Here is a 40,826-nt window from a genome sequence, read left to right as displayed (position 1 = left end):
AAAAATCCTAACCTTCAGGTAGAGATTTAGAGAATATGCAATGAGGTGAAAACAAAAGAGTGTGGGGCGGGTTCCTTGACCGGGAACCCGCCCCACACTCTTAACACGTGCTCTCACGGACGCGCAGACAAGACCGCCTAGACGCTCTCACGCGACGCATGATGCTGCAACACCGCACCCGCAGCCGCCGCATCCAGCTGAGCAGCCGCACGCGCCGCACGAGCCTTAGCTCGCGCCTGATGCTGACGCTGACGACGCAACTCATCACGCCCATCAATACGCATCTTCTTATCCACCGCATCCATAGACCAGTGACGCACAAACCGGCACGACGCACCCTCAACCGGCTGCGTAGTCTCCGTGAGCGTATCCAACACGGCCTTCAGCGCATGACGGCTCGCCGCCGTCAACGCATCACGACTCGTACCGCCACGAACACCCACCGTACGCTTCGGCGTGAACAGCACACTCGCCCCACGCGGCACACCGCGATACTCAGCGAACGACACCGGATCCACACCCAGGCGCTTAGCCATCACCTCAATAGCCGGCGGATTCTGATCCACACACACGAACTTACGCCCCAACTGAGCCGCCGCCGCACCCGTAGAACCAGAACCAGCGAAGAAATCCAACACCCAATCACCCGGGCGAGAACTCGCCGCAATCATACGACGCAACAGACCCGTAGGCTTCTGCGTAGGATAACCCGTCTTCTCCTTACCCGTAGGCGACACAATCGTATGCCACCACACATCCGTAGGGAGCTTACCGCGAGAAGCCTTCTCCTCAGTCACCAGGCCCGGAGCCATATACGGTTCGCGATCAACCTCCGCAGTATTGAAGTAATAGCTGCGGTGATCCTTCGCGTACACCAGAATATTGTCGTGCTTGGTCGGCCAGCGGCGCGTTGACTTCGCACCGTAGTCGTACGCCCAAATCAGCTCATTAATGAAGTTCTCACGACCAAAAATCATGTCGCACATAATCTTCACATAATGAACCTCACGCCAATCCAGGTGCAGGTACAGGGTGCCGTCCTGCGCGAGCAGACGATGCGCCTGCTCAATACGCGGCGCTAGGAACGCCCAATAATCCTCGAACGAGTCGTTATAGCTCGCCAGAGTCTGCAGGGTGCTCGAATAGCTCTTGCCCTTAAAACCGGTGCGGTCACCCTTCTCAGAAGCCTCCGCGCTCAACGTGCGGCGCGTCTGCTTCTTACCCGTATTGAACGGCGGGTCAATATAAATCACGGTGAACGCACCATCGGGCAGCTCACGCAGATACTCCAGGTTATCTGCCTGCACCAGCAGCGACGGGCCCTGCGGGTCGAAAACCGTCGAATCCGTGCGGTTCGCCTCAGCGGCGGGGGAAGGCGCGGCGGGCGCCGGGGATGCTGAAATACCCAACCCCGGCCCTAGCTTTCAGAACCAGCACGGTCAGCGCCACGGCCCTTACCGCGAGAACCCTCAGAACGAGAGCCCTCAGCACGAGAGCCTTCAGAACGGCGGCGGGTGCGGCTGCGGCCCTCACCCTCCACGGGCTGACCCTCAACACGGCGGGTACGGCGACGCTGACGAGGCGCACGCTCAGAACGCTCCGAAGAACGTTCGGTACGCTCGGATGCGCCCTTCTCGGAACGCTCAGTGCGCTCGGAAGAACGCTCAGAACGCTCAGAACGCTTGCGGCCCTCGGAGCGGCTACGGCGCTCGCCGCGGCCCTCACCGTCACGACCGCCAGAACGACCACCGTCGCGGCCACCGCGAGAACGGCGCGAACCCTTCTCACCGTCACGACCGCCAGAACGGCCACCCTCACGGGAACCGTCGCGGCCACCACGAGAACGAGCCGGACGGCCATCACGCGAGTCGCGGGCACTCTCAAAGAACTCGTCGCCCATGCCCTCAGCCACACGCTCCTCGCGCGGCAGGCGGCCCTTAGTGCCAGCCGGAATGTTCAGGTCGTAGAACAGGTGCTCAGAGGAAGAGTAGGTCTCAACCGGCTCCGGAACGCCCAGCTCCAGGGCGTCGTTAATGACCTTCCAGCGCGGCAGGTCATCCCAGTCAACCAGGGTCACAGCGGTACCCTCATTGCCGGCACGACCGGTACGGCCGGTACGGTGCAGGTAGGTCTTCTCATCCTCGGGCACGCGGTGGTTAATCACGTGGGTCACGTCTTCAACGTCAATACCGCGAGCCGCCACGTCGGTCGCAACCAGAATGTCAACCTTGCCGGTGCGGAACGCCTTCAGCGCCTGCTCACGCGCAACCTGGTTCAGGTCACCGTGCAGGGGAGCAGCAGCGAAGCCACGGTTCACCAGCTCCTCCGCCACGCGGGCAGCGTCACGCTTGGTCTTGGTGAAGATGACGGTGCGGCCGCGGCCGGTAGCGCGCAGAATGCGGCCAATCATCTCGTCCTTGTCCAGGTGGTGCGCACGGTAGACGACCTGACGGATCGACGCCTTAGTCTTCGAGGCGTCCTCGGGGTCAGCGGCGCTAATGCGCATGGGCTTGGTCATGTACTGACGCGCCATCGCAATGACCGGGCCGGGCATGGTTGCGGAGAACAGCATGCTCTGGCGGTCCTCCGGCAGGTAGCTGAGAATCTTCTCAACCGACGGTTGGAAACCCAAATCCAGCATCTCGTCAGCCTCATCGAGGACCACGATCTTAACCTGCTTCAGGTTCAGGAAGCCCTGCTGGTACAGGTCGATAATGCGGCCGGGGGTGCCCACCGCAACCTCCAGACCGCGGCGCAGCAGCTCAGCCTGAGGCTCAATCGGCACACCACCGTACAGGGTGGCGACGCGGGCGTTGCGCAGCTTCGCAGCAATCGCCAGGTCCTCGCCCACCTGAATAGCAAGCTCACGGGTCGGAACCAGAATCAGCGCCTGCGGTGCGCCGGGGTACTCCAAATCAGCCCAACCCTCATCGTCGCGGCCGACCACACGCTGAATGGTGGGCAGACCGAAGCCGAGGGTCTTACCGGTACCGGTCTTCGCCTGACCAATGATGTCCTGGCCAGACAGAGCCACGGGAAGAGTCAGCTCCTGGATGGGGAAGGGGGAGGTAATGCCAACCGCCGCGAGGGCGTCACTAATATCCTGGCGAACGCCAAAGTCGGCGAAGGACTTTGCAGTCTGAGTGGTTTCCTGCGTGTTCGTTTCAGTCACTGGACCGTATCTTTCTACCCCTGCTCGGGGTGTGTTTCTCCCCGAAACGGGGTGTACCAGCCAGCGCCCCAATGGTGGAGGCGGTGACGGGCGGGCGTCGAAAGCCGGCCGCGGGAAATTCTTACACGGGAAATTCTTGCCGAGACGCCGCCTGCACGCATGGTTATTACTCATGGTTCATTCATGATGAGAAGGCGGTGCAGCCTCGGGGTCTTGAAAGGGATACGACCGGTCATTCACTTAACCCCTCAATATTAACCCGGATTTGCTTGCGGCGCACCCCCGACCGGTTGTGGTGTGCGCCCGTGATGGGCGATATACCGCCTCAAAACCGGGTACCGCGAGGTTTTTGTGCGGGCGGTTTAAAATGCAAACCCCCGCATTCGGCACGGCGTAACCATGTGGCGCATAAAGCGCACGCACACGGCGCATAAAGCGCGGTTACGCATCGTGACGGATGCGGGGAAAGCTCAAGCTAAAGGGTAAACAGCTACCGAACTAATTAGGCGCCGATACCGAAACCAACGTGACGCTTAGCGTCAGAACCCAGCTCAACGTAGCCAATCTGAGCGCCAGAAATCAGGGTGGTGTTGCCCTTATCATCCATAATCTGCAGCAGCGAGCCGTCCTCAATAGCCTTCGAGACCTTCTCCATGAGGATTTCCTTAGCCTCACTGGTCTCAACAACGATTTCACGAGCAATGTGGCGAATGCCAATCTTGATTTCCATGAGTCTCCTCGCAGAATAGTCCGGCACAGCCAAACGTGCGCCGGGTATGGGAACTGTCTTATCTAGCATCTACTCTAGCGTGAATGCGCCCATCGGCACCGTGAACGGGCGGTACTTCGCCGGGGGCTAATAAAATACTCGCCGCCGGATGCGTGAAAATGCGCGTGAAAAACGCCGGGAAGAGGGGAGGGGAGACTCCTAAGACTCCTCCACCTGAATGCCGTAGAGGGTCTCCAGCGCCTGCACGTAATCCTCTGCGCGGCCCTCCGACGCCAGCTTCTTGGCGCGCACCGTCGGGGTGTGCAGAAGAGACTTCACCATGCGGCGCATCGCCAGCTCAAACTGCTCCGTCGCCGCACCGCAACCAAACTGGTTACGTACCTTCTCCAGCTCAGAATCCAGCACATCCATAGTGTGCGAGCGCAGCGCAACAATCGCGGAGTCAATCGTGCGGGAACGCTGACGAGACACAAACGCCGCCAGCTCAGACTCCACAATGCGCGTAGCCGTCGCCACGGATTCCTCGGTCTCCTCGGGGGCGGCAAGGCGCACCGACTCGAGCGTAATCAGCTCAACATTCGGCAGGTCAGCGACCGAGGGGTCAAAGTCACGCGAAAGAGCCAGGTCGAGGATCGTGTGATGGCCGCCCGGAATCTGCTCGGGAAGCAGCGGATCGGAGCCGCCAGAGCAGCCAATAATGACGTCGGCAGAAGCCATGGCCTGCTCCATGCCGTCCACCGGCACCGCAGAAACCTCGCGCTTTGCCGCGAACTCGGCGGCACGACCCGAACGGGAATTGACCCAAATATCGGTGCAACCGCGCTCGCGCAGCGCCGCAATGGTCGCACCCGCGTAAGCACCCGTACCAAAAATCAGGGCGCGGCGGGTCGGCCAATCCTTCTCGGCGACCTCATCCGCAAGATCGAGGGCAACAGACACAATGGAGCGGCCCTGAGCGCCAAGCGCCGTATGCTGACCCCCCTGACGAGCCGTATGCGCCGCATGCTCAAACAGCTGAACCAGCTCACCGGGAAGGGGTACGCCGTCCTCTTGTGCCTTCGCCTGCGCGGCAGCCAGCGCGCGGCGCACCTGACCGGTGATTTCGCGCTCACCGACCACGGCAGATTCCAGGCCGGAGGCGACCGTCAGCAGGTGGCGTGCCGCCTCTTCATCTTCGAACAGGTCGAAGCTGGAGGCAACTAGCTCCTTATCCAGCCCGGAGGTCTGAGCAATCGAATCAACAATCAGCTCACGAACCATGGGGACATGGGCAGACACGTGCAGCTGAACATACATTTCAAGACGGTTACAGGTGGCAAGAACTACTGCACCCTTAACACCGAGCTGACGCGCTACATCCGCCGCCAGAACATCGGGTACACCGGAGGCACCGGCGCTCAACGCAGCGACGGTGGTCAGATCAACGGTGTGGTGCGATGCCACAAATGCATAAGTACTCACTAGAGATTAATCATAACCACGCCGACTAAGCCCCTGTAAAGCTCACAGAACCTAAGTTCCATCATCGTAGGGGGCAAGAAAATCTGTACGGTGGGGGAGCGGGCACGAAGAGTAGGCGCAAACTAAGGTGTCCCTCACTCCTAAGAAAGCCACCATTAGGTAAGAGTCACCATGACATAGTGTCGCAAAAACGCCCACATAAACCTGTCACACTAGAGACTATGAGCGAAAACCAGCACACCACCCCCGCGTCGGCACAGGGCGCCGCACAGGCACCCGCCCTGCCCGCACACCCCACCGACACCCAGCGACCCCTGCTCACCGACGAGCAGCTCGCACATCTACCCGCCAACCACCCCCTGCGCGCAGGCACCACCGCCGACTCGCCCATGCTCCGCGCCCTCACCGGCCGCCCCTCCAGACACCGACCCGTCTGGTTCATGCGCCAGGCAGGCCGCTCCCTGCCCGAATACCGCCAGGTACGCGAAGGCATCCCCATGCTGGAGGCCTGCCTCACCCCCGACCTCGCCGCAGAAATCACCGTGCAGCCCGTCCGCCGCCACAAGGTCGACGCCGGCATCTTCTTCTCCGACATCGTCATCCCCATGAAGCTCGCGGGCGTCAACGTCGATATCGTGCCCGGTAAGGGCCCCGTACTCGACCAGCCCGTACGCACCCTCGACGAGGTGCGCGCCCTGCCCGAACTCAAAGACAGCGACCTCGACCCCATCCGCGAAGCCGTCGCCGCAACCGTAGAAATGCTCGGCGACACCCCGCTCATCGGCTTCGCCGGAGCCCCCTTCACCGTCGCCGCCTACATGGTCGAAGGCGGCCCCTCCCGCGACCACCTGCGCCCGCGCACCATGATGCACGCCGACCCCGCCGCCTGGCACGAACTCGCCGAATGGGCAGCCCGCACCGCAGGCCAGTTCCTCCGCGCGCAGATCGAGGCTGGCGCATCCGCCGTGCAGCTCTTTGACTCCTGGGCTGGTTCCCTCGGCGAAGGCGACTACCGCCGCTACGTGCAGGCGCACTCCGCAACCGCCCTCGATATGGTGCGCGAATACGGCGTGCCGCGTATCCACTTCGGCACCGGCACCACCGCCCTGCTGCCCGCCATGCACGAAGCCGGCGCAGACGTCATCGGCGTGGACTACCGCCTGCCGCTGTCCGCTGCGAACACCCTGCTCAACGGCGCCGTACCCCTGCAGGGCAACATCGACCCGGCACTGCTCGCCGCAGGTCGCGAAAACCTCTACGCACACGTAGACGAAGTGCTCGCAGAAGGCAGCGCCGCCCCCTCGCACGTGGTCAACCTCGGCCACGGCGTACCCCCGACCACCGACCCGCAGGTGCTCACCGACCTCGTGGCATATATCCACGAACGCACCGCGCAGGCATAGGATAAATAACGATAAATAGACGGCGCAGATGCCGGAAACCCTCCGGCATCTGCACCGAACATCTGCACCCCGAACCAACCACCACACCCGTTACCGCAATGGGCAACTCCACTGCAGGCAGACCAAAGGAGAACCACCATGGGCCACACCAACCAGGCACCGCACCGCACCGCACAGGTCAGTTCCTCCGCCGCGCCCCAGAACGCACGAGCTTTCACCCGCAACGAGAAGGCACCCACCGCCATCGTCATCGGCGGCGGCCCCTCCGGCCTGATCTCCGCACGCCGCCTCGCCGCAGCCGGTATGCGCGTCACCCTGCTCGAACAGCGCCACCACCTCGGCGGTGCCGTTGGTGCCCACGAAGTTGGCGGCCTTCTGCTGGACTCCGGCGCAGAATCCTTCGCAACCCGCAGCCCCATTGTCAGCGACCTCGTCAAGGAACTCGGCCTGGGCGACCAGATCGTCACCCCCAACTCCTACGGCTCCTGGCTGTACCTGCCGCAGGGCGCCCGTCGCACCCCCAGCACCGGCATCATGGGCATCCCCGGCAACGTGAACGATAAGTCGCTGATCCCCGTCATCGGTAAGAACGGTCTGCGCCGCGCCCAGGTGGACAAGTTCCTGCCCGTCTCCGCAGGCGAGAACGCGAAGACCCTCGGTGAGCTCGTGCGCATCCGCATGGGCCAGAAAGTGCTCGACAACCTCGTCGCACCCGTCGTCTCCGGCGTGTACTCCACCCACCCCGACAAACTCGACGTCGATGCGACCATCCCCGGCCTGCGCGAAGCCTTCCGCAAGCACCGCTCCCTCTCCGCCGCAGCGCACGCTTTCCGCTCGGCAGCCCCCGCAGGCTCACAGGTCGCTGGTATTGTGGGCGGCATGAACCAGCTCTCCGAACGTCTCGTCGAAGACCTGTACGCCGCCGGTGTTCGCATCGTCACCGGATTCGACGTCATCGCCGTTGACCGTGACGAATCCACCGGTCAGTGGTTCATCATCCAGCGCCACACCACCGACGGCGAAAACACCCCCCTCTACGCCGACTACCTGGTGCTCGCCACCGACGGCCCGACCGTGGCACGACTCATCGGCCCGCACGTCTCCACCGCACTACCCGCCCTGGAACCCGGCCCCGAAGTCGCCCTCGTCACCCTCGTCGTTGATGCCCCCGCCTTGGACAAGCACCCCCGCGGCACCGGCCTGCTCGTCTCCGAAGAAGCCACCGCCGTACGCGCCAAGGCACTCACCCACGCCACCGCCAAATGGCAGTGGGTCGCCGAGGCCGCAGGCCCCGGACGCCACGTTGTGCGCCTCTCCTACGGCCGCGGCGGCGAAGACTCCCGCTTCTCCGAAGTCGCCCTCGCAGACGAGCAGCTCATCACCCTCGCCCTGCGCGACGCCACCCGCATGATGGATGTAGCCCTCACCCGCAGCAACCTCGTTGACGCGGACGTCGTACGCTGGCGCGGCGTACTGCCCGCCTCCACCCCCGGCCACCGCGACCGAGTCAAGGAATTCCGTGAACGCGCTAGCGAACTCGGAACCCTCAGCACCGTCGGCTCCTGGGCGGCAGGCTCCGGCCTGGTCTTAACCGTCAAAGACACCTACGAGCAGATGGACCGCCTCATCTACCACGCGGCACAGGACTGGGAAGGCGTCACCGCACCCAAGGCCGCAACCGCCAAGTAGACGGCGCAGCGGCGGCAGAAGCTCAGCCAATAACTCAGCTCAGCCAGTAACTAGACCAAAAAATTGAGAAAACGCGCAGCTACGGAAGCCGCGCCTCCAGCACAGCGAACCCTCGCTGAAGAAAGGAACACACAATGTCTCACGATCACGCAGCACACGGCCACGGCGGCGCACACGGCGCAGGTCAGGGCGGCTACACCCACGCAGGCCACGGCTACGGCGGCGCACCCAAGGGCTACGCAGTCCAGCACTCCGCAGCTGACGAGAACCGCCGCGGTCGCGAAGAAGGCGAAACCCTGCACTACGCCCTGTACACCGTGTTCGCACGCTCCGGCGCACGCCCCGCAGAGTCCAACACCGACGAGGCACGCGCCGAGTTCGAGAAGGTCGCAGAACAGCTCGCAGCAGACGGCGTGACCCTGCGCGGCATCTACGACGTCTCCGCAATGCGCGACAACGCCGACGTCATGATTTGGACCCACGGTGCAACCCCCGAAAAGCTGCAGGCAGCAGTCCGCAAGATTCGCCGCACCGCACTGTTCGCAGGCACCACCATCGTCTGGTCCACCATGGGCGTACACCGCGAAGCAGAGTTCACCCGCAACCACGCCCCCGCCTACGCACGCGGCAAGGCACCCGAAGCATGGGTCTGCGTCTACCCCTTCGTACGCTCCTACGACTGGTACTACATGAACCCCGAACGCCGCGCAGAAATGCTCAAGAACCACGGCATGAAGGCAATCGACTTCCCGCAGATTCTGGCAAACACCGTCGCAACCTTCGGCATGAACGACTACGAGTGGGTCCTCGCCCTCGAAGCACCCCAGCTCGTTGACCTCGTCGACATGATGCGCCACTTCCGCAACACCGAAGCACGCCTGCACGTACGCGAAGAAACCCCCTTCTACACCGGCCGCCGCATCGAAGCAGACGAAGTAGCAGAGGTTCTGGCGTGAGCCATCAGCCGCACAACGGCGTAACCCTCAACGGCACGCTCCTGCCGGACAACGTGGTACCCAACCGCACCGACCCGGCGAACACCGCCTCCAACGGCCCCGCCGCGCTCAACGAGCAGACCCTCGGTGACTACCGAAGCGAACGCAGCATCACCCGTGAACGTGCCGAAGAGGCACGCCCCTACGACCTGGTGATTCTCTCCTCCTTCGGTGGCCCCGAGGGGCAGGAGGACGTCATCCCGTTCCTGCGCAACGTAACCGCTGGCCGCGGCATCCCGGATGAGCGCCTCGAAGAGGTCGCCACCCACTACCGTGCTAACGGCGGCGTCTCGCCGATTAACGAGCAGAACCGTGCCCTGCTCGCCGCGCTGCAGCAGGCGCTCGCCGAGCGCGGCCCGCACATCCCGATCACCTGGGCGAACCGCAACTGGAAGCCCTACGTGAAGGACGTGCTCGCCGAAGCCTACGAGAACGGCCACCGCAACGTGCTCGTGCTGGCGACCAGCGCCTACCCGGGCTACTCGAGCTGCCGCCAGTACCGTGAAGACTACGGTATGGCGATTGAACAGCTCGGCCTGGAAGGTCGCGTGCACGTGGGTAAGATCCGTCAGTTCTTTGATGTGCCCGGCTTCTCCCGCGCTTTCGCTGACGGGCTGAAGGACGGCCTTGCAACGGTTCGTGAACAGCTTGCCGCACGCGATAGCGGTTCGCTGAACCCGCGCCTGCGCATCATGTTCTGCACCCACTCGGTGCCGACCTCCGCTGCGAACGAGGCAGGTCCGCGCGGCGTGAACTACGAGGGCGGCTCCGCCTACGTGGAGAAGCACCTGCAGGTCGCTCGCGCCGTGCTTTCGCTGGTTCGCGATGAGGCCCCGCAGCTTCTGCAGAACGTCGAATGGGAGCTGGTGTACCAGTCCCGTTCCGGCCCGCCGTCCATGCCGTGGCTGGAACCGGACGTCAACGACGCCCTGGAGGCGCTGCCCACCCCCGCCAACCCGGCGGAGGATGGCGAAGCCCCCGCGGAAGGCGTCGTGCTGGTGCCCCTCGGCTTCGTCTCCGACCATATGGAAGTCAAGTGGGACCTGGATACCGAGGCGCTGGACACCTGCGAACGCCTGGGCATGGTTGCCGTGCGCACCCCCACCCCCGGCACGCATCCGGCGTACGTGGAGTCGTTGCGCCGCCTCATTGAGGAGCGCGTGGAGAACGGTGTTTCAGCCGACCTGCGCCCCGAACGTGAGAGCGTCCTCGCCCCGAGCGCGAGCGGTCAGTACGGCTGGTTCGACGAGTGCGAACCCGACTGCTGCAAGCCCGGCCGCGGTGCGCCGAAGCCGGTCATCGCCGAGTACGCAGCCTGTGCTGACGGCGCTGAGGACAGCGCTTCTGAGAACGCACCCGCCAGCCGCTCCAGTGGATGTGGCTCCGGCGGATGTTGCTCCCACTAACACCACCCCTGTAGCTCCGGCTCGCCCCAACACCCCATCACCGGGGTGTGCGGGCGGGTCGGAGCGCACGTGCCTACAGGCAACCCCCAGAATTTAGACAAACACACAGCGTCGCAAACACACAGCCTCTGGGGGAAACGCACACGCCTACGGGCTATCACACACATCACCGAAAAGGAGAGATATGAGCCATCACGAGTACATCTTGGGCACCCGCGGGTCTGCTCTCGCCCTGACCCAAAGCCGTATCGCTGCTGAAACCGTCACCGCCCTCTATGCCGAACACCAGACACACCACGGCACCGCAGACCACGACGCCGCTGAGGTCGTGGACTTCACCCTGCGCACCGTCAAAACCGAAGGCGACGTGCTCACCGGGCCCCTGGCAACCCTCGGCGGCACCGGCGTATTCGCCGCGGCACTGCGCCAGCGCCTGCTCGACGGCGAGAACGCCTCCGAAGAAAACCGCGTGGACATGGCAGTACACTCCCTCAAGGACCTGCCCTCCGCGCCCTGCCCCGGCCTGGTCGTCGCCGCAACCCTCAAGCGTGAAGACCCCCGCGACGCCCTCGTGGCACGCGACGGCCTGACCATCGACACCCTGCCGGAAAGCTCCCGCGTGGGCACCGGCTCGCCGCGCCGCGCCGCCCAGCTGCGCGCCCTGCGCCCCGACCTTGAAATCGTGGACATCCGCGGTAACGTGGGCACCCGCATCGGCCGCGTGAAGGGCCTGGAAGAGCACGCCGGTAAGCAGGTCGTGCTCCGCCAGAACACTGAAACCTCCGAACGCGCCGACCACGGCGTAGGCACCGAACGTAGCGGCGACTGCGATGCCGTGGTGCTCGCCGTCTCCGGCCTCAAGCGCCTGGGCAAGGAACACCTGATTACCGAGTACCTTGACCCCAGCCGCATGCTGCCCGCCCCCGGCCAGGGTGCGCTCGCCCTGGAAGTGCGCGAAAGCGAATTCGAGAACCCGGACCCCGCCGTACTCGCCGACCCCGAGGTAGCACGCCCGGTGCGTGCCCTCGGCCGTGCCCTGCTTGCCGCAAACCACTACGAAACCCGTCTCGCCGTCAGTGCCGAGCGTGCCCTGCTGCGCCGCCTCGAAGCCGGATGCGCCGCGCCCATCGGTGCCTACGCGCAGGTGGTTGAAGGCGACCTGGTGCTCAACGTTGTGGTGGCGTCCCCGGACGGCACCGACATGCTGCGCCACACCTCGGCAACCGCCGAGCTGGATGTGCCCGGCGCCGAACGCCTGGGCGTGCGCGTGGCAGAAGACCTGCTGCAGATGGGTGCCGCCGCCCTTGCCGGTTTGGACCTGAAGTAGGCGCCATGTCTGCCCCGCCTTCTGATACCCCGCGTTCTGAACCCCGGCAGGCTGATACCCCGCAGGCTGATGCCCCTCGCACGGTTCTGCTGACCCGCTCCGCCGCCCAGGGCGCCGCCTTCGCACGCGCCCTCGCCGAAGAAAGCGCGCAGAACGGGTTGGGGGAGCCCCGGGTACTCTTCGCCCCGCTACAGCAGGCACGCACCGTCGAACCGGGCGCAGACCACTCCGCCGCGCTGGAGGCGCTCGCCTCCGGTCACTACGCGTGGGTGAGCTTCACGAGCGCCAACACGGTTCGCGCCTGCGCGCAGCTGTGGGATGACGAGTTTGCCCGTGCGGTTCACGCCGGGGGAGTGCGGGTTGCTTGTGTGGGTGCGGCAACCGCCCGTGCCGTGCACGCCCAGCTGGGGCTGGACACGGATTTTCAGCCGCAGGTGCAGAGCGCCGCGGGAATGCTCGCGGAGTTCGAGCAGCCCGTAGCTGAAGCCCCCGCTGTGCTGGTTTTGGAGGGCTCCAACGCCCGCCCGACCCTGCGGGAAGGCCTCAAGGACCTGGGCTGGGACAGCCGCCGCTGCGTGCTCTACGACATGGTGCCCGCCGAGCAGGTGGCGCCCGGCGAGCTGAGCCTCAGCACCGCCCGCGCGCTCGTACAGGGGAATGCCGTAGATGCCGCCGCCCCGGAAACCCCCTCGCCGGATGTGCTGGTGGTGACCGCCCCCTCCCGCCTGCACGCCCTACTCGACGGCGCACCCGCGCTACCGCCCGAATCCGTGCCGCCGGTGGTGGCAATTGGGGCGAGTACCGCCTCCGCATGCCGCGCCCTGAACCTGCGCTACGTGCAGGCCGATTCGCCGTCACCGCAGGATTTGGCGCGCGCCGCAGTATCCCTCATTTACTAAGACCACATATTTTTATCGAGTTTTCAGGAGAGATCATGAACCTCACCCGCCGCCCGCGCCGCCTGCGCACCACCGCAGCCATGCGCTCCCTCGTCGCCGAGACCACCCTGCGCCCCGCGCAGCTGATTCAGGTGTTCTTCGTTCGCGACGGCATCGACGAGCCGCAGCCGATTCGTTCGATGCCCGGTCAGTACCAGCACACCCTGGAGAGCATCATCCCCGCCGTGCGTGAGGCGTACGAGGCGGGCATCCGTTGCATTGACCTGTTCGGCATTCCTCGCGATGAGGATAAGGACGAGGTCGGCTCGACCGCCTGGGATCCGCAGGGCATCCTGAACCGTGCCATTGCGGTGTGCCGTGAGGAGTTCGGCGATGACCTGGTGGTTATGGCTGATACCTGCCTGGACGAGTTCACGAGCCACGGCCACTGCGGCGTGCTGGTCGATGACGGCCACGGCACGCTCGTGGTGGATAATGACGAGACCGTGGAGCTGTACTGCAAGATGGCGGTTTCGCAGGCTCGTGCGGGTGCCCACACGGTGTCCCCGTCGGGCATGATGGACGGCCAGATCGCGGCGATGCGCGCTGCCCTGGACGAGGCCGGTTTTGAGGATGTGTCGATTCTGGCGTATTCGGCGAAGTACGCTTCTGCGTTCTTCGGCCCGTTCCGTGACGCGGTAGAGTCGACCTTCAAGGGCGACCGTAAGACCTACCAGCAGGATCCGGCGAACCGCCGCGAGTCGCTGCTGGAGGTGCGTGCTGACCTGGAGGAGGGCGCGGATATGGTGATGGTGAAGCCTGCCGGTAGCTACCTGGATATTGTGCGTGAGGTGGCGGAGTTTTCGCCGGTGCCGGTGGCGGCGTATCAGGTGTCGGGTGAGTACGCGATGATTGAGGCTGCTGCGGCGAACGGCTGGATTGACCGTAAGGCTGTGGCGCTGGAGTCGCTGCGCTCGATTCATCGTGCCGGTGCGGATGTCATCTTGACCTACTACGGTACGGAGGCGGCACGCTGGCTCCGCGAGCAGGACGCCTAACCCCTCCCTGTTAGACGCTGAGAAGCCACATGTGTTTCGAAAAGCCACGTCTTATGTGGCTTCTCGAAACACATGTGGCTTCTCGCCGTTTATGATTGTTCTTCGCTGACTGGCTTGTACCCGAGGGAGGTACACACAACGTTGCCGTTGGTGAAGTATTCCGCGAGCTTTTCGCGGTCGGCGGGGGAGCGCAGGTCCGCCCAGCGTTCCTGCTCCAGGTAGAACGCAACCTGGGAGGTCAGGCAGACGACCCGCTCATCGTGTACCGCCACAATGTGCCTGCGCAGCCACGGCATACGCTTGGCAAGGTTCGGCGGGATTCTGGACGGCACCTTGATTTCTATCTGCCACTGCGAGGGCTCGTAGAAGGTCGGCTTGATCTGTTCGGGGTTCTTCGGGAAGACGCAGAACTCCTCAATATCGGTGTATCTGTACTTCTTCGCGGGTAGGAAAAGCCGCCCGACGTAGAACGAGTCGGGGTTGAACAGCAGGTACCGCCTCATATAAACCCACCGAGTTACTGCAGTTACGGTGGTAACAATTGCCAGCGTTATGGAAGCTCCACCAATGGGCATTGGCTGAACACCTAGAACTGTCCAACCGACAAGCGAATAGAAGAAGACGATGAGAGCCACAACCAACACAAAGTGGGTTTCAACGTAGAAATCATTCTTTGCCCGAACCGGTTTAGCTTGAGGATGAGCCCCATTCGGCACAGCAAAAACGTTGAGACGCATCAACGCTGTGCTATAGATTTGAGGCAACCCGGCTGTCATGTCATCCGTATCGATGCTGCGGGCTTTACGCCAAGTGCGGCGACCTGAACGTGCACCCACGAACACCATGTAGAACGGCAACAACAGAGCCGGTAGCAGAATGCCATTATGGGCAATATCTGTGTACAGACGAAAGATGGACCGTGCGACAAGGCATGCCCACACATACATGAGCACGTGGAACCACGCCTCAATCGAGGAGATACCGTATACGCTATCGATTTCTTTGCGGGCACGGGTGAGGTTAGAGCGCAGTTTATGTTTTGGTAGCGGGTTACCCTCCAGGGAACGACGTTCGGCATACCTCATTGCATTGTTGATGGGGGAGCCGTAACGGGCGATGTAGAGCTCCTTCGCCTTTTCCGTGCTGATTGTTGCGGGGTGAGTGATAGCGGGTACTATGCATAACCCTATGTAAACGATAAAGGCGATGAGCCATATGTAGCGCAACGGCTCTAGGGGTATCCCAAAAGCGCTTAGCTCCATGAATTGTCCTCTCTACGGGTATCGGTGATGGTGTGTCTACGGTGCTGAGAAGCCACATGTGTTTCGAAAAGCAACATAAAACGTGGCTTCTCGAAACACATGTGGCTTCTCGCGGTATGTAGGCTACAGGTTTACTTGTACTGCGCCTTCTGGAAGGACGCGCGGCGTGCCGCCTCCTCCGCATGCTTACCGGCAGGCTTGTACCCCATGGTCGTGCAGATCACGCGGCCGTCCACGAAGTACTTCGCCAACATTTCACGGTCCGCCGGCGAATCCAGCTGCGCCCAGCGTCCCTGCTCAATGTTGAACGCAATCTGCGCCACCAAACAATCAATCTGGTGCTCATTCAGCGAATAGTCGTGCTTGCGGCCGCCGGGGAGCAGAATCTCCAGCGTCCACTGGCTCGCGTCCTTCGGGTTCAGCTTGATAGCGTCCGGGTTCTTCGGGTACACACGGAATGCGCGAACCTCAGAGTAGGGGCGGGACTTCGCCGGAAGGAGCAGTCGCCCAGCCTGGAACGAATCCGGGTTGTACAGCACGTAATCGCGGCTACGCATCAGCAATATGATGATCAGCAGAACGCCCGCCGCCAGCAAGAACCAGGATGCGTGACCGATATAGATTGCTTCCCAATCCTCGTCGATGCTCCAGCCAGCCAGCGAAACTAAGAAGACCGAGGCGAGCAGGAACGCAATACCACCGAGGATCCAGTAGGCGGTGCGGTCGTCACGAATCGGCTCCACGCCCGGCACCGTGCCGCGTACACGGAACGGTGCGCTCAGCTTACCCAGCGTCGCCGAGTAGATGCGCGGCATGCCCAGCACACGGTCATCCTTGCTGTATCCGCGAACTGCACGCCACTGACGGCGGCCAATACGCGCACCCAGATACACCATGAGGAACGGCAGAAGCAGCGCCGGCAGTACAACGCCGTCATACACGATATCCCAGTACAGGCTGAAAGTGGAGACCGCCACAATCCAGCCCCACAGGTACATGACCACGTGGAACCAGCCGCTTATCACACCGGCGCCCTCAATAGAATCCAGCTTCTTCTTCGCCTTCTTCGTGGCGCTACCCTTGCGGGAGGAGCTCAGCGGCGCACCCATCGCGGTGCGTTCCGCGGTGGCGCGGCGCGCCTCATCAACGGGCGAGCCGGACACCTCAAGGTACAGTTCGGCTGCCTTCTCCTTCTTGATGGGCACCGGGTAGGCGATATCCACCAGCAGGCACAAGCCCAGGTACACCATGAAGGCGATCAGCCACACGTCGCGTAGCTGCTCCATAGGCAGTCCCAGAGCGCTCAGATCCATGAGCGGCTCACCTCCTTACGTCTCTCAAACTCCTACGCGGATGCGGCAGCAGCTGCGGCAGCCGGAAGAGCCGAGATGATACGGTCCATCGCCTCATCGTCGTGGGCGGCAGAAACGAACCACGCCTCGAACGCGCTCGGCGGCAGGTACACTCCGGATTCGAGCATGGAGTGGAAGAACGCGTTGTAACGGCTGGTTGCCGACGCCTTGATGTCGGCGTAGTTGTGAACGCCCGCCTCGGAGGTGCCGAACGCCACCGAGAAGAGGTTACCGGCGTTCTGGATGGAGTGGTCCACACCGGCGGCGTTGAACGCCTCGGTCAGAGCCTGCTGCAGCTGGGCGCTGCGGGAATCCAGGTGCGCGTAGACGGCGGCATCAGCCAGGGTCAGGGTCTTAATACCCGCCGCAACGGACAGCGGGTTACCCGAGAGAGTACCAGCCTGGTAGACCGGGCCGACCGGCGCCAGGTACTCCATGACCTCACGCTTACCCGCCAGCGCCGCGATGGGCATACCGCCACCAATGACCTTGCCGAACGTGAAAATATCGGGAACCCAGCCGCCATCCTCGGGAGCCGCGTAACCCCAGTAACCAGCCGAAGACACACGGAAACCGGTCAGCACCTCATCAAAAATCACGAGCGCACCGTTCGCGTGCGCAATCTCGTGCAGGCCACGGTTGAAACCGGGCTCGGGGGTGACAACACCCATGTTGCAGGGCGCCGCCTCAGTAATAATCGCGGCAATCTGACCCTCGTGGTTCGCGAACGCCTCACGCACAGCGTCCAGGTCGTTATAGGGCAGAACGATGGTCTCCGCGGCGGTTGCGGCAGTCACGCCAGCCGAACCCGGCAGCGCCAGGGTAGCCACACCCGAACCAGCCTCAGAAAGCAGCGCATCCACGTGACCGTGGTAGCAACCCGCAAACTTAATAATCTTGTCGCGGCCAGTCACACCACGCGCCAGACGAATCGCAGTCATGGTCGCCTCAGTACCGGTGGACACCATACGCACCTGATCAATCGCGCCAGGAATCACCGCGTTAATACGGTTGACCACCAGCTCAGCCAGCTCAGCCTCCGGCGCGCTCGCCGCACCAAAGGACAGGCCGCGCTCAGCCGCCTGCTGAACCGCCTCAACCACCTGCGGATGCGCGTGACCCAGAATCGACGGGCCCCACGAGCAGACCAGGTCAACGTACTCGTTGCCGTCCGCATCGTACAGGTACGCGCCCTTAGCCTTCGCCGCAAACGCAGGAGTGCCGCCCACAGAATTGAAGGCGCGCACCGGGGAATTCACGCCGCCGGGAATCACCGCGCGAGAACGCTCAAACAGCTTCTCGCTGGCTTCGTGGTGCAGCGGGTGGGTAGAGGAAGGAGTCATCGTATCGGTGCCTTTCAACAGGGACGGCGAACTAAAGAATTACAAGGGACGATGCACGGCAAGCAACAGAGCCCGCACGTTACTAACGTCCCGTACCCTAACCATCATAGGCGCTACAGATGAACCGCAGGTGACAAGCACCTGAACGTACCGAAAGGTGACGATAAAACACAACAGACAAGTTAGGGAACAGATAGGTGGAGAAACCCAGAAACTAGCGCATATGCCGGTCGGTATCCAGACGGTTCAGCACCTGGGTGTCCTGATCAAACAGCCAGTTCTTATCAAAGAGCAGACGCACAAACGCCAAGCCCATACCTAACGCCATGAAAATCAGTAGGGACTGCACAAAACCGCTCGCCGCCGAATACATGTCACCGCTCGCAAAATACGACATGGAACGGTAGAACGGAACACCCGGAACCATCGTCACCACCGCCGGAACCGACAGAGAAATACGCGTGTACTTACGCTGATGCAGCGGCGCCACAATCTCAGCCAGGATACCCACACCAAACACGGCAATTGTCGCCGCCATATGCGCGGGCATGCCCGCCTCCACCATATGAATACGGGCGGGGTTCGCCACCGCAGCAATCAAACCACCCCACACACACGCCACCGGGGAGGCGGCAAAGAGCATCGCGAAGCCGGCCGCCGCAACACCCGAGGAAAGCACCTGCAACACCAAATACAGGGTTGGGTCAAGGTTAAGAGGCGCAGGGGCAGTCAACGGCAGGTGGAAGAGCGAACCCAAAACCCACACCGCAAACGACGCGCTCAGCAGCAACAAACCCACATAGGTCAGACGCGAAATACCCGCCAAAAAGTCCATGCGCGAAATATCAAGCATGCCCGTCACCATGGGGAAACCGGGCACCAAGAACAGTACCGACGAAATAAAACCAATCATATGGTTCGGGCTAATCCAACCCGCCGCGACCAGCACATTAACAAGCGCAATGTACAGGCCCGCCGCCAGGAAGCCGCACGCCATCCACGTTGCCAAATGGCTCACCCCGCGCTTGAGCAGAGTCGAACGCAAAAACTGGCCGGCACCCGCCGCGAAGAACACCACCGTGCACTCCACCAGACCGCCACGGTTTAGGAACGCGAACCCGGCACACGCCACCGCCGACGCCAGCGCCAACATCCAGCGGGTGTACAGAGGCTTCGCCGAATCAATAAGGTCAAGCTCGGCGTTCGCCTCCGCAGGGGTGATCTTTTCAGGAAGCTCAGAAATGAACTTACCCAACTGATCCAGCTTATGAGCGTTAATGCCCATCGTGCGCTGCTCAGCGACCTCGGTACGGAAATTACCGTCAGTGTACGAAGAAGTCGAAATCTCGGTGAAGGTCACCTGCGCGTGATGCTCCTTCAACCCCACAGCCTTCGCCAAACGCGCCATCGACGCCTTAATACGGTACGCGCTCGCACCCGACTTCATCAGGATGCGGCCCAGGCGGAGCACCACCTGCGACTGCGCCACCAAGTGCTCATGAGCCAGGCGGGTAGACCCCAGATAAATACTGCGCGTATTCGTGTCAGGGTACGGCTCGGTAGTGCGGGGCTGATCATCCATGAGAGGCCTTCCGGGTCGTGCTATTCACGTGCTATTCGTGTAGGTGTGGTTCCTTATCTAGCATAGGGGAGAAGCCCAAGCGGGGATAGTGTCAGCCCGTCAGCAAAGGAGAAGTAATTGGGGCGCTACCTAGGTTTTTAGCGGCGCAGGTTTAGCGGCGCAGTTTTATCGGCGCACAGGCCAGCGGCCGTCAATGACCTCAGATTCCTTACCCGGCTGCGTACGCAACCACGCCTGGAAGCTCGCCGCCTGCTCCGCCGCCCACTGAATCTGCTGCTCGTGCAGCTGGCGCGCATCCACGTTGAGGATCTCGGGGAACTGCTCGGTGAGCTTCACCAGCAGACGCTCCGCCGCCAGGGCGTCATCAGCGGAGGTGTGCGCATTCTCCAGGGAGACACCGTACTCGGTGGCAAGAACCTCAAGGGTGCGCTTGCCGCGCTTACGCGGAATCACGTGCTTATGCAGAACATACGGGTCGAGCACCACACCCGGCGGCAGCTCACCGTTGGCAATATTGTGGCGCAGTATCTCGTGGTGGAGCACCGAGAAGTCGTAGGCGGCATTGAACGCAATAATCGGCACACCATCAATATTGAGCGCACCAATCGCGCCGGCAAGCTCCCATACGACCTCGCGGGCGGGACGGCCGTGCTCACGCGCGTATTCGGTGGTGATGCCGTGCACGGCGGCGGCACCGGCGGGGATCTCAACGCCGGGGTCAGCCAGCCACTCGCCACGGCGCACCACATTACCCTGAGGGTCCAGCAGGATCAGGGAAGCAGTCACGATGCGGGCGGTGGTGACGTCCACACCGGTGGTTTCAAGGTCAAAAGTGGCGCGCAGGCCGTTCATCCAGGTCATGCTATAAGACTAACCCAGTGGAGAAGGAGGCGCGCGCCCGCAGGTCATGATGCTGTGGATAAGCCCCCGGGGGCTGTATATTAAGTCGCCGGGGCGGCGCATAAGCAACCGACGAGCCTGAATGACCGCCGACAAGGTACAAGCGCGCTCCAGCCGATAGACTGAAACCATGACAACCCAACTTCTCACCGGCATCCCCGGAACCGGTAAAACCCACCACCTCACCGAACGCGCCCTGCGCTACCTCGCCGACGGGAACGACCCCGCCCGCCTGCTCATCCTCGCACCCACCCGCACCGCCGCGACCCGCATGCGAGACACCATCGCCGCATCCAGCGACCGAAGCCTCTCCGTAGCACCCACCCGCGCCTGGGCCGCATATGCCTTCGACCTGCTCAAACGAGCCCAAACCCGCGGGCTACTCAGCGGCGTAGAAGGCAACCTCAAACTCCTCTCCGGCCCCGAACAAGACGTCATCATCGGCGAACTACTCGCCAACCACGCCGAAGGCATCGCCCCCGGACCCGCCTGGCCCGACGTACTCCGCGACGCCCTCGCAACCCGCGGCTTCCGCCACGAAATCCGCGACTTCTTCGACCGCATGGCAGAATACGACCTCACCGCCGAAGACGTACACGCCCTCGCCACCGAACACAACCAGCCCGCCTGGCACGCCCTCGCCCAACTGCACACCGAATACCGTGCCGTGCGAGCCCTCCGCGCCAAAAACGCCTACGACCCGGCAGTACTCATCAACGACGCCTGCCGGCTGCTGCTGCGCGCCCCCGAATTCCTCGCCGAAGAACGCCGCCGCTACGACCTGATCCTCATCGACGACGTGCAGGAACTCAGCCCCTCCATCTACCGGCTGCTACGCCTCATCGCCGCAGAAGTCGCCCCCGCAGACGCCGCGCACCTGACCGAAACCCACCCCGACCTCTTCGCTGAAGGCCCCCAGGTTGTCATGACCTACAGCGATGAAGCCGTCGTCCAGGGCTTCCGAGGCGCCCGCCCAGACCTCGTCACCACCCTGCAGGCAAGCTTCCCGAGCATGCGCACCCGCACGCTCACCACCTCGTACCGCCTGCCCGCTCTCATGATGCCGCTCGTGGCAGACATTCGCCGCCGCCTGCCGCGCTACACCCGATTCGTGCCGCTCACCGCTGAACAGGAAGGGGGCGCGCAGGAAAAGGCGAAGAACGGTGCGCAGGAGGGTGTAAAGAACCGTGCGCCCGCGACCTTCGGACGCATCAACACCACCCCCGCCGACGAAGCCCTCACCTGGGGTGCCGCCGACGAACCGTTGCTACACCTGGGCGCCGACGGCAAAATCCTCGACCCCGCACACTACCGCACCGCACCCGCCGGCGTGTATAAGTATGCGCTCTCCAGCTCCCAGGACGAGGCGAACCTCATTGCCCAAATGCTGCTCGAAGAACGCATCTACGGCAACCACCCCTACCGTGAGTCCGCCATCATCGTGCGTAGCAGCGCGGACGTGGCGCGCATCCGCCGCGTGCTCTCCTCGAACGGTATTCCCTCGCGTACCTCCGCGGCGCTCGTGCCGGTGCGTGACGAGCCCGCCGTACGCCCCTTCCTCGACGCGCTCAGCCTGCTCGTCTATGCCCGCAAGCGCGGCGAGAAGGCGCTCAACCCCGCCGTGCACATGCCCGCCGCAGAAGGTGCAGAAGGTGCGGAGGCGGCGGAGCGTGGCGGCTACGAAACCCTCAGCGCCACCGAAGCTGAAGAGCTCATGCGTCGAAGCCTAGACGACGTCATCGCCGAAGAAAGCCGCGCCAACCCCCTCGGCGGCGCGCAGAGCGCCATCACCCTGCTCACCTCCCGGCTCGGTGGCGCATCCAGCATGGACGTGCGACGACTCCGCCAGCAGCTGCGATCCATCGAACTGCAAAGCGGCGGCCACCGCCCCAGCGACGACCTGCTCCTCGGCGCCCTGCTACACCCCGAAACCCTCCCCGAAGAGGGCGTAGGACGCGCCGTGCACCGCATCGCAGCCGTGCTCTCCGCCGGACGTAAAGCACTCGCCCGACCCGAATCCACCAGCACCGAAGTGCTCTGGGCACTCTGGGAAGCCAGCGGCCTCGAAAAAACCTGGGTCGCCCAGTCGCGCGGCGCAGGCCCCGACGCCGACGCAGCCCACCGAAACCTCGACGCCATGATCGGCCTCTTCGAAGCCGCCGACCGATTCGACGAGCAGATGCGCGGCGCCGGTGCCGAGCAGTTCCTCGACTTCATCGACGCACAGGACCTACCCATGGACACCCTCGCCGCCCGCGGCGTACGCCAAGACGCGGTCGAGATTCTCACCCCCGCACTCGCCGCAGGTCAGTCCTGGCGCACCGTATATGTATGCGGTCTGCAGGAAGGCACCTGGCCCAACACCACCGTGCGCGGCTCCCTGCTGAGCACCGGCGACCTTGTGGACCTGTGCGATGCGCGCCTCCGCCAGCGCGCCCAGCAGGCAGAACAACAGGCGGGGGAGAGCGAGCAGCCTGTGCCGCCCGCCCGCATCCGTAGCTACCCCGAACGCGTGCGCGACACCCGCCACGACGAGCTGCGCATGTTCGCCGTCGCCGCCACCCGAGCCAGCACCCGCCTCGTGCTCACCGCCGTACGCAACGACGATCAGGCCCCCGGCGAGTTCTTCGACTTCGTGCTACCCACCGACGCGGTCGGCGACTCCACGGACGTGCCCATCACCCGCGTGCGCCGCCCCGCCACCCTGCGTTCCCTCGTGGCGGAGCTTCGCCGCACCCTCGTTGAGGAATCGATGAACGCGATGCGTGCCGAAGACGCGCAGCAGGAGGGCTCACAACGGGCCGGCGCGCAGGCTGGAAACGCGCCGGTGGAAGATTCTCTCACCCCGGAAGAGTCCGCATACCGACTCGATGCCGCCTCCCGCACCCTGGCGCGCCTGGCGAACGCCCAGGCACCCGGCGCCGCACCCGACGAATGGTGGGGCCTGCTGCCGCTGTCTAGCACGGAGCTGCTCTTTGCGCACCGCCCCGCAGACCACGCCGAGCTGGACGAAAACCACGGTGAAGACGGCGAAGAACAGGCTGAAACCCCCGGCCGCCGCACGATTACGCTTTCGCCCTCGCGCCTGGAAACCATCCACAGCTCCCCGCTGGACTGGCTGGTTTCCGCCGCCCGCGCGGAAGCCCAGACCGACCTGTCCCGCTCCCTCGGTACGCTTGTGCACGCCATCGCCGAGGAGTACCCGACCGGTACCCTCGAAGAGCTCCAAACCGCCCTCGACGAGCGCATTAGCTCCCTCGGCGTGCCCGCCCGCAAGGACGACGAAACCGACGAAGAGTACCGCGAGCGCGTGCCCTGGGAATCCTACGCCCTCTACGAGCGCGCCAAGCGCATGATTCTGCGCCTGAGCTACTACTACCGTCAGCACATGGGCGACGCCGGCTGGCAGAACCTCGGCGTTGAAGGCTCCTTCGCGGTGCGTGTGCCCGTGCCCTTCGACCCCGCCGGTGAGGTCGGCGAGCTGGATGCGCTGCTCACCGGTCGTGTGGACCGCCTCGAGGGTACCGCCCCGGCGGAGGACGGCACCCGCCGCTACGCCATTGTTGACCTGAAAACCGGTAAGTCTAAGCCGACCGGCTCGGAGATGGAGACGCATCCGCAGCTTGCCGCCTACCAGATTGCGGTGGAGGCTGGCGCGGGCGAACAGCTGGAGGAGCGTTACCGCGCCGAAGCCGCCGCTCTGGAGGCGGACGAACCGCTACCGGATGCCCGTCCCCAGGAGCTGGAGTACACCGGCTACACGGGTCGTTCCGGAGGCGCGGCGCTCGTGCAGCTGGGCGCCTCGGGCGTGAATGACGAGAGTAAGACTCGCCTGCAGGTTCAGCCCGCCCTGACGGAGCACGATTCGTGGGCGGCTGAGCTGGTGCAGCACGCCGCGGAGCTGATTGCTGGCGCGCAGGTGCAGGCTCGTCACCGTGAGGGCGGCTATGGGTGCCGTCTGCCGGAGATTTGCCCGATTTGTACGCGTGGCCGTCAGGTGACGCAGCCCTAGTACCCCCTGTTCTTTCGGTATCACTCACCCTGAACCTCCCATGAGAATGACCCATGAGGAAGAGGAAACATGACTGACTCTGGCGCACACGGCGCTACTAACCCCGGCGCTACTAACTCCGGCGCTAATCCCGGTCCTGGCACCGGCATGCTCACCCCCGCCCAGTGGTGCGAGCACAATAGCTGGCAGCTGCCCAACGGCGCGCTCTTCTCCGCAGAGGCCGCCGCGAACAACCCCGAGCTGAAGCCCGCTGGCTACCGTAGTGCCCTCGATATTGCCGAGATGCTCAACGGCGCCGACGGCAAGAAGCCGACCCCCGAGCAGATCCGCATGATTGAGGCGGGCCCCGCCCCGACCCTCGTTATTGCGGGCGCAGGTTCGGGTAAGACCGCGACCATGGTTGACCGCGTGATTTGGCTGGTCGATAACGGTTTTGTGCGCCCTGAAGAGGTGCTCGGCGTGACCTTCACCCGCAAGGCGGCAACCGAGCTGCGCAGCCGTATGCGCGCCGGTCTGAACACTCTGCGCCGTAGCCGCCGCGTCGCCCCGACCGATGAGGAGCTGCGCGAAGGTATCGCTGACCCGACCGTGCTCACCTACCACTCCTACGCGAATAACCTCGTCAAGGAGTACGGTCTGCGCCTGGGCGTGGAGCAGGACGCGCAGATGCTCGGCGATGCGCAGAAGTGGCAGCTTGCCGCGCAGATTGTGCAGTACTGGGAGGGGGAGCTTCCCCTCGATAAGGACGGCGTGCCGGTGTCTGCGGCGACCATGATTAACCAGATGCTGCAGCTTTCTGACGAGTGCGCGGAGCACCTGGTGGAGCCGCAACAGGTTATTGACTTCTGCACCGAGCAGTTGGCGGCGTACGCGGCGGTGCCCGAGCCTCGCCGTGAGACGAAGACTGAGAGAGACATTCAGAAGGTTCAGCGTCTGCTGCGTAACCGCCGAGTGTACGCGCGCATGGCGATGAGCTACGCCCGCGTGAAGGCGCGCATGCAGGTGCTGGATTTTGGTGACCTGATGCGTTTTGCCGCCCGTATTGCGGAGGCTGACCCGGCGATTCGCGAGGGTGAGCGTGCCCGTTTCAAGGTGGTTCTGCTGGACGAGTTCCAGGACACTTCGCACGCGCAGATGAGCTTGTTCTCCTCGATTTACGGTGCCGATGAGGCGGCGGGTATTCCGGCGCATCCGGTGATGGCTGTGGGTGACCCGAAGCAGTCGATTTACGGTTTCCGTGGCGCTTCGGACGGCCAGATGTTCAGCTTCTACCGTCATTTCCCAACCAAGCATGTGCGGCCGCTGTTCCTGTCCATTGCGTGGCGTAACGACATTTCGGTGCTGAACGCGGCGAACCATGTGGCGGAGAAGCTGAAGGAGGTTCCCGAGTGGGTGCGTGCCGCCGACGGCGATATTACCGCCGCTCAGGTTCCTGACCTGCGCCCGCGCTGCGCTCTGGTGGGGGAGCCGGGCTCACCCGCCTTTGAGCAGGCTGCCGCGGGCATGGTGGGGCGCGTTGATTTGACGTACCACGACTCTGACCGCGAGGAGGCTGTGGCTATCGCTGAGCGTATTGCGGCGATGCGTACCCAGGCGGTGCGCGAGTATGAGCGCGCCTACGCGGCGCATCGTTCCGGTGATGGTTCTGTGCATCCGCGTTTGAAGATGCCTGAGATTGCGGTGTTGGCGCGTGTGCACGGTCAGCTGGACCCGATTCGTGTGGAGTGCGAGCGTCTGGGTATTCCGGTGCAGCAGGTGGGTTTGGGCGGTTTGCTTTCCCAACCGGAGGTTGTGGATTTGGTGTCGGCGTTACGTGTGCTGGCTGATCCGAACCGTTCGGATGCTCTGGCGCGCCTGCTGACGGGTGCGCGTTGGCGTTTGGGCGCGGCGGATATGTTGGCGCTGGGTGATTGGGCTCAGTCGCTGGTGCGTGAGCGTGAGCGTGCCCTGCGCGAGCAGATGGCGTTGCGTATGCTCGCCGAGGCTGAAGACGCCGACGACGCTGCTGCTATCAACCTGCAGGCAGAGCACCTGCGCGCCGCCCAGGAGCGCCTGGACGAAACCCTCAAGGGCGCGGTGGAGGATTCCTCCGGCTACGCCTCCCTGATCGAGGCGGTGGAGAACCTACCGCAGGACGGCGCGGACGGCGAACCCCTCTACGGTGAGCAGTACCGTGGCCGCCGTTTCTCCCCGGCGGCGCTGGAGCGTCTGCGTGCTTTTGCCGAGCAGATGCGCGTGCTGCGTGCCGGTTTGAGCGAGGATTTGGGCACGCTGCTGTACGAGATTGAGCGCACCATGCTGCTGGATATTGAGCTGGCGGTCCGCCCGGGTACCGACCCGCTGGGTTCGCGTGCGAACCTGGACGCTTTCCACGAGGTTGCCGCCGCCTACGGCATGTCGGCGCCGCGTATTAACGCGATGATTTACGCCGGCTCTGACGGCGTGAGCGCGGAGGAGGGCGACCCGGGTGCGCGCCGCTTCCTGCTGTCTTCGGGCGGCGTGAGCTACGTGATGGGTTTCCTCGCGTGGCTTGAACGTGCCGATGATGAGGAGAAGGGCCTGGCGCTGGGCACTGTGGAACCTGACCCGAACGCGGTGCAGCTGATGACCATGCACGCCGCGAAGGGCCTGGAGTGGGATCACGTGCTTCTGCCGGGCCTGTGCGGTAGCGCCACCGGCGGGCAGACCCCGAACCTGTGGCAGATGTCGGCTAATACGGCGCTGCCCTGGCCGCTGCGTGGCGACCGCGAGTACCTTCCCTCGATCCTTGAGACCCCGGAGGAGATTACCGCCTTCGAGAAGGCGAAGGACCTGGAAGACTACCTGGCCGAGCACAAGGATGATGCCGCCGAGCATGCCGGCATGGAGGACCGCCGCCTCATGTACGTGGCGATGACCCGTGCCCGTAACCTGCTGGCGTTGAGCGCCTACCGCTGGAAGAGCGCCGCTATGCTCCCCCTGCCGGTGCAGCCCTTCTGGGAGGAGCTGCTGAAGATGCTCTTCAACCCGTTCGTGGGTCTGGATGCGCCCTCTCTGCATTTCGAAGAGACAATGGATACCCCCTGGGCAGCGCCGCAGTTGGTGGGCATGGGCCTGTCGTACACGATGCCGAACCCCGCCGATAAGCGCAAGAAGGTGCACCTGAACCATGTGCGCCGCTGGGCTGAGCAGCTGGCTGAGTCGAAGTACCGCCTGGCGGAGCCGGTGACCCTGGTGCACGGTACGGTCGTGGATCCCTCGAACCTGCCGCCCGCCCCCGATGAGGCGGCACTGCTGGAAGAGCTGGAACTCTACCCCGTAGACGCCGACGAGCTCACCCCCGTACAGGCGGAGGCGCGCGCGAATGCTCGGGCAACCTACGCCGAGCAGGTGCAACGCTACGCGTGGGCGCTGGTTGAGGCCATGGCTCCTGCCCTCGCGCAGGATTGGCAGCTGGCGGCTCCTTCCGTACGAGCACGCACGGTGGCGGAGAACTGTACCCGCCTGAACCTGCCGGTGCCCGAATGGATTATCGAAGCCACCGAGCGGGAGAAATGGCGTGAGGCGCAACCGCCTCAGCCCGGTTTCTCGCCGACGGTGGCGGCGGCGCTGCCGATTGAGGTGCGCGGCCAGTTCGCCCAGAAGAACTACGAGGACAGGAACCCGAACCTGGGTGCGGTGCTGACCGCCATGTGGCCTTTTGATCCGCTGGAGCGCCCCGTGATTTGGCGTTGGGCTTCTGACGATGCCCTCAACCGGGGCACGGAGGCGGTGCTTCGTCGCGGCCAGCATGAGCAACTGGAGCGTGAGATTGCGATTAACTCCTCGAGCCGTCGTGAGGCGGTGGAGCGCGCCGCCCTGGCGGTGGAGCTCGCCGTTGGCGCGGGGGAGGATAATCTGCACCAGAGCGGGGATGCAGCGGGGGAGAGCGCAAGCCACCTTGCACCCGTCGAACCCGCTGCATCCGCTGTACACGGCGAGTCCGCTATTCCCGAATCCCTGCGTCAGCAGGCGGTGGACTGGGAACGCGAAGCCGACCTGCTACTGCTCATGATGGGTCAGACCGACCCGGTGCTGAGCGATCAGCTGCCGGGGCACCTGTCCGCATCCACGTTCATTCGCCTGAGCGAGGACCCGCAGGGCACGGTGCATCAGCTGATGCGCCCGGTGCCTCAGCGTCCCTCGCGCGCGGCAACGATTGGTACGGCGGTGCACGCGCTAATTGAGGAGCACTTCGGGGTGGCGTCGAGCGCTGACCCGCTGGAGGCACCCGACGCGGAGGACACGGTGGGCGTTGACCTGCCTGCTTCTGCTGCTGCCTCCGCCTCCGCCGCGCCCGCTGAGCCTGCAGATCCTGCTGACCAGCAGGAACAGGACGAGTTCACCTTCGAGGACGACTTCGAGGAATCCGAGAGCGAACTGGACGCCTCCGTTCAGCGCCTCTGGGAGCGCTTCGCCAACAGTGAGTGGGGCAGCGACGAGTGGAAGGACCGCATCTGGGCGGTCGAATACCCGGTCGAAACCCACATCGAGGGCGTAAGCCTGCGCGGCCGTATCGACGCGGTGTTCCGCACCGAGGACGAGGGCGGCGAACGCTGGGTGCTGGTGGATTGGAAGAGCGGTTCCCGCCCGAAGATGTCGACCATGCAGTCTCGACGCTTCCAGCTGGGCCTGTACCGCATCGCGTTCTCCCGCATTATGGGCGTGGACCCGGAGCGTATCAGCACCGTGTTCGTGTACCTGGGCGGCAAGGGTGTTGCGGAGGTGTGGGATCACCAGATCCGCGGCGGCCTGCCCTCGGAGGCGCAGCTGGCGAAGGTGATCCGCGAGGCGCGCAAGGGCTAGGTAGCGGATCTCAACAGCGAATCTCCCAGCGCCGGGCGGGCGGCGCTCGCGCGTTAGCTTGAGCCAATAACCGAATACAGAAAAGCAGCTCACGGAGGCATTGCGCCTCGTGAGCTGCTTTTCTGCGTGGACTTCTGCGGTTAATGGCAGAGAACGCCTCTTCACCCCACTGCATTAGGGTGATGAGGCGTCCTCAGCCGCTGAAGAACTATAGAGGTACTTCGTGCCCTCGCACGCTCCGGGAAAGAATCGCGCCGAACGACTGCCGCTCTCGCGGCCTCACTCGCGCCGCCGGCGCCCCGTGGGGTTTGCGTGCGTCTTTACTCTCAAACACAACCTCGAAAGTAACTCTATAGATTTCTGCCATCGGTGATTGGTTGCGCGGTGCATGAATCCGGCTCGGGTCTGACATGACCGGTCAGGGTCCCGTCCAATCTGTCTCCCCAATTTATCGCTGCCACGATATCAGCGCTGGTCAGTGCGCTATGGGGAGTGTGTCCGCTGGTATTCTCGCGGCACAGCAAAAGTATTCCAGGAGTTTTTGAAAAAATCTACAGGGTAAGTTTTTACCCTAAAATGCACTATTTTGAGCATAGTTCAAGGTGAAGTTGAGACTCTGTGGACTCCCGAGGTCAAAAGTTGGTTCATGTGGGTTTGTGGCGTATTAGCACCCGGGAAATATTGTGAATGGCGCCTTTAGCGCACCTTCAAGTCTCAGCCTTAATCTGAGTCATTCATGCACAAAAATGCAAAACTGGTGCTCAAAAGGTGAGGGGAAACACTTAAAGAAATTTCGGCAAAAAGCCCACTAAAGCCCCTCCACTAGCCCTTATAGGCATCATCCCGTCGGTTTGACAGACAGTCAGGAGAGCAGGTTTCACCGGGCGCGAGTCAGCGGATATACAACCCAGTAGGTACAGTTCAGCCCCGCAGCGCAGTACTGCGGGGCTGAACTGAAAATCTAGCTGAACCGAAAACCTATGCGGTAAGTAGCAACCTAACAGCTACCCGACCCAATACCTACTCGGTGGGGCCGACTAGCGGGCCGACCTCCTCCTGTCCGAGCAGTTCGCCGGAGGCGCGCAGGTCGTCCTGAATGTCCAGGAGCATGGACACCGCGTGGGTTGCGCCGTCGCGGTCGCCAACCTCCACGGTGTGGGTGAGCCACTGGGCGATCGCGAACTCCGCGTAGAAGTTCGCGCGCTGCGCCAGGTAGGCGTCGGGCAGCTGAGGCATCTGCTGGCGGTACACCTCGATTGCCTCGTCGGTGAAGTCGATGTCCTGGCAGGAGTACAGCCAGGCGAAGTCCTGCGCGGGGTCGCCCACGTGCACATCGGACCAGCCGGTGACCTCCACGATGCGCGCCGTCGAGGGCGTGACGTGCAGTACGAGGTTCTCGGCCCCCATGTCACCGTGGACCACGCGCGGGCGGAACTGCCACATGGGTCCGGGGGAGAGCACGGTACGCCAGTGTGCGAGTAGGTCGGCGGGCACCTTGCCGGTTGCGGCGGCACGCTCGAGCTCGGCGTTCTTGCGCAGACGAATCTGCTCCGAAGAGTAGGAGGGCAGATCGGCTTCGTAAATGATGTCTTCGGGCATCACGTGCAGGGTCGCAATGTCCTTGGCGATGATGGACGCCAGGGAGGGGCGGTTCGCCGCAACTTCGCGGCGGCTCAGCTCGGCGAGCTGGTCCACGTCGTAGATGGTGCCGGGGATGTGCGTGTACACGAACACGTTGCCGCCCGCGTAGGGTACGGTGCCGGCGACGGTGGGTACGGCGAAGGGCAGTCGGGCGCGCAGGCCGGGGCTGAACGACTGCAGGATGAGGTGTTCAGCTTCCAGACGCATGCTGGCGTCGGGGCGGCGCGGGGCGCGCACTCGCCAGCGGCGACCGGTGGAATCGGCGATGATTGCCGAGTCGAAGTCGTCGCTGTCTTCGCGGACCGGTTCGGCGCCGACGGGGTAAATCCCGGGCACTCCGGCGGAGACAATGGCTGCTAGCTGAAGGGGAGATAAAGTCACGGGTTAAGGTTACCAAACCAATGTGTGCCGTTTAGTAGTTTTTGGGATCTTTATGCCAAGTGGTGAAGATACTTGTGGATAAGCCTAAACGCTTCCGCCTGCGCTTCTTCCCTCACCTCTATCCGTGCTTCTACTTGCACGCCCCCAGATAGGTAGCGCCTCACGCCCTGAATGAAAGAAGCGACGGCTAAGAAGCCCCGGTGGACTCTGGGAGAATACAATGGAAGACCGGCTATCACCGCCTCGCGCGCCCGCATATCCATATGTCCAGCGCGAGCGCCTGCCGCCTGCCCGTACCGCCCGCCTTACTGATGGAGCATTATGACCGCCACACCTCAGCAGCCTCAGCATATGATCTCCGCAGACGATATTCTTGCCGGGCTTGACCCGGATCAGCGTGCGGTCGCCACCGAGCTGGACGGCCCCATGCGTGTGCTCGCCGGTGCCGGTACCGGTAAGACCCGCGCGATTACGCACCGCATCGCCTACGGTATTGCGATTGGTCGCTACCAGGGCCCGCGCGTGCTTGCCCTGACCTTTACCCTGCGTGCTGCGGAGGAGATGCGTACCCGCCTGCATCAGTTGGGTGCGCACGGCGTGCAGGCGCGTACTTTCCACTCGGCGGCGCTGCGTCAGCTGGTGTATTTCTGGCCGCAGGTGGTGGGCGGTACGTTCCCGTCCATCGTGCAGAACAAAGCCTCGCTCATTACGGAGGCGGCGAACCGTCTGCGCATTAGCACGGATCGTTCCCTGTTGCGTGATTTGGCGTCGCTGATTGAGTGGGCGAAGGTTCAGCTGCTCACCCCGGACACCATCATGCAGCGTTTGAGCGAGAAGCAGCTGCCCTCGGCGATTACCCCGCAGAATATGCAGCGTATTTTCCAGGCGTACGAAGACCTCAAGGATGAGCGTAACCTCATCGACTTTGAGGACGTGCTACTGCTGACCATCGCCATGCTGGAGGAGGACGAGAAGCTCGCCGCGACCGTCCGCAACCAGTACCGCCACTTCGTGGTGGACGAGTACCAGGACGTGTCCCCGCTGCAGCAGCGTCTGCTGGATGTGTGGCTGGGCGGCCGCGACGATATTTGCGTGGTGGGCGACGCCTCCCAGACGATTTACTCTTTTACCGGCGCGACCAGCCGTTACCTGCTGGATTTTCCGCGCCGGCACCGTGGCGCGCACATGGTGAAGTTGACCCGCGACTACCGCTCCCACTCGCAGGTGGTGGAGCTGGCGAACCGTCTGTTGGCGGCGCGTCGTCCGCATCCGGATTCGAGCCCGCATTCGTGGGCGCCGCCGCTGGAGCTGATGTCTCAGCGCGGCCCCGGCGTGGATGTGGAGTGGTTCGGTTACGCGGACGATGAGCAGGAGGCCGCCGGCATTGCCGAGGATATCCGCGACCTGATTGAGAAGGACGGCGTGCCGCCTTCGGAGATTGCGGTGCTGTTCCGCACGAACGCGCAGTCGGCGGCGATTGAGTCTGCGCTGGCTGCCGCCCACATTCCGTACCAGCTGCGCGGCGCGGAGCGCTTCTTCGAACGCCCCGAGGTCAAGCAGGCCATGCTCGCCCTGCGCGGCTCAGCCAAGTCCACCGATGGCACCGAAGACGTCACCCGCTACACCCGCGATGTGCTCGGCGGCCTCGGCTACAAGGAGGAGGGCCCCCTTTCGGGAGGCGCCACTCGCCAGAAGTGGGAGTCCCTCGCCGCCCTGGTGCATATGGTGGATATGATGGCGCAGCACCGCCAAGAGCAGCTTCAGGAGCACCGCGCGAATCCTCGCCCGGGCGTGCCCGAGCCGCTCCCTTTGACCATGCACGAGGTGGTGGCGACCCTGAACCACCGCAGCGAATTCAACGACGCCCCGCAGGTCAACGGCGTAACCCTCGCCTCCCTGCACGCGGCAAAGGGCCTGGAATGGGACGCCGTATTCCTGTGCGGTCTGAACGAGGGCCTCATGCCGATTACTTTCGCGACCACCCCGGATGAGGTGGACGAGGAGCGCCGCCTGCTGTACGTGGGTATTACGCGCGCCCGCAAGTACCTGTGGCTGACCTGGACCATGACCCGCACCGTGGGTGGTCGCGGTCAGCGTAAGCGTTCGCGTTTCCTGGACGATATTGATCCGGCGAAGCGCCGCCGCAGGGCTGAGAGCGCCGGCCCCTCGTATAGCCAGCCCCGCTCGGCACAGGCTCGTTCGACTCAGCCCCGTGCAACACAGGCTCGCCGTTCGTCGAAGGGAAGAGGAGACTATGGCTCAGCGTTTTAAACGTGAGATTCTGCCCGCCACCGAGGATCGACCGCAGATTGAGCTGGTCCGCTCGGCGCGCCGCACCCGCACCATCAGCATGCAGCGTGACGGCGTGGACGAGCACGGCAATCCCGCCTACCGCCTGCTCATTCCGGCTGCGAGTACGAGCGAGGAGATTGATGAGCATATTGCCCGCCTGCTGCCGCGCATTCAGCGTCGTGCCGCGCGCCGTGAGCGTGCCACGCAGCTGACGGTCACGGACGAGTACCTGCGCTCCCGCGCTCTGCACCTGGCGCAGAAGAACCTGCCGGAGCTGGTTGCCGCGGGCAGGCTCGAGAAGCTGTCGATTCGCTGGGTGAGCAACCAGCGTCAGCGCTGGGGTTCGGCAACCTACGCGAACACGCAGATTCGTATCTCATCGGAGCTGCAGGGCGTACCGGAGTACGTGCTGGATTCGGTGATTCACCACGAGCTCTGCCACCTGCTGCAGCCGAACCATTCGGCGGCGTTCCGTGCCCTGGAGTCGCGTTACCCGCAGCTGCTGCGGGCGCAGGCCTACCTGGAGGGGTACGCGCTGGGGCGCTCGCGTGCTGAGGGCGAGCGCGGCGAAAACAGCGCGGACTAAAATCCAGCCAGCTAAAATCCAACCGGCTAACGCGCTTCCCGAAAATCAAAGAATCAAAAACCAAACGAAACACTCGAGCGGGGGTGACTTGTACATTCACAAGCCACCCCCGCTCGAGTGTCAGCTATTTACTTTCGCCGCTCAGCTTTACTTCGCTCAGCTTTACTTTTCTTCGGGCGCGTTGCCGAAGCCGCCGTCCAGCAGCTTCTGCAGCTCCGAGTCGAAGTCCACGTCGTCCAGGCTGATTTCGTTCATGCGCGCATCGTATGCGGTGAAGTCTTCCAGCTCGGCGGGGGTGGGCAGGGTCTCCGGGGTGTCCCAGAGGCCGTCGCGCGCCTCAATGCCGTGGGATTCTTCGTACCAGCGCCAGAACTGCTGTGCCTCACGCACCAGGCGCGGGCGCAGTTCCAGGCCGACCAGGTTCTCGAAGACCTGCTCGCTGGGGCCGCCGTCGATGCGGCGGCGCGCCATGATTTCGGTCAGCTGCGGTGCCTTGGGCAGGTTGCGGGTCGCATCCTCGGTGACGACGGATACCCAGCCTTCGATGAGGGCGAGCAGACCCTCCAGGCGCTGTACCGCCAGTTCCTGGTCTTCGGTGCGCTGGGGGCTGAACATGCCGCCTTCGAATGCTTCCTGTACTGCGTCGGGGTTGCTCATATCCACCTGGGATGCGGCGTCCTGCATGCGGTTCATGTCCACGCGGATGCCGCGGGCGTAGCGCGCCACGAGCTGGACCAGGTCTTCACGCAGCCAGGGGTTTGCCTTGTGCAGGCGGATCAGCGCGGATTCACGCACAGCAAGGTAGAGCAGAACCTCCTGCGGGGGCACCTCGATGCTGTCGGCGAGCTGCTGGTAGCCGTTGGGCAGCAGCGCGGAGGAGCCGGGCGCGAGGGGGAAGCCCACGTCGGTGGAGGAGTACACCTCACCGGCGAGCTGCGCGAGTGCCTGCGCCATCTGCGCACCAAAAATCACGGAACCAATGTTGTTCAAGAAGCCGCTGTTGAGAATCTGCGAGATCTCTTCGGGCACGTCTTCGGGAGCGCCGGGCATGACCATGGACTGGGTGACTTCGGCTGCGACCGGCTCGACCATTTCGCGCCAGGAGTCGAAGGAATGCTCCACCCATTCCGCCTTGGACCACGCCTGCACCGGGTAGTTGTGGCGCTCAATGATAGTCACCGCGTCCAGCCAGAGGTCGGCGAGGTTCGCCGCGTCTTCTACGGCGCGCTTGAGGTTTTCGGGTACGGAGGGGTCTTCACCCATGGAGGCGAGCATCTGGCGGGTCTGGTTCTTCACGCTATCCCAGTTCACACCGCTGGGGCTGTCGGATGCGCCCGCGCCGGAGAACATCGCCTGCACCTGCGCGAACATGCTCTGCATCATGGCGGGGTCAAAGCTCATGCCCATGTTCTTCAGGTCTTCGGGGTCGATGCTGATGCCGAAGGGGTTCTGGCCGCCTTCGCCGAAGAGCGCGCTGAAGGGGTTCTGCGCGTTGGAGGAGGCGCCCTTGCCGCCCTGGCCGGTTGCCCCAGCGGAGGGGTCGAAGCCCTGCTCCTGCATCTTCTTAATGAATTCTTCGAGGGGGTCGCGCTCGTTGGAGGCGCCGCCGGTGGGGTTCTCAGACATGTAGAAGCCTTTCGTAATCCGGGGGTGGGCGTAGCTGGCTCGCTCGCTGTCCAGCCTACCGATTTTTGCTGAGAATTTCCCGTGCCACCGCTGTGGAAGCGGGTTAATCAGCTAAGGGCTCACAAGCTTGTCTCTGTCGCCGGGGTTTGGGAGCTTTTTCGTGCCGCTGTCACCGTGCGGTGCTGACACAGCGCGGTGCGGGCCGGAACGTAAACGCCACCTGATTGCTCTATTTTTAGCGGGGTAACGGTGCCCGCCCGCGTGTTGAAAAGCAGGTTTATCCGGTACTGTAGAAACCATGACTAAGTCCACCCCTGATGCTGAGCAGCAGCCGAACGCCGCCTCCGCGAGCGTGAAGAGTAATGAGAAGGCGACCAAGCGCCGTTCGCGTTTTGCGCCGCGCCGTGTGAACCTGCGTTCGGTCAGTGCTGTGGCGACGTGCGCCCTGCTGGCTGGTGCTTTTGTTCTGCCCAGTTCCTATGTGAAGGAGGGCCCCGGCCCGCTCTTTGACGTGCTCGGAACCTATCAGGAGAAGGACGTCATTGAGGTTTCTGGCGCGCCCAGCTATAAGACGTTCGGCAAGATGAACATGACCACGGTGTCGGTTTCGGGCGGCCCGTACACGGAGCTGTCCGGCGCGGAGGCGTTCTACGGCTGGTTGGCGTTTGACGGTAACCGCAGCCTCGTGGTGCCGACCGATGCCCTGTACCCGCACGTGAGCCATGAGCAGGCGACGGCGGCGACCGGCGCGCAGATGGCTGATTCGCAGACTCAGGCGAAGGTCGCGGCGATGCGCCAGCTGAAGATGGCGGTGACCGAGAAGGTTCAGGTGCTTTCCACGGTGGAGGGTTCCCCGGCGGCGAGCGCGCTGAGGGCTGATGACCGTATCGTGAAGGTGGGGGAGAAGCAGATTGAGACTCTCACCGATGTTCCGAAGGCGGTGAACGCTTCGAACGGCTCGCCGATTGATGTGACCGTGGAACGTGACGGCAAGCAGCAGACCTTTAAGCTGACCCCGGTTCGTTCCAGCGACAATAGCCGCTGGATTCTGGGCGCGGGTTTGAAGCAGAGCTATGACCTGCCGGCGCACGTGCAGTACAACCTGGACGGTGTGGGCGGCCCGAGCGCCGGTCTGATGCTGGCGCTGGGTACGGTGGATAAGCTGAGCGAGGGTACTCTGCTCGCCGATGAGGATGCCGGAGGCGACCCGTACCGCAGCTACATTTCGGGTACCGGCACGATTGATGCAGACGGTAAGGTCGGCGCAATTGGCGGTATCAAGTACAAGATTCTGGCGACGGGCCGTTACGGTGCGCGCTACTTCTTGGCGCCTAAGGAGAACTGCGATTCGATTGTGAAGATGCAGGCGCAGGACCCCGACCTGTTCAACTACTATCACGCCGGTCAGGTGCGCGGCACGATGGTGGTTGTGCCGGTGTCGACCCTGGATGAGGCGGTGAAGACGGTGGAGGCGATTAAGTCCGGCACCCCGGATGATTCCCTGCCCCGCTGCGGTTCCTAACATAACGTTTTTCTCCGCAAGGTTCTCACCCGTATAGCGTAGAAGTCAGCCCCGGTACTTTACGGTACCGGGGCTGTTCTGTGCCCTATTCTCTGTCCTCGTCTGCGTCTCCGTAATCCTCGCCAGCACCTCTCATCTCAGCATTTCGCGCCCCAAAACCTCTCAACCGGTCATATTTCGCCCCGAGCTTCTACGAGGTTCTGCCCTTCTGCGTTACCTCTGAGATACTTAAAGGCAGTTATTTTCTCTGAACGTATGATGAGCGAGGAATTGTGTCTGAGTCGACCAATAACACCGCGCATCCCAAGCCGAAGAAGTCAACGCCTAAGCGTCGTAGCCCCCTGAGGGCGACGATTGCTGTGGTGGCGGTGCTCATTGCTGCTTTTGTGGGTGCGTCCCAGGTGTACACGGACTGGCTGTGGTTTGATCAGCTGGGTTATAGCACCGTGTTCACTACCCAGATTTTGTTGAAGGCAGCCGTGTTTGTGGTGGCTGCCGTGGTGATTGCTGTGCCGCTGTGGGCTTCGATGTCCTACGCGGTCCGTCATGCTGATGTGGCGCCGGCGTCCGAGAAGAAGCCGCAGGAGGCGCCGAACCCGAATCAGAGCGTGCCGACGAGCGGCACGGATGCTGCCGAGCAGATGCTGCGTGACGTGTTTGGCCAGCAGCGTGCTGAGGAGAGCATGCGCCGCTACCACGAGAGCGTGGATAAGGCGCGTAAGGTTCTGCTGATTGTGGTTCCGCTGCTGTTGGGTCTGTTCATTGCTTCGGCGACGATGACTCAGTGGAGCACCGTCGCGCTGTTCTTCAATCAGCAGTCCTTCGGTAAGACTGACCCGGAGTTTGGTCTGGATTACGGTTTCTTCCTGTTTGCGTTGCCGTTCTTCCGTATGGTGGTGACTCTGGTGACTTCCGCTGTGGTGCTGTCGGCGCTCGCGGGCCTGTTCATGCACTACTTCTACGGCGGTATTAAGGTGCAGCCCGGTGGCGTGAGTACCACGTCGGCATTCCGCCGTCACGCTGCGATTGTGGTGGCTGTGTTTTTGCTGACTCGTGCGGTGAGCTTCTGGTTGGACCGCTATTCGTCGACTCAGCAGCAGGTGGGCCGTTGGGCTGGCGCGATGTACACGGATGTGAACTCGTCAATCCCGGTGAACGCTATTTTGGCGATTTCTGCTCTGCTGGTGGCGATCATGTTTGTGGTGGCTGCTTCGATGAATCGTTGGCGTCTGCCGCTGATTAGCACCGCGATGCTGGTGATTGTTGCCGTGGTTGCTGGCGGCCTGTACCCGTGGGTTGTTCAGCGTTTCCAGGTGGTTCCGAATGAGCAGGGCGCTCAGTCAAAGTTCATTCAGCGCAATATTGATGCGACCCGTTACGCGTACGGTCTGGACAAGATTGAGACCACTCCGTATGACGCGACGATTGATACCCGTGCCGGTGCGTTGAGCTCTTCGAGCGCGACTATTGCGAATATCCGTCTGTTGGATCCGAATGTTGTGTCCTCGGCGTTTGCTCAGATGCAGCAGTTCCGCCCGTACTACCGTTTTGATTCGCAGCTGTCGGTGGACCGCTATTCGGTGGGTAACACCACGCAGGATACGGTGTTGGCGGCTCGTGAGCTGAACCCTGCGCAGACGAGCGGCGATTCTTGGTATAACCGTCACGTGGTGTACACCCACGGTTACGGTGTGATTGCCGCCTATGGTAATCAGGTGGATTCTGCGGGTAACCCGAAGTTCCTGCAGTCCGGTATTAAAGCGACCGGTACCCTGAGCGAGGATTATGAGCCGCGTATTTACTTTGGCATGAGCTCGCCGGAGTATTCGATTGTGGGCGGTAAGGGCGACACCCTGGAGCTGGACCGTCCGCTTTCTGCTGAGGAAACCAACGCCTCCGATGCGAAGTACACTTTCACCGGTTACGGTGGTCCTCGCGTTGATTCGCTGCTGGCTCGCCTGTCGTACGCGATTAAGTTCCAGTCCTCTGACATTCTGCTGTCGGATGCGGTGCGTGAGGGTTCGCAGATTCTGTACGAACGCAACCCGCTGGATCGTGTGCGTAAGGTGGCGCCGTACCTGAGCGTGGATTCTAAGCCGTACCCGGCGATTGTGAATAACCGCGTGCAGTGGATCGTGGATGCTTACACCACGAGCGATCAGTTCCCCTACGCGCAGGGTAGCTCCCAGGATGCGGCAACCGCTGCGGGCGCTCAGCGTTCTAACTCGGTGAACTACATCCGTAACTCGGTGAAGGCTACCGTGGACGCGTATGACGGTTCGGTGACCCTGTACGCGTGGGATGAGGAGGATCCGGTGCTGAAGGCGTGGCAGGGTGTTTTCCCTGGCACGGTGAAGAGCTACCGTGAGATGAACGCTTCGCTGATGAGCCATGTGCGTTACCCGACTGACATGTTCAATATTCAGCGCACCATGCTGAATAAGTACCACGTGACGAACGCGAATAGCTTCTACGCCGGTGACGATGTCTGGTCGATTCCGAACGACCCGACCAATGATCGTAACCAGCCGATTTCGCCCTACTACCTGTCCTTGCAGATGCCCGGGGATTCTCGTGCGCACTTCTCGTTGACGACCACGTTCATTCCTCAGCAGAGCGATTCGAACTCTCGTAACGTGATGTACGGCTTCCTGGCGGCTAATGGTGATGCCGGTACCGGTAAGGACGGCGAGCGTAGTGCTGATTACGGCAAGCTACGCCTGCTGGAGTTGCCGCGTTCTTCGGTGGTTCCGGGCCCGGGCCAGGCTCAGAATATTTTCAACTCTGATGCTGAGGTGTCGAACCAGCTGAACCTGCTACGCCGCGGTTCCTCTGAGGTTATTAACGGCAATATGCTGACTCTGCCGGTGGGCGGCGGCATGCTGTACGTTCAGCCGGTGTACGTGCAGTCGAGCGGTGACGCTAAGTACCCGCGTCTGCAGCGTGTGCTGGTGAGCTTCGGCGATAAGGTCGGTTTCGCTCCGACTCTGGAGGAGGCGCTGAACCAGGTGTTCGGTGGCTCTTCGGGCGCGAAGCTGGACGGTTCGGCGGCTAGCCCCTCGGCTTCGGCGTCTGGTTCTTCGGGTACCTCGGGTGCTTCGACCGGAGGTTCTTCGGCTTCGCAGTCTTCGGAGCTGAAGCAGGCTCTCAACGATGCCTCGAAGGCGATGACCGATGCTGATGCGGCGATGAAGAAGGGCGACTGGGCTACCTACGGTGAGGCTCAGAAGCGTCTGGAAGCAGCCGTGAAGAAGGCTCTGGAGGCTGAGGAGGCGCAGAGCGCGGCTTCCGCTAAGGCTTCGGCAGCGCCCAGTGCCTCTGCGGCTCCGAGCGCCTCTGCAGCTCCCAGTGCCGCGGCTTCTGCAAGCGCCCCCGCAAGCGCGA

Annotated in this window: 24 protein-coding genes; 13 read left to right on the top strand and 11 right to left on the bottom strand. The window is 63.2% G+C overall.

Annotated features, from left to right (window positions below; translation table 11 throughout):
• Nucleotides 1-137 precede the first annotated feature (137 nt).
• The 4 genes from HMPREF2842_RS03735 to HMPREF2842_RS03720 form a co-directional block, all read right to left on the bottom strand.
• The gene (locus HMPREF2842_RS03735) at nucleotides 138-1,409 is read right to left on the bottom strand and encodes a DNA-methyltransferase (protein WP_049356461.1); all 1,272 of its coding nucleotides are present in this window, start codon (nucleotides 1,407-1,409) and stop codon (nucleotides 138-140) included.
• 8 nt (nucleotides 1,410-1,417) lie between these two features.
• Complete coding sequence (locus tag HMPREF2842_RS03730; RefSeq protein WP_070642810.1) at nucleotides 1,418-3,172, bottom strand: DEAD/DEAH box helicase; 1,755 nt, start codon at nucleotides 3,170-3,172, stop codon at nucleotides 1,418-1,420.
• Between the two features lie 502 nt (nucleotides 3,173-3,674).
• A complete protein-coding gene (locus HMPREF2842_RS03725; protein ID WP_005505268.1) occupies nucleotides 3,675-3,902 on the bottom strand; it encodes a DUF3107 domain-containing protein in 228 nt (75 codons plus the stop codon).
• Between the two features lie 198 nt (nucleotides 3,903-4,100).
• Nucleotides 4,101-5,363 carry a glutamyl-tRNA reductase gene (locus HMPREF2842_RS03720; protein WP_070642807.1) on the bottom strand — a complete coding sequence of 421 codons (1,263 nt, stop codon included), beginning with the start codon at nucleotides 5,361-5,363 and terminating at the stop codon, nucleotides 4,101-4,103.
• Nucleotides 5,364-5,584: 221 nt separating this feature from the next.
• Between HMPREF2842_RS03720 and hemE the strand changes: the two genes are divergently transcribed.
• From hemE to hemB, 7 genes are all read left to right on the top strand, one after another.
• Complete coding sequence (hemE, locus tag HMPREF2842_RS03715) at nucleotides 5,585-6,766, top strand: uroporphyrinogen decarboxylase (RefSeq protein ID WP_070642804.1); 1,182 nt, start codon at nucleotides 5,585-5,587, stop codon at nucleotides 6,764-6,766.
• A gap of 138 nt (nucleotides 6,767-6,904) precedes the next feature.
• Nucleotides 6,905-8,455, top strand: coding sequence for a protoporphyrinogen oxidase (hemG, locus tag HMPREF2842_RS03710; RefSeq protein WP_070642802.1), 1,551 nt, complete (start codon nucleotides 6,905-6,907; stop codon nucleotides 8,453-8,455).
• Between the two features lie 134 nt (nucleotides 8,456-8,589).
• Nucleotides 8,590-9,411: a hydrogen peroxide-dependent heme synthase gene (hemQ, locus tag HMPREF2842_RS03705; protein ID WP_070642799.1), complete on the top strand. Its 822-nt coding sequence runs from the start codon at nucleotides 8,590-8,592 to the stop codon at nucleotides 9,409-9,411.
• A complete protein-coding gene (locus HMPREF2842_RS03700) occupies nucleotides 9,408-10,856 on the top strand; it encodes a ferrochelatase (protein WP_070642797.1) in 1,449 nt (482 codons plus the stop codon). The genes hemQ and HMPREF2842_RS03700 overlap by 4 nt, the downstream gene beginning before the upstream one ends.
• Before the next feature lie 184 nt (nucleotides 10,857-11,040).
• Nucleotides 11,041-12,183 (top strand): hydroxymethylbilane synthase, encoded by a 1,143-nt coding sequence (locus HMPREF2842_RS03695; protein ID WP_070642794.1) that lies wholly within the window; start codon nucleotides 11,041-11,043, stop codon nucleotides 12,181-12,183.
• A gap of 5 nt (nucleotides 12,184-12,188) precedes the next feature.
• A complete protein-coding gene (locus HMPREF2842_RS03690; RefSeq protein ID WP_083309202.1) occupies nucleotides 12,189-13,082 on the top strand; it encodes a uroporphyrinogen-III synthase in 894 nt (297 codons plus the stop codon).
• Nucleotides 13,083-13,117: 35 nt separating this feature from the next.
• Complete coding sequence (gene hemB, locus HMPREF2842_RS03685; protein ID WP_070642792.1) at nucleotides 13,118-14,119, top strand: porphobilinogen synthase; 1,002 nt, start codon at nucleotides 13,118-13,120, stop codon at nucleotides 14,117-14,119.
• Nucleotides 14,120-14,208: 89 nt separating this feature from the next.
• Here hemB and HMPREF2842_RS03680 read toward each other — a convergent pair whose 3' ends face one another.
• The 5 genes from HMPREF2842_RS03680 to HMPREF2842_RS03660 form a co-directional block, all read right to left on the bottom strand.
• Nucleotides 14,209-15,381, bottom strand: coding sequence for a transcriptional regulator (locus HMPREF2842_RS03680; RefSeq protein ID WP_070642789.1), 1,173 nt, complete (start codon nucleotides 15,379-15,381; stop codon nucleotides 14,209-14,211).
• Nucleotides 15,382-15,512: 131 nt separating this feature from the next.
• On the bottom strand, nucleotides 15,513-16,694 hold the full coding sequence (locus HMPREF2842_RS03675) for a sugar dehydrogenase (protein WP_070642786.1): 1,182 nt from the start codon (nucleotides 16,692-16,694) through the stop codon (nucleotides 15,513-15,515).
• Nucleotides 16,695-16,726: 32 nt separating this feature from the next.
• On the bottom strand, nucleotides 16,727-18,076 hold the full coding sequence (gene hemL / locus HMPREF2842_RS03670) for a glutamate-1-semialdehyde 2,1-aminomutase (protein WP_070642784.1): 1,350 nt from the start codon (nucleotides 18,074-18,076) through the stop codon (nucleotides 16,727-16,729).
• A gap of 214 nt (nucleotides 18,077-18,290) precedes the next feature.
• On the bottom strand, nucleotides 18,291-19,658 hold the full coding sequence (locus HMPREF2842_RS03665; protein WP_070642781.1) for a threonine/serine exporter family protein: 1,368 nt from the start codon (nucleotides 19,656-19,658) through the stop codon (nucleotides 18,291-18,293).
• Between the two features lie 165 nt (nucleotides 19,659-19,823).
• Entirely contained in the window at nucleotides 19,824-20,519 is a 696-nt protein-coding gene (locus HMPREF2842_RS03660) for a 3'-5' exonuclease (protein WP_070642779.1), read from the bottom strand.
• A gap of 169 nt (nucleotides 20,520-20,688) precedes the next feature.
• Between HMPREF2842_RS03660 and HMPREF2842_RS03655 the strand changes: the two genes are divergently transcribed.
• Nucleotides 20,689-24,570, top strand: a complete 3,882-nt coding sequence (locus HMPREF2842_RS03655; RefSeq protein ID WP_070642775.1) for a UrvD/REP family ATP-dependent DNA helicase — start codon at nucleotides 20,689-20,691, stop codon at nucleotides 24,568-24,570.
• A gap of 69 nt (nucleotides 24,571-24,639) precedes the next feature.
• Nucleotides 24,640-29,394, top strand: coding sequence for an ATP-dependent DNA helicase (locus HMPREF2842_RS03650; RefSeq protein ID WP_070642773.1), 4,755 nt, complete (start codon nucleotides 24,640-24,642; stop codon nucleotides 29,392-29,394).
• Nucleotides 29,395-30,414: 1,020 nt separating this feature from the next.
• Here HMPREF2842_RS03650 and HMPREF2842_RS03645 read toward each other — a convergent pair.
• Nucleotides 30,415-31,416 carry a phosphotransferase gene (locus HMPREF2842_RS03645; RefSeq protein ID WP_070541642.1) on the bottom strand — a complete coding sequence of 334 codons (1,002 nt, stop codon included), beginning with the start codon at nucleotides 31,414-31,416 and terminating at the stop codon, nucleotides 30,415-30,417.
• Between the two features lie 321 nt (nucleotides 31,417-31,737).
• Between HMPREF2842_RS03645 and HMPREF2842_RS03635 the strand changes: the two genes are divergently transcribed.
• Together HMPREF2842_RS03635 and HMPREF2842_RS03630 are read left to right on the top strand one after the other, a co-directional pair.
• Nucleotides 31,738-33,687, top strand: coding sequence for an ATP-dependent helicase (locus tag HMPREF2842_RS03635; RefSeq protein ID WP_070593623.1), 1,950 nt, complete (start codon nucleotides 31,738-31,740; stop codon nucleotides 33,685-33,687).
• Entirely contained in the window at nucleotides 33,671-34,294 is a 624-nt protein-coding gene (locus HMPREF2842_RS03630; RefSeq protein ID WP_070593621.1) for a M48 metallopeptidase family protein, read from the top strand. The genes HMPREF2842_RS03635 and HMPREF2842_RS03630 overlap by 17 nt, the downstream gene beginning before the upstream one ends.
• Nucleotides 34,295-34,456: 162 nt before the next feature.
• Here HMPREF2842_RS03630 and HMPREF2842_RS03625 read toward each other — a convergent pair whose 3' ends face one another.
• Nucleotides 34,457-35,920, bottom strand: coding sequence for a zinc-dependent metalloprotease (locus HMPREF2842_RS03625; protein ID WP_070642770.1), 1,464 nt, complete (start codon nucleotides 35,918-35,920; stop codon nucleotides 34,457-34,459).
• A 298-nt stretch (nucleotides 35,921-36,218) separates the two neighbouring features.
• Between HMPREF2842_RS03625 and HMPREF2842_RS03620 the strand changes: the two genes are divergently transcribed.
• Both HMPREF2842_RS03620 and HMPREF2842_RS03615 read left to right on the top strand, forming a co-directional pair.
• Nucleotides 36,219-37,442 carry a YlbL family protein gene (locus HMPREF2842_RS03620; RefSeq protein ID WP_070642766.1) on the top strand — a complete coding sequence of 408 codons (1,224 nt, stop codon included), beginning with the start codon at nucleotides 36,219-36,221 and terminating at the stop codon, nucleotides 37,440-37,442.
• A 272-nt stretch (nucleotides 37,443-37,714) separates the two neighbouring features.
• A partial coding sequence (locus tag HMPREF2842_RS03615; protein ID WP_070642764.1) for a UPF0182 family membrane protein occupies nucleotides 37,715-40,826 on the top strand: 3,112 nt, incomplete at its 3' end.

It is taken from the genome of Rothia sp. HMSC069C10 (assembly GCF_001812205.1).
Classification (GTDB): Bacteria; Actinomycetota; Actinomycetes; order Actinomycetales; family Micrococcaceae; genus Rothia; species Rothia mucilaginosa.
This window is presented reverse-complemented; position numbering and strand designations above follow the sequence as displayed.

Bases quoted from the DNA above. Each gene is read 5' to 3' on its own strand.
- HMPREF2842_RS03625 (WP_070642770.1), bottom strand. From the start codon at position 35,920: ATGTCTGAGAACCCCACCGGCGGCGCCTCCAACGAGCGCGACCCCCTC.
- hemG (WP_070642802.1), top strand. From the start codon at position 6,905: ATGGGCCACACCAACCAGGCACCGCACCGCACCGCACAGGTCAGTTCC.
- HMPREF2842_RS03630 (WP_070593621.1), top strand. From the start codon at position 33,671: ATGGCTCAGCGTTTTAAACGTGAGATTCTGCCCGCCACCGAGGATCGA.
- hemB (WP_070642792.1), top strand. From the start codon at position 13,118: ATGAACCTCACCCGCCGCCCGCGCCGCCTGCGCACCACCGCAGCCATG.
- HMPREF2842_RS03690 (WP_083309202.1), top strand. From the start codon at position 12,189: ATGTCTGCCCCGCCTTCTGATACCCCGCGTTCTGAACCCCGGCAGGCT.
- HMPREF2842_RS03675 (WP_070642786.1), bottom strand. From the start codon at position 16,694: ATGGATCTGAGCGCTCTGGGACTGCCTATGGAGCAGCTACGCGACGTG.
- HMPREF2842_RS03695 (WP_070642794.1), top strand. From the start codon at position 11,041: ATGAGCCATCACGAGTACATCTTGGGCACCCGCGGGTCTGCTCTCGCC.
- HMPREF2842_RS03725 (WP_005505268.1), bottom strand. From the start codon at position 3,902: ATGGAAATCAAGATTGGCATTCGCCACATTGCTCGTGAAATCGTTGTT.
- HMPREF2842_RS03655 (WP_070642775.1), top strand. From the start codon at position 20,689: ATGACAACCCAACTTCTCACCGGCATCCCCGGAACCGGTAAAACCCAC.
- hemL (WP_070642784.1), bottom strand. From the start codon at position 18,076: ATGACTCCTTCCTCTACCCACCCGCTGCACCACGAAGCCAGCGAGAAG.
- HMPREF2842_RS03620 (WP_070642766.1), top strand. From the start codon at position 36,219: ATGACTAAGTCCACCCCTGATGCTGAGCAGCAGCCGAACGCCGCCTCC.
- HMPREF2842_RS03665 (WP_070642781.1), bottom strand. From the start codon at position 19,658: ATGGATGATCAGCCCCGCACTACCGAGCCGTACCCTGACACGAATACG.
- HMPREF2842_RS03650 (WP_070642773.1), top strand. From the start codon at position 24,640: ATGACTGACTCTGGCGCACACGGCGCTACTAACCCCGGCGCTACTAAC.
- hemE (WP_070642804.1), top strand. From the start codon at position 5,585: ATGAGCGAAAACCAGCACACCACCCCCGCGTCGGCACAGGGCGCCGCA.
- HMPREF2842_RS03680 (WP_070642789.1), bottom strand. From the start codon at position 15,381: ATGGAGCTAAGCGCTTTTGGGATACCCCTAGAGCCGTTGCGCTACATA.
- hemQ (WP_070642799.1), top strand. From the start codon at position 8,590: ATGTCTCACGATCACGCAGCACACGGCCACGGCGGCGCACACGGCGCA.
- HMPREF2842_RS03660 (WP_070642779.1), bottom strand. From the start codon at position 20,519: ATGACCTGGATGAACGGCCTGCGCGCCACTTTTGACCTTGAAACCACC.
- HMPREF2842_RS03635 (WP_070593623.1), top strand. From the start codon at position 31,738: ATGACCGCCACACCTCAGCAGCCTCAGCATATGATCTCCGCAGACGAT.